This window comes from Aestuariibaculum sp. M13, assembly GCF_024723255.1.
Lineage (GTDB): Bacteria > Bacteroidota > Bacteroidia > Flavobacteriales > Flavobacteriaceae > Aestuariibaculum > Aestuariibaculum lutulentum.
The window spans coordinates 889,275-946,945 of the sequence record NZ_JANIAC010000001.1 but is presented as its reverse complement, the minus strand read 5'-3'; the positions used below and the strand labels follow the sequence as shown (position 1 = coordinate 946,945).

The following is a 57,671-nucleotide window of genomic DNA, read 5'->3' as shown; positions in this document are numbered from 1 at the left end:
CTGGAGCCCAGGTATTTCTGGCACCTTCTTCGTGCGCCATCACTGGAATAAATTTTTGTTCAGACCAGTTAATTAAATCCTTTGAAGAGGCGTAACCAATACCTTTATCGGTCCAGCTAACCGTCCAAACCATATGGTAAAGTCCGTCGCCACCTTTAATAATACAAGGGTCGCGCATGAGTTTGTCTTTTCCGACTTCAGGTGTTAAAAAAGATTGATCGTTTTTCAAAGCGTTCCATTTATAACCATCTTCACTGTAAGCTAAATGTAAACCATCTTGCCCGTTTCCTTTAAAATACGAAAACATATATACCAGTTTTTCAGGGATAATTTTATTAACTCTCAACCAATTTTCGCAAGCTTTTGGCCATTGGGTATGAGTACCTGTTCTGCCTAGACCAAATCCGTGACCACCGTCTTCGTAAATATGCATTTCTGCCGATACTTTATGTGCTTTTAAAGCCATATAATAGTTGATGCTATTTTCAACCGGTACGGCACCGTCGTCTGTGGCATGAATTAAAATGGTAGGCGGTGTGTTTTCGTTGATTTGTTTTTCGTTTGAATACTTTTCAACTAGGTCCTTTGGAGCATTTTTTCCTAATAAACTTACTTTCGAGCCATTGTGTGTAATACCGTCTTCCATCGAAATTACAGGATAAATCAGCATCGAAAAATCTGGTCGTGCACTAATATTATCAGCTTTATAAACGGTATCGTTAAAATGTGTAGAAGCCGTTGAGGCTAAATGTCCACCAGCTGAAAAGCCTATAATGCCTATTTTATTAACGTCAAGATGCCATTTTTCGGCGTTTCTCCGTAGAGTTCTAATGGCTTCCTGTGCGTCCTGTAACGGACCCACAGTTTTATCTTTCATAATAGCATCACTTGGCAAACGATATTTTAAAACAAAAGCCGAAATACCTAATGAATTTAACCATTCCGCTATTTTATCGCCTTCTTTAATATGGGCTAAAACACTGTATCCGCCACCAGGGCAAACAACAACAGCAGGTGTTTTCTCATTAGAGTTTTCTACTAAAAAAGGTTTAAGCGTGGGAACGGAAACCAAACGAATGGCATTTGGGGTTCCGTTGGAATCTAATCGGAATTCTTCTTTATAATCTTTATTTTCTATGGCTCCAGGAATGTTATTCCAAAGCGGAATTTCTTCATGTTGAGCGAAACTATTCGTCGTAAGTCCTGTAAATATTAATAAGAAAATAGTAGTATAAATTGATTTAAGTGATTTCATTTGAATGAATTTAATTTCTATAATTTGTTTGTTTTATGTTGAAAATATATTTTAATAAATGCCCATTATGGGCTTTCATAAAATTCTATTTCAACAATTCGCAAATCGCCTTTACGGTTTGCAGCATCTTTATTTTTGTATAAATCAAGTTCTTTATTTGGGTCTACCTCTACAATTTCATTGAAGGCGTCGTTTTCTGTGTTTAACCCCATAAGTTCAATGGTTATTTTTTCAGCTAAAGCGGGTTTTAAAGGAATGGTAATATATCCAAGACTTTGCTGTGTGTCTCCTTTGAAAACTTCGGTGTCATCAGCTAAAATACGAATTGGATAGCTTTTAGAGCGCCAACCAGTAAATTTAGCTACACATTCATTAACTATCGAAGGTTTGGCTAAAGTATAAGTGATTTTTCCTGTGTTCATTCTACCATCGTTTCGCCACTCGGTTAATTCGTTATCATCATAACTGTTATACGCATTTTCTGCATTCGATTCGGTCTCCGCATATTTAATAAATACAGGTTGCCTTTTAATGGTATACGAAGGTGTTGAAGGCGTTGGGCCTCGGTCTAAATAAGATTCTAAATCGGCATTTGGAAGTGCTGTGGAAAGTCCGTTAGAGGTTTCAAAAGGAAGCGTTTCCAATGTGATTTTAGCCGATTTTAAACCTTTTGATGTGGCTTCAATTTTAATCTTGTCAGGGTTGAATCCTGAACGAATCATTATGCGATTGATGCCGTTTTCAACTGGAAGTGAATTAGAAAGCACATAATTATTAGGACCCTGAGCAATACCACCTAACCAGATGCCATCACCTTTCAAGGAGAAGTTAATCATGCTATTATCAATAGGGCAGCGGTTACCATTTTTATCAATAACCTCAACATTAACAAGAGCCACATCGGCACCGTTGGCTTTAAACCCAGTGGGGTTTATAATTGGTGTTAATTTGATGGCATGCGCTTTGCCAGCCGTTATTTTTTCATCTTCGCTTAACACCTTCCTGTTAGTATCGTAACCGATGGCTTTTATAGAACCTTTTTCAAATTTAATGTTTTCAAAAGTGAATAAAAACCGTTTGCTTTGAGAGCCGAATCCTTTTGATTTTCCGTTAATAAACAATTCAACTTTATCGGCAGAAGATACGACGTAAATATTTTTTGTAACGGTATCTGCGTAATTCCAATGGCCTAAAATATGAGTTCGGTAGTTTTCAATATCAACCCAACCATCCCACATCACCTGATGTGCAAAAAAGCCGTCTTTAGGAATGCGCATCGGGTCCACCTCGCCACTGGTTCTGTAATTCGATTCGCCACGGTGATGGGTATTTGTGTCGGAAAAAACAATGTTTACACCACCAGAACTTACGCGATGTCCAGTGCCTGAACGCTCAACATAGTAATCATACCAGCGTGTCACGTTTTCGATGGTATGTGCATCCTGATTGTGGTTGTAATCGTTGGCTGGTTTTCCACGATATAAAGGCCCTTCGCCTTCTTTGTGGTATGGCGGACTAAATTCATCCCAGTATTTTCTTAAGCCTTCATCTCTTGAATATTCGGTAGCCCAAAGTGGCTTGCCGGCACTTTTATTTATGTAAAGCATTTCGCCACCATATTCAGCTTCGCGACTATCCAGCATTTCTCGAGAACCAATGGCACGACCACCGTAAGGATCGAAGGTGTTTCTGAGGCTTTTCATTTCGTGCATGTGTGGTTCGCTAATCACTTCGTTACCACATTCGTAAAAAATGATACTTGGGTTGTTTCGGTTATAAATAATCGCATCGCGCATCAGGTTAACACGTTGTTTCCAATGGTCACCTTGCGAATCTTTTTCAGCATCGCCAGCGGGCATGGCTTGTATAAGTCCGACGCGGTCGCAGGATTCAATATCCTGTTTCCAAGGGGTAACGTGCATCCAGCGCACGGTGTTTCCGTTGCCTTCAACAATCAAACGGTTGCTAAAATCACTCAACCATGCAGGTACCGACATACCAATGGCTGGCCATTCGTTGCTGGTACGCTGGGCGTATCCTTTTATTTGAAGAACGCGGTCGTTTAAAACCACTTCACCATTTCGGAAAGCTGTTTTACGGAAACCGGTTTTTGTTTCAACTTTATCGGTGATGTTGCCGTCAATTTTCAGGTAGCTGTTTACGGTGTACAAATAGCCATAACCCCAACTCCAGAAGTGTAAATCATTAAGATTTTTATTCGCTTTTAGAGTTTTTGTTGCACCGGAATTTATTGTAGAAGCTTCCGAAGTAAATTCAGCTATTTTATGATTATCGTTATCAAATATTTCAACAAATAATTCTGTGTTTTTATCGGAAGAAAATTCATTTTTTATTTCAGCTTCAACGCTAATATTGGCACTTTTATTTGCAATATCTATGTCTTTCGCATAGACGTAAACTCCTGTGGTTTTTAGATTAGAATACAGCGGAAGAGTTTGATAAATTTTGTCGGTAATATGTAAAAACACATTTTTAGGAATCCCGCCGTAATTAGCATTGAAGTTAATATTATTCCAACGGTATGTTGCATTTGTAGTTGTTTCGCGATAATGCCAGTCGTTGTCAATACGAAGCGCAATAACATTATTGAAAGGGAAAGGTTTTACATATTCAGAAATATCGAAACCAAAGGCCATGACTCCGTTTTCGTGCATGCCGACTTTTTTTCCGTTAACGTAAATTGTTCCGCCTTGACGGATACCTTCAAACTCAATAAACACTTTCTTATCGATTGCATTTTCAGGAAGTTTAAACGATTTACGATACCATACAATGCCGGTGGTTAGTTCTTCAATATCTTTTAAAAATGCTTCCCTTTGGTTATAGGCATAAGGTAATGTAACTCGTTCCCAATCAGTATCATTAAAATCATTGATAAGAGCATTTTTAATATCGCCGTTTTTTAATTTCCAGTCTGAATTAAAATTGTATTTGGTTCTTATAAATTCCTGAGAAAACAAGGTCCAGGAATATGTTATTAGTGATATTAGTAATAATCTAAGCTTCATTTGTTTTATAGTTTAGTTTCAGCTCTTAAGCGATATGGATTGCTTTTGTTTTTGGTTGTATTTAAAACGAAATAATCTAAAGTCGTACCGGCATCAATCATATAAATTTTTAAAGTCTGTTTTCCTTTGGTTTTAATAGTAAATTGTAGTTGCTTTTTGGCCGTATTGCTCAAAACGTTTTGCTTCCATTCATTGCTACGTCCTTCGGTTTTAAAATCTAAAATTTCAATAGGTTCATCATTCCATTGCACAGCGATACTAACATTACCATTAGTCGTTAACGGATGCGTTGGAATTGCGCTGAACGTTAAAGTAGCCTCCTTGGTTATGGTTTCGGTGTAAATATGATATTCTAAAACTGGTTCGTTTTTGTAGTCTGAAAAGGATTCTGACGTTAAAGGCCAGGACTGTATTGCATGTTTTGAATGGCCTAAACCTTGTAACGGTTTCCAAAAAGTACCGTTTTTATCAACATCGTTACTAAAACTACTGGCATACCAAATGGCTAATCCATTCTTTTCGATAATGCTGTTTTTGGTTAGATTTAAATAACTTTCGGAAATATTAATTTGAATATCCTTTTTGAAATTTTCGGCCTCAATTGTAATTACTTCTGAAAGCGGTTTACCGCTTTGCTTCCATAATTCCCAATCAATGGAGACAAGAATTCTTTCTTCCAGTGAATTTTCAAAATTTAGAAACCCTGATGATTCTGAAATATTAAGCCATTCAGGAACATTTTTGAATGTCCAGTTAGCATTTTCTTTTGATTTTAAATACACATCAATAAAATATGATGCCAAATCATTCACATAGAAGGTTGGTAGCTTACTTATTTTCTCAGATGTTTTTAAAGTGTCTTCAACTGAAACCCCTATAACATCTTCTGAAGCATTTTCATAAAGTTCAATTTCTGGATTTTGGTAAACAGGAAGATTTCTAGGCTTCATATGCATAATGCCGTTCCATTTTCCGTTCGACAACGCATTGTATTTTTCGGTTAACGAAACAATATTCTTATAAGCCTGATTGGCTAATAATTTATATGTTTCAGCACTTTTTCTGCCTTGTTTAACGTAAGTGAGTGCTTTATCCCGATACAAAAATTTCTGATTCATTTTCGCAGCCGCTTCAACAGGATAACTTACCAATTGAACAAATGAAGATTTTAAATTTTCAGGTAACGATTGTTCTATTTCCTTGACTTCCTTTTCTATGGTTTCATAATCCTTAATGCGATTTGAAATCTCGTCACCATAACTGAATGGGTTGTAATTTGTAGTGTTAATTTGCGTGGTTGGTTCGGTTTGACTCCAGCCCATAAATTCGGGTTTACGTTCGAAAGCCAAATGGTAATATTTGGTTTTTATATTGGCAATCGTTTTTCCATTATCTTCTCCAAAAATATCTGTAAAAAAGTCTTCTTGATGTTGGGGTATGGCTTCAATATCTTCAAATTTAGAAGCGTCATAAGCTATATCTAAAAATAGCTGGGTATTGTATTCGGCAGGTTTAATATCGCCAACATTTAAAATCCAGATAGTTTTATTGTTCAGGGTGTAAGCTTTCATCATTTCTTCCCAAATCAAGTAAGGACTTGTGGTGCTTAACCATAAATAATCATGAGGTCGGCCCCAATACGATGCATGAAAATACACACCAGCTCCGCCGGAACGTTTTTGTTCTTCGGTATCGCTTAAAGATCTTATATAACCGTAGTTGTCGTCTGTCCAGACTAAGGTAATATCTTCAGGAACTTCAAGTCCGTTTTTATATAAGTCCAGAACTTCTTTATAAACGGTAAAAGCTTGAGGAACTTGAGTAGCATCAGGATTAATATGTTTTTCAAGTAAGCCACGCTGGTCTTTTATAATGCCGTCTAATAAATCTACAGCTTCGTCTTTACTTTTCACACCTTCCATACCACTGTCGTGTACGCCTCGCATCCCCATAGTATAAATGGCATCGATATTTTTTGCAGCTTTTACACGGTTTTCCCAATAGTTATAAACCGAGTTTTTATTGTTTTTGTAATCAAAGCGCCCTAATTCTGTTTTGTTCCATTCGTCTACGTTATTTCTTAACATGGGTTCGGCATGTGATGTGCCAATGACTATGTTGTATAATTTGGCCATTTTTGCATTGCCAGGATAGTGAAAAAAGGCTTTGGTGCTAGGATGCATGGCTGGCCAGATGGCATTGGCATTAAGTCGAAGTAGCAGTTCAAATATTTTAGAATAGGTTTTCGGACCGATGTCGCCTGTTTCGGGTTCGAATGTTTTCGCTGCCCAGGGTTGTAAGCCCCAATCTTCATCATTTAAAAAAATACCTCTGAATTTTACTGAAGGTGCTTTACTGTAAAATTCCGTTTGGTTTAATATCAGTTCGTTTTGTTTTTTTGCAGGAACATCGGCCCACCAATACCACGGATTTACACCTATTTGTTTCGAAAGGTTAAACACGCCATAAGCTGTTCCGCGCGGCTGGGTGCCAGCTATAACGAAAGCTTTGTTTATATTTTTATTAGGATTTGAAACGGTTTTGTAGAGATAACTTTCCCATTGGTTTTTAAATTCTGAAGTATAGTCAGAAGGGTATAAAAACTTATTAATCAATTTAGATTCTAACGCTCCAATAACAATAACATGACCTTTAGCATCGTCTATATTTGTTATGATTTTGGGCTTGTAATTAGTGACTTTAAAGATGTCTTCAGCTAATAAATGTGAGGTAATAGAATCTAAAGGAGATGCGGTTTTATCGTATAGAATAACGGTTTGATGTAATGAAGTATAGATTTCAAATGTTTGATTCTGTTGGTTTGTTGATGCCGTTGAAGTACCGCATGCCATAAGAATAATAAGACTTAAAAATGGTAATATGAATTTAAAAAACACCTTCATTTATAGTTTATTTATTTGAAATACAACATCATCAATTTGACAATTTGAACCAGCTTCGCCACTGGTATAAAAACCGATTTCTACTTTTCCGTTTTTTACTTCGATATTGTTAAGCGTTATGGTTGACCAATTTTCTGTTTTGTTGGTAACAGTAAAACGTTTTTCAACACCAGCGCTTTCAGCATAAATGTTTAACATTTTAAAATGGCCTTGAGTTTTAATTTTTGCAGACAAAGTGTAAGTTCCAGTAGGTAGTTCAACAAAAGGTGTCGACTGTATAATTTGATATACTTTTCGTTTGAAAGGGACTTTATCTTCAATATTCAGGCTTTTTTCACCAATAACCTGTTTTCGGTCTTCTTGCGAATTGAAATAATTAAGTTGCGGCGACTCTGAATCACCAACAAGAACAGCATTACCTTGATACACCTGAGTCATCCACCCTGTAAGGTGTTCCTGAATAGGTTTTACAGGTGAAGGAATAGCTCGACGGTCGGCTTCAAAACTTGAATTTTTTACATAATTATTATCGCTGGCAACTCGCCATTCTCCAGTAGTTTCATTTAAATTCCATGAATTTAGTGAGTTGAAAAACGGAGTGTCTCCATCAAAAGACATAGGCATCCATTGGTTATAACCAAGACCATTGCCGGCAAAATTTGCCCAACGATCTCCACAATACATTACGGTTTCCGTCTTGCTACCTTTAACGTTTACAAAAAATCCGGTTTGAGTAATATGGGCGAAATCATCCATGCATCCTGGTGTTACAAGCATTTCATTGGTAGGTGTGTATGGGCCTTTAATATCATCGGCAACCAAATAATATGCAAAAGACGAATCCCAGCCGTAGAGGTTAGAAGCAAAAACGTAATATTTGTTGTTGTATTTAAACATGCAGTTACCTTCACGACCTTTGCCTTTGTAAATTTGCGTGCAATCCAGCAAATCGACTTTGCCATTTTTTATACCAATTTCTGAAATGTATATTTTGTTTCGTCCGCGGCCATAGGAATACACCAGATACGATTTTCCGGTATTGTAATCAGTGAAAACGGTTTGGTCGCCTGTGTTTGGTGTGCCAATCATTTCGGTCATATCGAGACGATGGTGCCATTTAAAGGTCTCGGTAGGTGTATCGGATAAGGCAATTAAAACACCATCGTTATGCTGAATGAATAAAGCATATTGTTTTATTTCTGAAACATAAACAACACCCAGTCTGCCCATCCAACCTGTGTTTTTATCATGGGTTAAGGCTTCCGATTTTTCGAATATGTTATTTTCAAACCTCCAGTTTACTAAGTCTGTAGAACTATAACAAGTAACAGCAATAAAATTATCCTTGGGTTGTGTAAATGAAGGGTCTTCGCGGTATAATTCGGCTTCCTTGTAATGAGTACCATACCAGTAATAGGTGTCTTCTCCTGTTTTCGGGTTTGGGAAAGTGAAAATACCACCACCTTGACTGTAAATTGGTTTACCGTTAACGGTGTTCCAAAATACATCGTTTTTAATGTTGTTGAATTGAGCATATACAATTAAGTTCATCAATATGATCGATGAACTTAATTGTCTTTTTAAAAGAATGGATTCAAATTTCAACATTATAAAGGAAGTGTTTTAATTACTTCATTCTATAAATTTCGGCACCAGCTAAAAGAAAACAACCTAAACCATAATCTTCAAAATCTGGTACTTTGGTGTACGATAAAGGCATACCATCTTTAGGTTCTTTTCCAGTAGATTGTAAATAACCAAGGAACCCGTTGTCGTTTAAAGCTTCGTGAATAATACCATTCCATCCTTTTTCAATTACAGGCAAATACTTGTCTTTGCTTAAAATACCATTGTTAACCCCGTAGGCCATGCCGTAAATAAATAAGGCAGTTCCCGAAGTTTCTTTACCTCCAAAATGTGAAGGATCGTGTAAACTTACATTCCAGAACCCATCATTACGCTGGATAGGAACTAGGGCCTCAGCCATAGCTTTTAAATCTTTAATGTACTGATCGCGGTGTGGCGCATCTTCCGGGATGATTGATAAAACTTTTGCTAAAGCACCAATAACCCAACCATTACCACGACTCCAGTAGCAATCTTCTCCGTTAGGTTCGGTGTACGGCGGATCGAAATCGGCATCGCGCCACCATAATCCATCTTTTGGGTTGTAAAGTCCGTTGTCGCCATGTTTATTTCTGGTATACATGTACATCTCGTACATTTTTTCGAAGTAGCGTGTATCGTTTTCTAAAACACCTAACTTAGCAAATACAGGCATCCCCATTTGAATGGCATCAATCCAAGACCAGTCGTCCAATTGAGGGGTATTCATAAGCATGTTTATACAAGCCTTCGTGTTTCTTAGTTTCTTTGAATCGGGTTCTAAATTGTATAAGTCAATATAGGTTTGCGCCGCACAATAATCATCGGCATTTCGGTTAGCATTACCATTTCTAAAACCCCAGTTATGGAATTCCGCCCAATCGTAAGCATATTTATAATAGCTTTCTTCAGGATATATTTCGTATAAAGCCATTAATCCTTCGTAGTACACACCACGCGTCCAGATGTTACTTGGACGTTCTTTATTTGTGATAATCGTTTTACCTACATCTTCCCATTTTTCCATGAAATATTTGTTGGCAAGTTGCATGTCTTCTAAGACTTCTTTTTTGTTGAAAGGTTGCTGAGCAAAACTTAATCCTGAAATTAAAAGTCCTAAGCTGAATGATAAAAAATGCTTTTTCATAAGATAATTGTTATTGTAATGTCTTTTTTAGAGGAGTTATAGTTACAGGACCTAAAAGTCCAGACGGCATCGGGTTCCAAAGGGTGGCATCAAATTTTTGATAATCTTTATTTACCATGTTAATCTCGTAAAAGATTTTCCATTCTTCACCTCTTAATTCTTTAGCACGTATTCTGTTTGCAGGCAAATTGGTAACCTGTATTTTTAATTCGTTGGTTCCTTTTTTTAGTTTCCTTAATTGAATATTGAAAGGTGCCGACCACACGTCTCCAATATAGGTGCCGTTTAACCAAATTTTGGCGCTTTCTCTAACATCACCTAAGTTGAGCTTCCAGTTATCGACAACAATTTCAGGTGCATTAAATTCTATCGTATAAGAAGCTGTTCCAGAAAATGCTTCAGCTTCTGGACTTAAAGTTGTCCATGACTGTAATGAATCTATTGTAACGGAAGCAGGAAGTTGGGGACCGCCTTTTTCAAAGTCGAAATTCCAGGTTCCTGTTAAAGGTATAGCTTCTGCTGATGTTTCAAAATAACCCCAGTCTTTTTGAGACTTGCTGTTTTCGGTTTTAAGAATATAAGATTTGCCCGGCTCAATTTGAAGTTTTACCAAAGTTCTATCGTCTTCTTTTTTAACTATAGCATTTCCAACGTTGAGCGTCAACGGATCTAAAATAATGACTTCTTTATTGCCAATAGCAATAGGAAGGAAATCGTCTATAGTTTTAGATGTATGATTTACCAAATAATAAATTTTTTCCCCATCAATATCACGACGAATGAATTTCAACCCACTTTCCACCAGAGTTTCAGGGTTTACATTGGCAGTTTTTAAATCGTTGTATAAATCTGTTGTTGTTTTAAATAAAGATTCATTAGAAGATATCAAATCTAATAATTCTTTGTTTTGAGCTTCATAATCGTGATATCCGGGAACTGATTCGGGTAAACCTTCAAAAATAATATGCGCACCTGCTTGTTTTAACTCTAGTAATTTTTTCAAGGTTTCAAGAGGCATAAATTCTGAGTCTGGAACCACTAAAGATTTATAAGTTCCGCCAGGTAAAACAATCAAGCCATCTTTAACCGAAGCTTCAGCAATAAATTGATCTGAAATAAAATCGGTGTTATAGCCTTTGGCCATTAAATTTTTACAGGTTTCGTAAAACGGTGTGTCGTGAAGCCATTCGTCTAACGAGTGGATTTTAAACTGAAAGAATAATGAATTTTTTAAGTTTTTACCCCAGGTATCGTAAATGGGCCAATAGAGTAACGTTTCGTTGTCTGGTTGCCCCGATTGGAGCATCGATTGGCAGTTTGAAATATATGAAAATAACGATGGGACATCTTCCCAAATGGTGTTATTAGGATTGAAATTAACCGATGCATAGAATTTCCATCCCGGCCATGCAGCACGTTCCGGTGAGTAGGTTGAGCCGTGTAAAAATACGTGGTTAATACCGTTAAGCAATAAATCTTCAACTTCCGGTTTACATTGCGATAAAGCCGTTTTAAAATGGTCGCGAAGCCATGTGAAGGTCTCAGATGAGGTTAATGGTTTTCCTGCAATATGCGCTGCCGATGACGAAAATTTTAACATAACAGGATCGGCATCACCTTCACGAATGTCTTCTAATTCACGTCTAAACCCAGGAATATCGTAAGGCATAGAGCCAAAGGTTTCACATTCCGGAATATCGGCTGAAGCGTATAAATCAATCAGGTTTCCAGGCGAGCCATGCGCTTGCAATTTTGTTTTAAATTGTTTTGAATTTGCCCAGTCTGTCCACGGAATATCGAATTTATTCAGTAATAAATCCGATAAGGTTTCGCGATAATCGCTTTTAATACGGTTGCTAATGTCGTTATCGGTAGTGTCTAGCAATTGTTGTAAATGTGGTAATAAATCGTAACCACGACGCGTTTTAAATTCATCAAGGAATTGAGGTGTAAATGTGGTGCCGTAAACTTCATAACTGTCGTTAAAAATAGCACGAATTTTTCCGGCGAATCCGGATAAGGCTTCATTGAAAGGTATAACGTATTCGTTTAGAGCATCGGTAGAGTAGTGGTCTAAAGTATAACCTTTACCACCCGGTGCCGCACGTTTTACTTGCTGGCGTGTTTTTCCGCTAAATACTGCATAAATGGTGTAATCGGAGTTGTTTGCTTGCCAGTTTAGCTTTTCGTTTTCTAGTTTGTCTGTTATCTCGGTTGCATTTCCATCAGTATCAAAAGCAATAACATGTAATAGGCTTGCTAAACCATGTTGTTTTTTATCCTTAGGTTCAATGGTTGTATTGATAGTTGCGCCTTTTTTTACTTCGTATTTTTCAACTAAAAGTTGTGTCGCAGCATGTTCGGGAGTGACTTGTGGTCCGCCATAAGGCCAGCCTGTTCCTAAAACCATATCGACACCCATATTCAAACTATCAGCTACATCAATGGTATAATCCAGAATATCCATGTATTTAGGAGACAGGAAGTCTATGAAATTTTCTTCTTCGCCTTTAACACCATAAATCGGCGTAATTTCTACACCGCCTAATCCTGCTTTTTCAAAAGCTATTAAGTGCGATTTAATGTTTGGTTTATCGACTGCACTTCCCATCCACCACCAGCGTGTCCAAGGCTTTGTCGTGTTGGTTTGTTCCGGCCATGGCGACTCTGAATCGGTGTCTATTTCTTTACAGTTAACAAGCGTAACGCAAGCTAACAGTAATAAGATATATGTGTATTGAATTTTCATTTAAAAGAATTGAATGTATTTAGTTTAATGTTGATGTTTTTCGATATCGACCGCGTAAATTTGCGTAGTTCCTTCAAAGTTAGCTCTAAAGATAATTTGTTTTCCGTTGGGAGAAAAATGCACATTTGGCTCTAAATCGTAGTTATGGTTTTTCATGTTCACTAGTTTTTCAGAAACTAAACTGTCTTCTTTTGGGGTGAAATGGTATAACCACATGCCGTCTTTGGCACGCGCTACTTGACCAGGATCGCCGCCATCGCCAGCAAATGTTTTTTGGTCGGGAGAGATGTTGTAGTGAATAGACCATTCATCTCTTTTTAGTCCGTAGCGCGTTTCTTTACCTGTCTCCAAATTTTTTCCAGCAAGGTAAAAGGTAACGCTTCGCGGTATTTGTAAATCGAACCAAATGGTTTCTCCATCAGGACTAAAAAATTCATGTCCTGCAATTTCACGTTCAACGGTTCTTTTGTGAATTAAAGTTGTGTCTTTTGTTTTTATGTTGATGTTCCAGATGCGGTCAACTTTATGCCAAGGGCCTTCATGGCAGTACATTAAATTGTCGGGATCTGTGGGTGAAAACTGAATGTGATTTAACCAAGCATTTTCAGAGTATATATTCTTAAATTTTTTAGTGTTTACATTAATGGTAATAAGGCTTCGTTCTAATTTGGCTTCGTAAATCTTATCAAAATAACTTGATTTTTTAGGGTTCTTTTTAAAGATTTCGTTTTCTTCTTTGGTAATTAAAGCACCGCCGAGTAAGGTTTCATCTGCATTTAAAGTGGTTACAGAACCAATAACATCATCACTAAATTTATAGATGAATTCGGTTTTATGGGTGTCGATATGTGTAGCAAATACACTGTCTTTAATCATGTAAAAGACTTTGCGGGTTTTGCGTCCCAAAATTTCACCACGTTTATTCCCTTTTTTGTGGGTAATTTGTTGAACTTCCTTTGTGGTTAGGTTTACAGTGAAAAACTGATTTCCAGTTTCAGAAGAACCGGAAAAAATCATTAAATCTTCAGTCCCGTCTTCCGATTTTAAAAACGGGTTATTATGAAAGTAAAAACTTCGGTTGTCTCCGGGTCTGTTGACTAATTTTTCAACTTTATGGCCTGTAATAGAATCGATCCAGATTTTTGCAACAGAACTTGCTTTGCCTGTTTCTATCACTGGAATTTGGTGTTCTGCTTTTGAATTATTCGATTTACATGAAACAGAAATAATTAGTGAAAGGGTTAATAAATATGTTAAAGGTCTCATTGGTTTAGTTTTAATTGAAGTTTTTTAGGTTGTCATATGTTCTTCAAATCAATAGTTAGTTTTCCATGAAATTAATAACGTTTTCATGAATATGTTTTTCCTTTAGGATATTATCTACCGATACATTTTTAAGAAAAACATTCTCGATAGGAAGCTCTGCCTGACCAAATATTTTTGATAGATATTCGGTTTCCGTAGCCGATACATTTTTAAGGTGTACGTCGCTAATTGGGGTTAGTTTTCTTTCTATTGTTGGCACTAAATCACGCCATTGGTAAAGCACATCGGTTTCTATTCCTAAAACTCCATTAGCTATTTTACCCGCTTTTATATTTTCAACAAAAATGTTTTTTACATAACCACCACGACGTTCGTTGGTTTTTATAAATACTAAATGATACATTTTGGCACCATCAACCACGTTACAGTTGTCTACAAAAACATTCTCAATACCACCGGAAAGCTCACTGCCAATAGCGACTAACTGATGTCCGTTTTTCATGGTACAGTTGCGCATGACAATGTTTTTTGAAGGTGTATTTAATCGCCAGGCATCCTGATTTCTACCAGACTTTATGGCAATAGCATCATCACCTTGGTCGAATATACAGTTTTCAATAAGTACATTTTCGCTCATTTCAGGATCAACACCATCATTGTTATGTCCGCGAGCGTACACATTTAAATTTCTGATTACTACATCTTTTGAAAGATAAGGGTGAATGGTCCAAAACGGACTGTTTTCAATAGAAACATCTTCCAGTAAAATGTTTTCACTTCGATTAAACTGAATAAACTGCGGTCGGAAATGTGCGGTGTCATTTACCATTTGACGCTCCTCAACAGGTTTGTTATAAGACGCCAGATTGTAAAGTTGTTTTAAACTATTCATATGAGGCTCCGGACGTGGAAACCAGGTTTTCCAAATATCCATTTTAGCCTTTAATTTGCCTTCGCCGGTAATGGCAATATTTTTACATTTATAAGCATAAATTAAAGGAGAATAATTATAACATTCCATGCCTTCCCAGGTTGAATGCACAGCAGGAAGATAATCTTCAGGAGCTTCAGAGAACAATAAAACGGCATCTTTATTTAAATGCAGATTGACATTACTTTTTAAATGTATGGTTTTTGTAATCCATTCACCTTCAGGAATAACTACAATACCTCCTCCAATGGCGTTAGCTTCAGTAATGGCATCAGCAATAGCTATGGAGGTTAGTTCCTTGTTCTCTTGTTTAGCTCCAAAATCTATAATATTAAATTGTTTGCAGTTTTTGAAATTTGGAATTTTAATAGCAGGCATTTCAAAAGGCGTGTGAACTTCTATTCTAGAAGTTTCAACAGGATTAAATTCTTCTTTACAAGATAGATTAAGAAAAATCGTAGCTATTAAAAAAGCTTGAGCGGTTTTAAGCATTAGTAGTGGTTATTTGTTTAATTGGATAGTAAAGGTATTTTTTACATTTATGAATAGTATCCTGTAGCATCCTGTTTTTAGTGGGGTTACAAATTGCAATAATGAGTTTTTTAGCTATGCGATATGTTTAATAATACGGATGTATTATTTTGTTTTTGATAGGTATTGTGTTATATTTTTGAGTAAATACAGGTAAGAGCAGGATGCTTTAACAAAAAATTAAGATTTAATTTGAATACCAGTTAAATAGAAAATAATCTTTTTTTATTTAACAAATAAAAAAAACAACTAAACTAAATAATCTATGAAAAACAAATTAACTCATTTATTGAGTTTACTTGTATTTACAATTATGTATACAACAAGTTATGCTCAAGAAAAGACAGTTACAGGAACTGTTACAGATGTTTCTAATCTTCCTCTTCCTGGGGTGAATGTATTAGTTAAGGGAGCTAACCGAGGGACTAGTACAGATTTTGACGGTAATTTTAGTATTGATGTTTCAGTAGGCGAAACTTTAGTTTTTTCCTATGTGGGTTTTAAATCTACAGAGCGAGTTGTAGGTAGTGAGAATACCTATAGTTTATCGCTTGAAACAGACAATGCACAACTAGAGGAAGTTGTAGTCGTTGGGTATGGTACACAAAAACGCGCTATGACTACTGGAGCTTTGTCTTCCATTAAAACTGAAAATTTTGTTGAACGACCAATTTCTAGGGTAGATCAAGGTTTAATCGGACAAATTGCAGGGGTTCGTGTTAAACAAACTTCAGGTATGCCAGGGCAACCATTCAGTATTAATATCCGAGGAACGGGGTCTATTTCTGCGGGTAATGAGCCATTGTATGTAATCGATGGGTTTCCTATCCATACAGAGGGAACAACGAGCAGTGGAGGGTTTTCAAATGGAAGTCCATTAGACAATATCAATCCGAATGACATTGCTTCCATAGAAGTTTTAAAAGATGCGGCTGCAGCTGCAATTTATGGATCAAGAGCTTCAAATGGTGTTGTAATAGTAACAACAAAGAGAGGTAAATCAGGAAAACCTAAGTTTACTTTTAATATGTATTCAGGAGTATCCAAAGAGGTTAAAAGAATGGATATGTTAACTTCGGAAGAGTGGATTGAGAGAGCTAAAATTATGATCGATACGCAATGGGAAGCATCTGGAATTCCAGGGGCATCGGCAGATCAAACCGTTGATGAAAGACGTGATTTGTACAACCTGAACAGAGATCCGGATTTAGGACCAGATCAATTCAATACAGGATATATGTACGATCCAAGATGGGATATTCCTGGTCATCCAGGTTTAGACTACATCGATTGGCAAGACCTTATCTTTAAAAGAGGAGAGTTCAATAACTACCAACTATCGGCTTCAGGGGCTACAAATGTGGTTAACTATTATGTGTCTGCTAATTATAATAAGAATAAGGGATATATTGTAGGAACAGATTACACATTGTATTCTGCAAGAGCTAATGTCGATATCAATTTATCAGAGCGATTAAAAATAGGTTTAAACATTGCGCCGTCGTATTCTATTAAAAACGACCCGGGAGTAGAAGGTAAAGATCAAATTTTACACCGAACAACCGGAGCGACTCCAGTTTTTGAAAGTTCTACCAACGAAAGTGGTGAAAAATATACAACTAGATATGCCTGGGGTAGTAGTACAACAAATCAACTTCCGCTTTTAAACAGAATTGGAAGAAATACAATGTTCAGAAATTTAATGTCTTCATATGTTAGCTATAATATTTTAGACGGTTTAACAGCAAAAACGACGCTAAACTTTGATAATGCAGATAATACTAATGAGGTTTACAGACCAAGTGATAATTTATCAAGTATTAGAGGAAACTATAATACATATAGAAGACAGAACTTTGTAAACGAGAATACTTTAACTTTTGATAAATCTTTCAACGATACACATAATTTAACCTTATTAGCTGGTCAGTCATACAGTTCATACAAAATTATGCGATCATTTTTGTCTTCAGGAAACTTATACAACAGTTATTCTATAGAAACATTACCAAGTGGATCTACAGGAAGTACAAATGCAGAGAAAAATGTACAGGTGTCGTATTTTGGAAGGTTGCAATACAACTATAAAGAGAAATATATTCTTTCTGCAAGTATAAGACGCGATGGGTCTTCTAAATTTGGTTTTGCTCAAAGATGGGGTACTTTCCCATCAGCTTCTGTTGGATGGCGAATTACAGAAGAAGATTTTATGAAAAATGTAGATTGGTTAAGTGCCTTAAAACTTAGAGGTAGCTGGGGTGTAAATGGAAACAACAATATAGGTAATTATGCAGCTTTTTCAACTTTAGGATCTTACAATTATACGCTTGGAGGAGGAACTGCTTTTGGACAAGGAGTATCGGGTATACCTAATCCTTATTTGCATTGGGAAGAATCTGAAAGTACTGATGTTGGATTAGATTTTGGATTCTTTAAAAATAGAATTACAGGGGTTTTTGATTATTATAAGAAAACAAATAGTGATTTATTACTACAGGTTCCGGCTTTAGCAGCTTCAGGATTTACAAGTTATCTTTCTAACATTGGTAAGGTAGAAAATCAAGGATGGGAATTAGAGTTAACTACCATAAATGTTAGCAATAGTAATTTTCAGTGGAAAACTACAGCAAACATAAGTCATAACGAAAACAAAGTATTGGCTTTAGGTCCGGATCAGGATAAAATTGAAATTAATTCAAGCTGGGGTGGTGGTGTACCTTTTTACAAATTAGAAGTAGGTAAACCAATGTATACCATATTCACAATTGTACAGGATGGTGTAGTAACTCAGGAAGATATTGACGGAGGAGGAACAACCTGGGGAGGTAGAGCATTGGTATTAGGCGATCCTAGATATGTTGATCAAAATGGTGATGGGAAAATTACGACTGATGATCGTGTTGATGTAGGTAACCCAACGCCTAAATATACCTGGGGTATTACCAATTCATTTAAGTATAAAAACTTCGATTTAAATATTTTAGTTGAAGGACAAAATGGAGGATATATTTACGGATTATTAGGTCGTGCTTTAAACAGAACCGGTATGGGTGCAGTTGAAAATACTTTAGATGTTGATCCGGCTGTTAGAGGAAACTGGAAAACCAATTTTGGATATGTTCCTAATACAGACTGGTTATATAAATCAGACTACATAAGTGTTAGAAATGTAACCTTAGGTTATGACCTGTCTAAAGCTTTAAAATCCTTCAACAGAATTGACAATGCCAGACTTTATATGACTTTAGAAAATTGGTTCTATAAGGATAAGTATGATGGTGGATTTAATCCTGAAGCAAACAATGTGTCAGGAAGTAACGATAGCAGATATCCAGTGCCTGCAGATTATGGTGGAGCACCTTTGGCTAGATCGCTAGTGGTAGGTTTAAATATTAATTTTAACTAGAATTAAGATGAAAAAGTATATATATATCATTGCAAACATAGTTTTGGTTTCTATGTTTACGTCTTGTGAGGATGATTTGAACCAGATACCCTTGTCACAAGGAACAACAGAGAATTTTTATTCTACTCAAAATGATTTTGAGCAGGCTTTAAATGCAACGTATTCCATAGCTTTCCACGGTAGTGGTACTTATGGTTATGGAAACAGAGTTCTTAATTTAAGTGAAACAAGATCTGATAATTATTATGCTACAACTCAAGCATCAAGAGATTGGGAAGGGATTAACAATTTCTTTACCTCATTAAGTTCTAATGGACTAGTTAGAGAGGCTTATGTAAGTAATTATAATGCAATTTATAAAGCAAATCAGTTTATTGAGCAAATTGCTCTTAAAGGAAACGAAGTAATTCCTGTAGATGCAGAACGTACAGCTATGGAAGCAGAAGCTCATTTTCTTAGAGCATTTTGTTATTTCGATTTGTTAAGATGGTATGGCCGAGTGCCATTAATAGATAAAACCCTGTCTCCTCAGGAGGTGGCTACGGTAGAGCGTACAGCGGTTACTGAGGTTTATAATTTAATTATTTCAGATTTAGAGTTTGCAGTAGCTAATCTTCCGGAACCTGATGCAATTGCTGCTGCAGATTATGGTAGAGTAAGTAAATATGGGGCAAAAGGGATTTTAGCTCTGGTTTATATGACCAGATCTAGTGCAGATTACGGAATTCAGGGATCAACTCTAGGGTTAGATGAGTGGTCGAAAGCATATCAGCAGTTGAATGATATAAAAGCCAGTGGTAAATATGCGTTTTCAGATAATTATGAGGCTATTTTTAGAGTTGAAGGGAGTAGTAATAAAGAAAATGTATTAGTAGTTCCTTATACTCAAAATACAGGTAATGGCGTTGGAAGTAATTTTATGGTAGAATTGGGTTACGAACCGTATTTTGCTTCTTTAGGGCTTTCGCAGCAAGGATCTTTAGAGTATCGTCCTATTTCAAGTTCTTTTTTAAGTACATTCGATGAGACCGATGAACGTAGAAACTTCGGTATTGTAGAAGATTTTACAGTGGCTTCAGGTACCTTGGCAGGCGATTATTTCGACAGACCAACTTCTATTAAATACATAGATGTATCTAGATATGGAAATGGAAGAGAAGATTGGGGAGTAGATTTTATTGTTATGAGATATACAGATGTTCTTATGTTAATGGCAGAATGTACTTTACATGGCGGCGGTGGTTCTCAGGCAGATGTTGATGATATTGTTAACGATGTGAGAGAACGTGCTGGATTAGCCAGAGATGCAAGTAATATAACCTTAGATCAGTTGTTTGCAGAACGTAGAAAAGAATTTTTTGGAGAAGGAACACGATGGTTTGATTTAATAAGAAGCGGAAATGCTGTAACAACAATGAATGCATGGAAAAATTTAGAAGACACATCGAATAGTATTGGGACGATTAATGAAAATTCACTTTTGTATCCTATTCCATTGCAAGAAATGTTAGCGGCACCAGATTTATATGATCAAAATCCAGGTTACGATAATTAAAGAATTAGTTTGTTTAAATATGTTTAAAGGCGCTGCAGTTTATTATTGTGGCGCTTTTTTATTTAAACAGTATAGCACAGGATACTATTTCGTTTCCAATAAAATATCTTTATTGTCCAACTAACTTTTTTAAACATAATTAATATTCATGAGTATTCGGTTATTACCATTTGCCTTACTGAGTTGCGCTTTTCTTTTGTTTACCTCTTGTAAAAACAAATCATATCAAAAGGAGATTGTAGAGAAAACGGATAAAGGACTTAACATTTTAGTCATTATCGCCGATGATGCCGGGTGGAACGACGTCGGGTATAACGGCTCTGAAATCCATACACCTAATATTGATAGTTTGGCTAATAAAGGAGTAAAACTTAACAGATTTTATGCCAACCCAACCTGTTCGCCATCACGCGTATCGTTGTTAACAGGAATGCCTTCCAGTCGTATTGGTGTTGTTGCTCCTATTAGCGGCAAAAGCAATAAAACCCTGCCCGATTCGATTACGACTTTACCTCAGGCTTTAAAAAAGAAAAACTATCAGAATGCTCTATTCGGAAAATGGCATTTAGGTTTAGATATTTCTAACGGACCAAATGCCTTTGGTTTCGATTATTCTTATGGGTTTTTACATGGGCAAATCGATCAATACACACACCGTTATAAAAACGGAGATGCCAGTTGGTATCGAAACGATAAAATGATTGAAGAAGAAGGTCACACCACCGATTTAGTGACTAAAGAAGCCATCGAGTGGTTGACCAAAAAACGAGATACAGCTAAGAATTTCTACATACAATTGGCTTATAGTGCACCGCATTTTCCCTTACAGGAAGAAGAAAAATGGAAGCAACCGTATTACAAAACCATAAAAGATAGTAGTCGCGTGGACTTTGCTGCTGCCATGACACATATGGATGATGCCATTGGGAAAGTTCTGGAAACCTTAAAAGCACAACATCTGGAAGAAAATACATTGGTGCTTTTTATAAGTGATAACGGCGCCATGGAAAACTGGTATCCAACATTTCAGTACGACGGAAAGTTTAATAAAGGGAACGATGTTTTAGGAAGCAATTTTCCATTGCGAGATTGGAAAACCTCTAATTACGAAGGCGCCATTCGAGTGCCTGCGATAGCTTATTTTAAAGGGAAGTTACAGCCTGAAGAGAATTCAAATTATATAGCGATTAGTGATGTTATGCCAACAGTTTTAAGTATGATAGGAGAAGCCATTCCAAAGTATGTAGAAGGTAAAAATGTTTGGCTGTCTATTGAAAATAGTGAAGTTGAAACTAATCACGATATTTATGTACGAGGTCATATTCAGGAAAGTTTAATTCATAAGCCTTGGAAAATGATTAGAAATCGTCATAAAGATGGTTCGCCGGCTATATATCAACTTTATAATATTGAAACTGACCCTGAAGAAAAACATAATTTGATAGATGAGGAAAATGAAATTGCTGAAATGATGAAAGAGTTGCTGCAAAACCAGTTTAAAAAAGACGACAAGACGGTAAACGTCGAACTAAAATAGATTCTTATTCATGAAATTCAAATTACTTTACTTCATTCTATTGTTGATTCTTTTTTCAGCATGTAGAACTCAAAAAGCGAAAACAAATCAAACCAACATCGCCGATAAACCCTTATTTCGAGACCCGATTTTTGATGGTGCAGCCGATCCTTCTATTTTATGGAATGAAAATGATAAAGTTTGGTACATGTATTATACGAATCGTCGTGCAAAAGATACAACGCTAAGTGGCGTGGCTTGGGTTCACGGTACTAAAATTGGTATAGCCGAATCTAAAGATGGTGCCCACTGGACGTACAAAGGTACTTGTAATATAGATTACGACATTGAAAATATTACCAATTGGGCGCCCGATGTTTTAGAGCATGATGGCATTTATCACATGTATTTAACTATTGTGCCGGGCATTTTTGAAGGCTGGTATCATCCGCGTTACATTGTGCATTTAACCAGTCAAAACATGGTAGATTGGGCATTTCAGTCTAAGTTGGAACTGGCTTCCGAACGTTGCATCGATGCCGATGTTTTTCAATTACCAAACGGGACCTGGCGTATGTATTATAATAATGAGAATGATGGAAAATCGATTTATTATGCCGATAGTGACGATTTATACCATTGGGTAGACAGCGGTAAAAAAGTTGTTAAAGATCGGGGTGAAGGACCAAATGTGTTTCGTTGGAAAGACAAAAACTGGATGGTTAACGATGCCTGGCGTGGTCTGGGTGTGTATTGGTCTGATGATTTTGAACACTGGAACCGTCAAAAAAATAATATTCTACAAGTTCCGGGAACCGGAGCAGACGATAAAGTTATCGGGGGGCATCCCGATATTGTGGTGAGCGGCGATAAGGCGTATGTATTTTATTTTACCCATCCCGGTCGTACACCTGAAAATAAAGGAAAAGACTCGTATAACACCAGACGGACTTCTATTCAAGTGGCTGAATTAAAATATGTAGATGGTGAAATTGTTTGCAATCGTAATCAACCTGTTCAGATTAATTTAAATATTAAATAGTCAATTAAAATGAAAAAAAACACCATTAGAAATGCTTTTAAAATGAAATTGAAACCGGGTTTTGAAGCCGAATATAAAAAGCGTCATGATGAGATTTGGCCGGAACTTTCAGCATTACTTTCAGAAACCGGAATTCAGGATTACAGTATTTTTTTAGATGAAGAAACTTTAACCCTTTTTGCAGTTCAAAAAATTAGTGAAGATTTTGATCACGATTTGTTGCCTAATCACTCTATTGTAAAAAAGTGGTGGGCATATATGGCGGACATAATGGATACAAATCCTGATAATTCTCCGGTAGCCATAGCATTAAAAGAAGTTTTTCATTTAGATTAGTAGTTTTAAATAATTTCTCATGCGTTTCTCATATTTCATTTTTTCATTCGTTACTTTATTTACACTTCAATTTTCCGGTCAAAATAGAAAGGTAATAGATTTAAAAGAAGACTGGAAATTCTCTAAAGGAAATATTCAAGCAGCTTCTCAAAAAGGCTTCGACGATACGAAATGGGAAGCGGTAAATGTTCCTCACGACTGGGCAATTTACGGTCCTTTTGATAAGGAAATCGATAAACAAACTGTTGCTATTGAACAAAACGGAGAAAAAATACCAACTGAAAAAACTGGACGTACCGGAGCCTTGCCATACATTGGTGATGGCTGGTATCGCAAAACATTCAAACTTTCTGATGTTAAAGCAAGCCAAAAAGTGTTATTAACTTTTGATGGAGCTATGAGTCAGCCTAAAGTTTATGTGAACGGCAAGAAAGTAGGTGAGTGGAATTATGGCTATAATTATTTTTATTTCGATATCACAGATGTTCTTGAAGAAGACAATGTTTTAGCCGTGCATTTATCAAATCAGGGTGAATCTTCCCGGTGGTATCCAGGAGCTGGATTGTACAGAAAAGTACAACTGATTGTAAAAAATAAAGAAAGTATCAACCATTGGGGAACGTTTATCACGACACCTTTGGTTTCTGAAGATGTTGCTAAAGTAAATGTGAAAACTAATGTAACTGGAAGCGATTTAAAGTTAGTGACGACTGTTTTTGATGCCGATGGAAATGAGGTGGTTTCAAATCAAACAATCACTTTGTTTGATAATCAATTCGAACAAAACATTCCGGTAAGCAATCCTAAATTATGGAGTCCGGAGTCACCATATTTGTACACGGCTGTTTTAAAGTTGTATAAGGATGAAAAGTTAATCGATGAGGTGTCGACTAAATTTGGTATTCGAACCATTGCTTACGAAGCGAATAAAGGCTATATTTTAAATGGTAAAGTCCGAAAGTTTAAGGGTGTTTGTCTTCATCATGATTTAGGCCCCATTGGAGCAGCAATAAATACATCAGCTTTGCGAAGACAACTTCGTATTTTAAAAGATTTGGGGGTTGATGCCATTCGAAGTTCGCATAATATGCCGTCGCTGGAACAATTGGAATTGTGTGATGAAATGGGCTTTATGTTTTTAGCTGAAAGTTTTGACGAATGGGCAAAAGCGAAAGTGAAAAATGGCTATCATCAGTTTTTTGAAGCTGATTTGGAGAAGGATTTAGTAAACTTGATTCATGCCACGCGTAATCATCCGTGTATTGTGATGTGGAGTTCAGGAAACGAAGTACCTGATCAGTTTGGTGCCGAAGGTGTAAAACGCGCGAAGCGCTTACAGGATATTTTTCATCGTGAAGATCCCACACGCCCCGTAACTGTTGGTATGGATCGCGTTGCACAAACCATGAAATCTGGTTTTGGAGCTTTGTTGGATGTGCCGGGATTAAACTATCGTCTGCATTTGTATGAAGAAGCTTTTGAGATGTTTCCACAAGGATTTATTTTGGGGTCTGAAACGTCTTCAACTGTGAGTTCAAGAGGGGTTTATAAGTTTCCTGTTGAAAAAGCAAGTATGAGACAATACAACGATTTTCAATGTTCATCTTACGATTTAGAATACTGTAGCTGGTCTAATGTTCCGGATGACGATTTTGTGCTTCAGGATGATAAACCCTGGGTCATCGGGGAGTTTGTTTGGACAGGTTTTGATTATTTAGGAGAGCCAACACCTTACGATGATAAATGGCCGTCGCGAAGTTCGTATTTCGGAATTAATGATTTGGCAGGACTACCTAAAGACCGTTTTTATTTATACCGTAGCCGATGGAATACAGAAGATGAAACCCTTCATGTTTTACCCCACTGGAACTGGGAAGGACGCGAAGGCGAAACCACTCCGGTATTTGTGTACACGAGTTATAACAGCGCCGAATTATTTGTAAACGGAAAAAGCATGGGGATTCAGAAAAAAAATAATGAAACCCCTCAAAACCGTTACCGTTTAATGTGGATGGATGTTAATTATGAACCAGGAACACTTAAAGTTGTGGCTTTCGATGATCATGGGAATCCGGCTGAAGAAAAAGAGATTCACACTGCTGGGGCTCCTTATAAAATTTTATTGCAACTTGAAGAACAACAGATAAAAGCAAATGGCGAAGATTTGGCATTTGTTAGAGTTTCTGTGGTTGATAAAAATGGAGTTCCTTGTCCGACGGCGACTAATCAATTAGAATTTAAAGTGACTGGAAAAGGAACTTATCGGGCGGCTTGTAACGGTGATGCCACTTCGCTAGAGTTATTCCATTTACCTACAATGAAGCTGTTTAGTGGAAAATTAGTTGTACTTGTGCAAACTACTAAAGAGGCTGGCGATATTCAGTTAAAAGTCAGTGGAAAAGGATTGAAAACAGGACAGGTAATGCTGAAATCTGTTTTTCCTCAACTTAAAAATTAAAGTGAAATCTATTTTTGTTGACTTTGGTAGAAATGTTGAATGAGCTATGTTGATAATTATTGAAATGGATATATAATAAAAATGCTTCGAAATTATTCGAAGCATTTTTATTAATGTGAAATAGGGTATTTTCTAATCAAAATAAATATAACTTCTTAATCCAAGGGTTCTAGATTTTTTAAAGAGTTCAGCTACGGTTTTAGCTGTAAATGTAGCGCCTTCCAAATTAGTGTGAGTATGGTCTTGAGGGAAAAAAGGTTTTACATACTCTTTTCCTAAAGCTTCGTATTTTGTGGCTACAATATCATTTAAATCGAAAAACGGTACATGTTCAGCTTCAGCGACTTCTTTAGCCCATTTTACATAGCTATCGGTACGTCTTTCGGCTTTACCATTTGGCCATTCGTTACGTGGGGTTAGGCTTAAAATAATAGGGTTTGCACCTTTTTCTTTCGTGTCGTTAATCATCTTTTTTAAATACCAACCGTAGGTGTGTACCGTTTCAAGTCCGGTGCTGTCACGCATTACTTCCTGTGTTTCGTCGCCAATACCTTTTAAAGACCCTCTAAATTTCTTTTTATCAATATTTCCGGCATCATTATGTCCAAATTGAATAACAACATAATCACCTTCCTGAAATTCACTTTTAGCGGCGTCCCATAAGCCTTCATAGATAAACGTTCTGGTGCTTCTTCCGCCTCGTGCTTTATTAATCACATTGACTTGCGTTGTATCGCAAAATTGCGGAAAAGGCACACCCCAACCAATGGTGTTCGGATTGCTGCTACTTGCCATGGTGGAATCGCCGATTAAAAAGATATTTTTCTTTTTTGGAAGAACAACTTTAACATCGCTAAGTATATAATTTTTAATTGAATTATCGGTTTGTTTTAATTCATTAATAATGATGGAAGCTGCCATCGCTGCTCCTCTTGCCGAAGGATGGGTATGGTCGCGTTTGTAGAAATAGGTTCCTGTCACTTTATTTTCGCCAAAACCTTCAAGCTTTTCAGCCATTTTTTCATTTAAATTAATGAATGTAGCTCCTGTTTTTTCTGCAATTTGCTTCGCCCATAAGCCATAAGATTTGTCGTTTCTTGGTACTTTACCATGCTCCCAGTCGTTTCTTGGAATTGGAGACATAATAATAGGAATAGCTCCTTTAGCTTGCGTTTCCTTAACTACTTTTTCTATATACCAGCCGTAAGAGTGAACAATTTCATGTTCTCCGGTAATCATATTGATTATTTCTTCGGTTTCATCACCAATACCTTTTATAGTTCCACGGGCTCTAATGGTGTCATTAACGGGGCCGTTATCATTATGTCCGAACTGAATCATCACATAATCGCCACGTTTCAGTTGTTTTTGAACAGAATCCCAAAGACCTAAATTTTGAAAGGTACGGCTACTTGTTCCTCCTAAAGCATGATTTTCAACCTTAACTTTGGTACTGTCTAAAAACTGACCAATAAAATCGCCCCAGCCCCAAAGTCCGCCAGAACCATCGCCACGACCATTTTTTACTGTAGAATCTCCAACGGTATAAACAGTAGGTTTTATATTGTTTTGCTGTGCACAACTTGTTAGAGCGATGCAAAGGCATAAAAGTGATAGTAACTTAATTTTTTTCATTATGTTTTATTTAGTTGTCGGATCTAAAATCGAACCATAAAGTCATTGGAATCCCTTCGTCGCCACTTTTTATTCTAATATTGGTTGGCTGACTTTCAGGTCCCTGTTGTTCTAGAGGTTTAAAAGCACGCATTCCCGGGATTTCATACATAAATGAAATGTTTCCTGCCGGGAATTTCGGTTGCGGGGATACTTGAGAAACCGCATGTTTTGGTAAATCAGGTGTGAATAATCTGAAAAAGAGTTTATCATTTTCACTAAAGAATTTATAATCACCATGATTGGTTTTAAGGTTTCCACCAATGAAATTCGCATGGTAACCTTTAAATTCGGGATATACCAGGTTTTCAAAACTTTCACCTGTAACAGTGGTGTTGTAATCTTTCTCCCAAAGTCCCATAGTGGTTCCTTTAATTCGGTTTTTCCAAACGTGGTAAGGACCATTACCCATCCATTTCATACTTTCAACACCTTCTTCAGGGAAGTCGAAACTAACGCCAAACTGATCGATGGCTCCTTCAAAAAATGCCCCGTCAAAACCACTGTTTCTACCTGCATTTTTAAGAAATATGAAATCTAATTTTAAACGTCCATCGTTAAACAATGTCCAGGTTGCAGTTTCAATTCCGCCGGCATATTTAAAAATACAAATAGCAGCGTCTTTAGTTTGATTTATAGACACGTCTTCAACTTCAGCTTTCATACCAATAGGTTTTGGTCCGTTTGTAAATGGTACATCACCTTTTTTATTTTTAATATTGATGATTTGCCCGGTTTTAGCATTGAGTTTCAGTGAAAGTTCTTTACTTGATAAAGTAATTTCGCTGTCTGTTTTTTCAGCTTTAGCTTCCTTTTTAATATCATATTTTACAATAAGCTTGTTGGCTAAATGGGATGCTTTATGTATAGGCCATGACCAGGTATAAATGTCTCGACCGTGTTTGTCTGTTGCTGTGATTTCTAACCAGTCACCATCAAAAAAGTTTGTTGGGACATTAAAATGAAGCGTTCTGGTTTCTCCTGGTGCTATGCTTTCAATGTTTATTGGTTTTGAAGCGATGACTTCAGCTTTGTCATTGGTGTATAAAATGTTGTTGTTTGCTTTTAAAACACGATATTCTAATTTGCAGGTGTTTAGGTTTGTGTAGATATAATCGTTAGTCACTAAGAAAGAACCGTCGAATTTTTGAGTAATCTGTTTTGGAGCAAACTGAATAGGAGCCCAAACTTCTTTAACGGTGAAGAAACTACCTTCTTTTTCGCGATGAGGCCCTAAAACGCCATCGGCAGCAAGGTTGCCTTTAGAGTCGAATTTTTGGTCTCCCGTCCAGTCGGTACGCAACACGGCTTCATCGAGCATCGCCCACATGAAACCACCAGCGAATAACGGACTTTGTTTATAGCGGATCCAGAAATCTTCAAGCCCAGCGCCAATACCGTTGTCGTAAGTACCGTGCATAAATTCGGTAGGGAAAAATACATTTTCGCCGTTATTAAAACGGTGCATGCCCGTTAAATAGGTCGGGTAGTGGTGCGTATCCCAACCATCGAAATCAGACCAAGGGTGAATAACGATACGTTTTTGAGGGTCGTATTCATGGAAAACATAATCAATCTCGGTGTTCCAACCCCCTTCGTTACCATGATCCCAGATAATTACCGATGGGTGATTAACATCACGCTGAATAGTTTCTTTTATAAGTTGCGTTCCGGTTTTAGTGTCGTAACCGTTTTGCCATCCGGCAACTTCGTTTAGCACAAACAAACCAAGCGAATCGCAAACTTCAAGGAAATGCGTATCTGGCGGATAATGCCCACGTACGGCATTCATATTCATGTCTTTAATCAGGTTAACATCTAAAATGCTAATGGCTTTATCGGTGCTTCGGCCAGATTCCGGCCAAATGGTATGGCGGTTAATGCCCTTCATGATTATCTTTTTGCCGTTAACGTAAATACCATCTTTTTTAAGAAATTCTAATGTTCTGAAACCGATTTTGGTTTTTGAAGTATGAAGAGTTTTTCCACTGACTTTCAACTCCAAAGTTAAGGTGTACATGTTAGGCGATTCCGGATCCCAGGTTTTTACATTATCCCACTTTGCTGAAATAGTTTGATGGTTGTTATCATTTTTCAGCGGAATTGAAATGGTTTTGAAAGATTCATCACTTCCAATCGGGCTTATTGACGCTTCAATTTTAGCGTTCTTCGGAAGATTAATAAGATCTAAATCCGCGTTAAGCGAACCATCCATTTTAGCATCAACAGCAACGTGTTCGATATACGAATTAGGCGAAACTTCTAACCAAACTGGTCTGTAAATACCGCCAAATAACCACCAGTCGGTTTTGCGTTCGGCGTTATTAACCGAATTATTGCTGGAGTGTTTAGACACATGAACTTCTAGCAAGTTGTCTGCACCATATTTTACCAGTGACGCGATATCGTATTTAAACTCATAAAACCCACCTTGGTGGATAGGCCCTGCTAATGTTCCGTTAATTTTAACTTCGGTATCGGTCATGGCGCCACCAAAAACAATGGTGATATTCTGATTTTTATAAGTTTCAGGAACGCTGAATTTGTATTTGTAAAAGCCTTCTTCTTTGCTGGGTTCGTCTTGTTCTAATTCTTTATACCAGCGGCCATAAGTGTACTCGCCAAAACCTTCCAGTTCCCAGTTTGAAGGCACATTTATGGTAGTCCAGATGTTACTATTATGCCCATCGGTACACATAAACTCCCATTTTATGGGGTGTTTAAAATCTGTTCCTGAAAGGTAGATTTTTTGGGTTTCCTGTGCGTGACCGTAGAAAGCGATTGCAAATAGAGCAAAAAGTTTGTGTAAGGTATTTATTCTCATTTTGTTTAGTGGCGTTGATATCTTGTTAGCGTTTTTAAATAAAACGCATCTTGTAAATGTACTTTATACATTTATGAGAACTATCCTGTGGTATCATGTTTAAAATGCAGGATTATTTTAGTTTTATTTAATTGCCGTCTGGTTTTTCAATCTCAAATCGGGTACTCATAGGCAAAGTCCAATTGCTAATCAGGTCAGGGGTTTTAGGGTTATACTCTGGAATATTTGGTCTTAGGAATTTTACCAAATCTAAGTTTAAATCTTTAATGCCCTGAACCACACATTTGGCAATTTCATTAGCGCCAAAACTATTAAAATGGGTATTGTCTTCCAGTTTTTCAGATTGCCCCGGAAAAGTATTGGCAGGATACTGCACAAAAGCATGTCTAGAAGGTTCATCCCCCCAGGCTTCATACATATCTGTTGTCATTTTGGTAATATCAATAAGAGGAACGTTCAAATCTTTAGCAACTTTTCGCATGGCAGCAGGGAAGTCGCCGTGAGTTTCTCTTAAAGTACCATCTGTGTTGAATGCTCTGCGCTGAGTTGGTGTAAACAAAATAGGAATGCCGCCTTTTTCACGGGCTTTGGTAATGTATTCTTTTAAATAGTTGGAATACGATTGCCATGGACCAATACCTTCTCCTTTTTGTTTTTCGTCGTTATGAGCAAATTCTATAAACAGATAATCGCCAGGTTTCATTAGAGACAAAATTTTGTCTAGTCGTTTAGCCGATTTAAAGGCGCTTAACGAGGACCCGGATTCGGCGTAGTTTGCTACTACTGCGTCGTTAGTTACATAGTTAGTAAAAAATTGGCCCCATGAAGCCCAAGGTTCTACATCCTGATCCGTTACTGTAGAATCACCTGCAAGGAAAATAGTCGTAATATTGGGGACAGAAGTAATGTTTAGACTTTGAATAGCTGGAGAACCTGAAAATTCCAAGGTTAATTTATTATCCCAGTTTAGTTGATTTTTATCACGGTCTTTAATGGCAATAGAAGAATTCTCGTCTATTTTAGGTGTTCTTACATTTACCATAAAGGAATAATGAATAGTGTCTTTTTTGTTGATTTTGGATTCTTTTAGCATTAATCGTCTAGATTCTGCTTTTACAGTAGTTTCAGAGCATTTTTTATCGCCTAAAACCAAATCGATTTTATAAAATCCTTCAGGTAGTTTTACCGAAAAGTAAACAGAACTTTTAGAAGTTAAAGCTTGTTTGGTAAATTTAATATTCTCGGCTGTGTCAAAATCAAAACCATAACCAGTCGTTTCAGCGTAAGCAATGGCTTCAGTTATGTTTATTATGTTTAAAGCTTTGCTATTTGTTCCGAAGTTAAAAGACTTATTGAGATTAGATTGTGCAGTAACATAAAGTGTTGTTACTAAAAACAGAAGGTTTAGTAAGTTGGTTTTGTGGTGGATCATGAAAATATATTTTTGACTAAAATATTAGTCTTACCGTAAAGATCCATCCTGTACTATTCTGATTTTGCATTTATCGTAGGTTTTATACTAATTAATGCGCCATCTTATTTTAATAATCATATAAAAATCTATGTAATAATATCGATTACAGGATACTACAGGATAGTGGTTTTAAGTGTATATACTACATTTATCAATATTAAATCAACTATAACCAAATAACTAAACTAATAAAAATGAAATTCAAACTAAATTATACAATAACTTTACTCTTTTTATCCGTTGTTTTAGGAGTTTTATCTTGTGGCTCGCAGGACTATCCAGATGTTAATAGTTATGATTCTTCTTTGGGGACATTACAATCCTTTGTTATTAGGCCAGGATTAAACATGGTTTTAATCGAAGGTGTAATCGATGACCCTAATATTTCAGAAGTTGTTATTTATTGGAATGATCAATCTGAATCTGTTACTGTTCCAGTCGTAAATGGAAGTATTTCGGTTCAAATCGATAATCTTCAGGAAAAACTTTATGTATTTGAAGCAATGACCTTAGATTCTAATGGTAAAAGTTCAGAGTTGATATCAGCAGGAACTGAAGTTTATGGCTCTACTTATGTGGAAAGTTTAGAAAATCGAATCATTTCTTCAAGTAATTTAGTAGATAGTGATTTGAATATTACTTTTGAAGTAGCAGAATTTTCAAAAGGAATTTTAGGTACTGAGTTAATATATGAAAATACTAATGGTGAAGATGTAGAGTTAACGATAAGCCCGAATAGTAATGTATTGAATATTTCTGATTTTACAAGTGGTTCAGCATTGAAGCATCGTTCATATTATGTTTATTCTCCTCTTAGTTTAGATACTATTTATACCGAATATACAACACACAAACCATTTGTTTTACCTGTTTTAGGTAATTCAGCAGTTCCGTTTATTGCAGAAGTAGTAAGTGGACGTTGGGGAACATTAGCAGAGCCATGGATTACCAACGATGCCGCTAAAAATCACGGTGGTCTAGGTGGCTGGGATGAATGGAATGGAAATATTTTTAATTTAGAATCTGGTTGGGGATCTCCTTATATTGAAAATGGAAAAATTTATCAGGTAGTAGAGGCGGAGCCAGCAAATTATAGGTTAACCGTTGAAATTCTTAGTACAAATCATAATACCAACGCAGACGGTGCTTATTTTGTAATAACAAAAGGAAATGTTGGATTGCCCAATGTGGCAGACGTAGAAACAGCACCTGAAGTTATAGGATACCAGAGAATTGGTGTGGCAGGAACGTACACTGTAGATTTTGTTTTAGATGAAACTTCAGAAATATGCATAGGAGAGGTGGCTACCATGAATGGAAATCTATTCTGTAATATAACCTCATGGTATTTAGGATTAGCTAATTAATGTCATTAATTGCAGTGAAATAATGTTTCTTTTATCAAAAAATAGAAGCTGACTGAATTTATTAAAATTACTAATCACTTTATTGAACTAAAATAATATTATTCTAAATGATTCTAATAATCCATCTTAGTCAATATATATACAGGATAGTGCAGGATGGATTAACAGAATTTTAACTTTTAATTTGATTAATAAATGTAGCTATTACATTTAACCTTTTTAAGGTTTATGCAATCGATAACCTTAAAAAACGACAACTAACTAAATTATTAACCAAAAACTAATTATCTATTTTCTAGAAGACATTCCTATTCCCTAAAATTCGGTTCAACCCCCGCAATTTTATTTTTTAACCACCTAAAATAAGTCAAACTATAATGAAGAAAATAATACGCTATTATTTGCTATTTTCACCACTTATCCTTTTTCTTACTAATTGTAGTAAAAAAGAAGTAGATGAGTATTATGCAAGACCTGATGATCTTGAACCTCCTATTTACCAGCAGCTTGAAGCTCAGGGTAATTTCCAGAATTTAATCAAACTTATCGAAATTGCAGGTTATAAAGATATACTTGGAAAAGCAGGTTACTGGACCATGATGGCTCCAAATGATGCCGCTTTTGAAGATTACTTTCAAGACCAGGGCATTTCAGATGTTTCAAGTATTGATTCGTTAACTGCTTCTAAAATTGTTAAGTATGCTTTAATTTATAATGCCTTTCGAACCGAACGTCTTTCAGATTATCAATCTAATATAGGCTGGGAAGAAGATTTGGCATTTAGACGTAGAACAGCATATTATGATGGTTTTCAGGAGAAAGTTGTAAATGGAACCCCTATGATTGTTGTAGGGTCTAATCGAAATAATGCTGCGGGGGGAGATCCTTATATTCCGGGAGATAATAATAATAAATACATCTCTTATTTTACTGAAGAATATATGAATGCAGCTTCACTTGGTAGCTACGATTATAATTTCTTCTTCCCGAATTCAACCTACACAGGATTTAATGTTTTAAGTGCAGAAACAGTTCAGGCTGATATCGTAGCAGAAAACGGTATTATTCATGAAGTAAGCAAGGTATCTTTACCGCCGTTAAATATCGATCAAAAATTAGAAGCAAGTCCTAATTATAGTTTGTTTAGGTCTTTATTAGAGAATAATTTAGTAAGTTATGTGTTCGACCAGGAAGCAACTACTACCTATCAAAACTTTACGCGTAATTCTGATGATGTTTATGTTAAGGTTTATGATCCGGCATTATCCTTTTCTCCAAATAACGAAAACTTCTTAAAAGTAACAGATAATGATGGGCAAAGCGATGCTTATACTTTAATTGTGCCGGAAAATGCGGTTTTACAAGAGTTTGTTGATGAGGTATTACTTAAAAATTATTCGTCTTTAGATAAATTACCAAAATACATTTTTGAAGATTTTATTAATGCTCACATGATTCAGGCTGCTGTTTGGCCTTCAAAAAAATCGGGATACAGTAATGCTTTAGAAGAAGATATTCGTATTGATATGGATGCCGACGTGATTGAAGCTAAGCTATTAAGTAATGGATTCTTTTACGGAACCAGTAAAATTCAGGAATCGAATCTGTTTTATAGTGTGTATACTTCTGCTTATCTAGATCCAGATTTTACATTGGCCACACGATTATTCAATGATGGTTCGGGTTATCGTGAGATAGCGAGTAATATATATAGTAACTATACGCTGTTCTTGCCATCGGATGAAGTGTTAATGAATCTAGGTTTCGATTATGATATTAACCGCTCAGAATGGGTATACGTGTCACCTGCAACAGGTAATGAAGTGCGAGGTAGTTTAGCACGTGCTCGAATTGCCAGATTATTATATAACGGTATTGTTCCTACACCAAATATGGAAATGAACGATTTGTCTGGTTCAGGAATTATTCGTTCTGGAGATTTCGATTTACCAGGAGAATACATTAAATGGGAGAATGGACAAGTGTTTGCGGCTGGTAATGAGGTGTTAGATAATAAAGTGAATATTTTAGGTTATGAAGATCAGCAAAATGGGCGTACCTATTATATCGATAATGTTTTGGAATTTAGTGAAGAATTTCAAGGAGTAGATTTAGCTGCATTGGCGGCTGAAACTGATTCTCAATATGCTTATTTCTTTGAATTTCTTAAAAGTTCAGGACTTTATGATGCAGCTGCAGGTTCAATTGAAGGCATAGAATTAGGAACGCCTTACACCTTTGTTATTCCTAGTAACACAGCTATTATGCAGGCTGTTATAGATGGTGTTTTACCAGGAGATACCACAACTGGAGCACCAAACTTTACACCAGCTAACGATACAGAAAAAGAAGGAATTGCTGCATTTGTGAAATACCATTTCCTTGCAACCCGTACAGCTTCAGATGATGGGTTAATCAACGGATTAACAGAAACCTTGTTTAAAACAGAGTTAGGAGAGAAAACCTATGTAAATATCGTTTCAGTACCAGGTGATTTAAGTTTTATTGATGCAGGTAATCGTATTGCAGATTATATTCCTTTAGAGAGTAATCATTTGGCAGACCGTACACTTATTCACTTAGTAGATAATTATCTTTTATACACGGAATAAAATGAAATATAATATAACCAACTTACTATATAGTTTTTCAATGGTATTGATTTTCTTTACTTCATTCCAATTGTCTGCTCAGGAACAGGTGGTACGAGGTCAGGTTATCGATGCCGGAACAAAAGAACCAATTTTAGGGGCAACTGTTATTGAACAGGATGTCGAGAATAGAACCGTAACGGGTGTTGTTACCGATTTTGATGGGAACTTCGCTATCCGTATAAAAAGCACGAGCAACAAATTAGTAATTTCAACTATTGGATATACTACACAAGCACTTGAAATTGGAGCTATAAGAGAATTTAATGTTCAATTAGTTGAAAAGGTAGAAGGCCTTGATGAAATTGTTATCACGGGTTCTAAAGGATCGGATGACGGACTTTTAAATATCGCCGACAGAAATTTAACCACCAGTGTGGTAACGGTAAAAGCAACCGATATACAAAACACGCAGGCAGCATCGATTGATGAAGCGCTTCAAGGGCGTGTTCCGGGTGTAGATATTACCGCAAATTCTGGTGATCCTGGTGCAGGGATGCAAATTAGAATCAGGGGGACATCTTCTATTACAGGATCTTCAGATCCCTTAATTGTGGTGGACGGGATGCCTTATGAAACATCTATTCCTGAAGATTTTAACTTCGGTACCGCCGATCAGCAGGGCTATGCAGCGCTTTTAAACGTAGCGCCAGCCGATATTGAAAGTATTACCATTTTAAAAGATGCCGCGGCAACTGCTATGTGGGGTGCGCGAGCAGCAGCAGGGGTTTTAATTATTAATACCAAACGTGGTTCAGTTGGAGCTCCAAAAATTGGTTACTCCTTTACTGGAACTGTTCAAAAAATGCCTAATACCATTCCAATGTTAAATGGTGATCAGTATTCCCAATTAATTCCTGAAGCTTATATGAATCGCACAGGAACACCACTTAATACATTGACAGTAAAAGAGTTTCAGTATGATCCGCAGGAAGTATATTATTACAAAAATTACGGAAACAATACCGATTGGGTAGATGCCATTTCACAAACTGGACTTACTGGAGAGCATAATATATCACTTCAAGGTGGAGGAGAAAGAGCTCGTTATTATTCTTCTGTTGGATATTATAACTCTAAAGGTGTAACGAAAGGAACTGCTTATGAGCGTATTAACGGACGTTTGAATTTAGATTATGTTGTGTCAGACCGTATCCGATTTAAAGCCGATATTTCTTATACGCATACCGATACTGATAGAAACTATGTTAATGGAACGAGTAACGGTGCTGACCGTATAAGAAGTGTAGCTTATGTGAAAATGCCTAATATGAGTATTTATGAATATGATGATTTGGGAGATATTACACCAAATTATTTTTCTCCAGCATCAAATATTCAAGGGCAATATTCGGGAACCTATAACCCGGTAGCTATGGCAGAATTTGCTACTAATAACCAGATTGGGGAACGTATTGTACCACACTTTAATTTAAAAGTTGATTTGGTTCCAGATCGTTTAATATCAACCTTTGATATTCAGTACGATTTTAACAGTACCAAAGCGAAATCGTTTTTACCACAAAATGCAACAGGTAGACCATTTACAGAAACAGTCGTAAATCGCGCTTCAGATGCTGATGTTGATGCCACTAGTATTACAACAAAAACAAATTTTATTTACACACCAAGTTTAGGCGAAAAACATAGTTTTCAATCTATTTTGTCATTACAGTCTAACGACTATCGGTATGAGTCACATCAAGCCTTGACGTCTAATACAGCGTCATCGCTATTAACCGATCCTTCGGTGCCTTCAAGAACGCAAAATTCAGATTTACAATTATATACGAATAATAGTCAGTCGAGAAACGTAGCGGCTTTAATTAATGCACAATATGGTTACGACGATCGTTATTTAATTAATGTTGGTCTTCGTGCCGATGGTAACTCTAAATTTGGTCCGGATAACCGATATGCTCTTTTTCCATCGGTATCTACACGTTGGAGAGTGTCTGCCGAGAAGTTTATGGAAAGTTTGGATTGGGTAGACGATTTTAGTGTGCGTGCCAGTTTAGGACAATCTGGTCGTGCACCACGTTACGACTACCGTTACTTCAATATTTATAGCAATTATGATGCACAATATTTAGGATTAAATGGTATTTACCCATCTAATATTCAGTTAAACAATTTGCGTTGGGAAACACTTACAGGTAAAAACTTAGGGTTTAATATTCAATTGTTCGATAAGCGTGTCATGATGGATATCGATTTGTATAAAAACAGAACTAAAGATCTTTTGTTTACAAACATTGATATCACAACTATTTCTGGGTACTCAAGTTTATCAGATCAAAACGTAGGGATTTTAGATAATCAGGGATGGGAAATTGGTTTATATACAACACCATTTAAAAATGATAAATGGACGATAGACTTCAATTTTAACATATCGAGAAACCAGAATATTATTCGTGAAATTTCAGAATTCTATCCAAACGAAAGCGGAAACATAGATCGTAATGGTGAATACAAGCGTTTCTTACAGGTTGATAACCCATTTGGTTCATTCTATGGATATAGATTTAAAGGTGTTTACCCTGATTTAGAATCTACAAAAGCCTTAGATGCAAACGGTAATGTAATTGTTGGACCAAATGGTCAGGAGGTTTATATGCGCTTTAATTATCCTAATATCGATTACACCTTCCAGCCAGGAGATGCCATTTATGAGGATATTAATAAAGACGGAAACATTGATAGTAGAGATATTGTGTATTTAGGAAACAGTAACCCTAAGTTCACAGGAGGTTTTGGACCGTCATTCTCATATAACAAGCAATTTAAATTACAGTTGTTCTTTACTTACCGTTTAGATTACGATATCATCAACGGTACCGATATGATAACCACGAATATGTATGGTTTCGATAACCAAAGTACAGCGGTGTTGTCACGTTGGAGAAATCCTGGTGATGTTACCGATATGCCTCGTGCAGTTTATAGGGGAGGCTATAACTGGTTAGGATCTAGCCGTTATGTTGAGGATGCCTCATTTTTAAGATTCCGTTCGGCTACATTCAGTTATAATTTTGGAAAGAACTTTTTAAAAGCTTTAAAATTAGATGACTTGAATCTGTATTTCACAGCAGATAATATCATGACGTTTACGACGTACCGTGGTCAGGATCCAGAAGTGAATATGCGAGGCGGCGATCCTTTTGGAATTGCCATCGATAATTCACGTACTCCACCAACAAGACGTTTCACTTTAGGACTAAGAACCAGATTTTAAAAACTAATTCAACATGAGAAAACATATAATATATAACCTAGTATTACTTGTAGCATTACTGACTCAGTCGTGCGACAGTTATCTGGATTTAAGACCGGAAAACGGAACGACTCGTGAAGAATTCTGGCAAACAAAAGAAGATGTTCAGGCCGCCGTTATAGGTATTTATTCAGGATTATTAAACACACCTGGATCAGGAACCACAATTGCAGAATACAGTTTTATGTATGGTGAGCTTCGAGGAGGTATGGTAGGTCCAGGCGCCTATTCAAGTGATGATCAACGTGATATTGTAACTTCTAATATTTTATCATCAAATAGCGTATCTTCATGGGCCGCATTTTATACGGTAATTAACTATTGTAACACGGTTATTGATTTAGCACCGGATGTATTGGCTTTAGACCCAACGTTTACACAAACACAATTAAATCAGTATCTATCTGAAGCTTTAGCCATCAGAGCCTATTTGTATTTTACTTTGGCAAGAACCTTTAGAGATGTGCCTTTAAAACTGGAAGCTACCTTATCAGATGACGATAATTTTCAGATACCAACATCAACTCAGGAAGTTGTTTTTGCTCAGGTGGTTACCGATTTAACAACCGCTTTAAATGCAGCAGTAGAAGATTATGGCGATAATGCCTCTAACAAAGGTCGTGTAACTAAAGACGCTATTAATGCGATGTTGGCCGATGTGTACTTATGGCAGGAAGATTATGTAAACGCTTTAGCAGCTACAAATCGAGTAATAGATGAAGGCTTGGGTTACGAATTAATTCCTGGAAGTACATCGTGGTTTACAACGGTGTTTGCTAGAGGAAATTCTACAGAAAGTATTTTCGAATTTCAATACACGCCTGAAAACAGAGGGCCTTTCAATGAGATATTTTTAAACCGTCCCGAGTATTTAGCTGAAGCTAGTGTTTTAGAAGACGTTTTTGGTTTAGATTTTGAAGATCCAGAAAATAAAGATGTTCGTGGTGAGCGAGCTTCGTTAGTACCAGGAACCAATGAGATTTATAAGTTTACAGGTTTAAATCAGGATCAACGTAAATCTAATCAAGAGTCCGACACACACTGGTTTGTTTATCGTTATGCCGATGTTTTATTAATGAAAGCAGAAGCCCTTAATGAACTTGATAGAGGAGAAGAAGCCTTAGAGATTGTTAATGAAATTCGCGAATCGCGTTTAGCCATCGATTTAACCAAGGAACAGGTTACAGGAGATGATAAGAATGGTGTACGCATGTATATATTAGCTGAACGTGCCAGAGAATTCGCTTTCGAAGGCAAGCGTTGGTTTGATGTACTTCGTAATGCCAGAAAAGATAACTATGCCAATATCGATATTATTATTGGTATTGCTATTGAAACAGCTCCTGCAAATCAACAACAAAGTATTGTAGCTAAGCTTAAGGATCCGAACAGCCATTATTTACCAATTAATCAATATGAGCTGTATACTAATAAAGCCCTAGTGCAAAATCCGTTTTACAAATAAAAAATTGTGTCATGAAAAATATATTCAAATTACCCAGTGTGTTAAGATTTGTGTGTGTGACCCTTTTTGCGGCGGTAGTTTTATTTAACTGCTCGGAAGAAAAGTTTAAAGAGTCCACTGATGAGACCTTGAATATCACAGAATTTTTAAGAGCCAATACCGAGGATTATTCACTATTCCTTGAAATTTTAGATATCACAGATTATGCTTCTTTTATGAATACGTATGGAACATATACTTTATTTCTGCCAACAAATGAAGCTGTAGAGGCTTACATGGCCGATTTAGGTGTGAGTTCTTTAGCAAGTATTCCTTTAAAAGATTTACAGGAATTAGCCAAATTGCATATTCTGGAACAAAAAATAGAAACCACCACCTTTACAGATGGTAAGATAGCGACGCCAAGTATGCAGGGGCAGTTTTTAATTACAGGAGCTGTAAATAGCGCCGATGGATCAAGTATTACCGTTAATAAATCGGCTAAAATATCGACGTCTAATATAGAGGTTGGAAATGGTATCATCCATGAGATTGATAAGGTGCTTCTTGTAGCAACAAAAACAGTTGCAGAAACCATAGAAAGTGACCCTTCGTTATCACTATTCACTGAAGCTCTTAAAGCTACAGGTTGGTTCGAAGAGTTAGATCGTCCAATTACTTATGTAGATAGTGTGCCTTCTTACTTAAGTGTTATTGCACAAACGAATGCGGTTTTCGAAGAGGCTGGTTTTAATAATTTAGATGATTTAAAAGCACGTTATAGCCATTTGGATGATCCTATGAATCCTGAGGATAGTTTAAACTTATTTGTGGCTTATAGAATCTCTCCAGGTTTAAATTATTTGGCCGATTTAGCCGTTACACCGGCATTATTAACAAAAGCTCCTTTAGAGGTTATAAGTATAAAGTTGGCTGCAGATAGTTTATTGATAAATGAAGAAACTTTTAATGGTATTCTAGAAAAAGGTGTGCAAATAGATAGAGATCCTAGTGATGAAACTGCAACAAATGGTGTTGTACATCAGGTAAAAGCAAATTATTTTATAAAGAAACGTTTACCTGCACCAGTATACTTTGATTTGGCTGATCAGCCTGAATTCAGACAATTAAGTTCTGTGTTTAGAGTGCCTGGTATGTCTGCTTCACTTTCAAATGCCGAATTAGCAGATGTAACCTGGGAAGGATCGCCTAGTGTTACATACGTGTGTAATAGTTTAGGAAGTTCAAGCAGGCCGGGATGGCACGGCGATTTTCTTGATATTTTACGTCTACGTGATGGTTATATCAATAACATTGAATTTACAACGCCTGTCATTATTAAAGGGCAGTATAAAGTTTGGGTATCCTGGCGTCAAAATAGTAGAGCTCCTAATGCCGTTCGTACTTATTTTAACGATACACAGTTAGCCAGAACTTTTAATATGCAGGAATATGGAGATAGTGGTACACCAGAGCGTGTATTAGAATCGCAAGGGTACAAGCGCCATATTTCACCATTCACGTCAAGATATAACTGTAGACTGGTAGGTGTGATAAATGTTGAAACGACAGGTAGACATAAAATTATGTTTCAGTCTTTAGCATACGCTGGAGGGAATAGCTGGCTAGATGTTGTGGAATTCAGACCGGTAGATATGGATCAGTTATATCCAAAGTTTGAAGCAGGAGGCGATGGATTAATCTACGAATAAAAAGAAAACTATTAACTAAACTAATCCAATAAGGATGAAGATCATTATAAATAAATATTCAAAAGCTATATTAGCAAGTTTATCGCTTTTAGCCGTAGTGTCATGTTCCGATCCATGGGACGACCATGCTAAAAGTTCAGACGATAACTTAAAACAGAATTTAGGAGAACGCCTGACGAGTATTTCTGAAACTTCAGAATTTGGTAAGCTGTTAACCGAAACGGGCTACGATAGAGTTTTAACAGGTACTAAAACTTATACAGTCTGGGCACCAACCAACGCTGCTATGGCAGCAGTGCCAGCCAGTGAATTAGCGAACTTAGAAAGTAAAAAACTATTTGTTAGTAATCACATTGCGCTTACATCTGTAGGTTCTGTGTCTACTCAGGACACGGTAACAGTACAGATGATGTCTAATAAATATCTTGAATTTATTGGCGGAGAGGTAATGGATGGGGCACCGGTGGTTACGCCTGATCAGTATACCTCTAACGGACTTTACCATATTGTAAGTGATGCTTTGGTGCCAAGATCAAACATTTGGGAATACATAAAAAGTATGAATGGTAGCAACGCCATGAGTACGTATTTGGTTTCTCTTAATGAGTTTAATATTTACCCGTCAGATAGTACGGCAAAAGCTACAGCTGAAGCAATATCACCAGCTATTATATATTCAGATTCACTAACAAATTCTTATTTAAGGAATGTCTATAATCTGAATAATGAAAAGAATAAATACACCTTCTTTTTATTGGAAGATGATGCCTATAATGCTGAAGTTACAAAGTTAGAGCCTTATTTAACCAAAAGTAACGCCGATTCTACAACAACTTATGCAAGTTATTTTAACGTTAGAGATTTTGCGTTTCATAAATCAGTATCACAGGAAAATCTTCCAGATACATTGGTCTCTCGGTTTGGAGTAAAAGTACCGATTGATAAAGACAATATCATTGAACAGGTTAACTTAAGTAACGGTGTGTTATACGTTATGAGTTCGATGGATGTACCTCTTGAAACGCGATTGTTAACCACACAAATTGAAGGCGAACGTCCTGTAGGATTTAGTCAGGGCGATAAGCGAGGTAATACATTTTACAGAGAAAAAGAAGACTTAGATGGAGTAGCTTTCGAAGATATTATGGTGCAAAATCACGGTGTACCATTATTCACGATCTATTATAGGGCACCCGATTTGTACAGTACAACCTATAAAGTGTATTGGAGAGCGATAAACGATATTCAGTCTAATACGTTTCAGCAACGTGTACGTATTGGAGGTGGATTTAATGAATTGGGAGAATTTGTAGACGAAATAGCAACGCTTAATTATACCGATGTGGCTCCTAATGTTTATGATGAAGTTTATGTAGGTGAATTTTATATCGATCAGTTAGGCAGTATAAACAATGAATTGATTTCACTGATTGCTGCCAACTCGGCTTCTAATGGGGTAAACACACTAACCTTAGATTATATAAAACTAGTACCAGTTATTAAATAATGTCTTTTAAACCAACTATTATGCTCAAAATATTTAAACTAACCGGTCTACTTTGTGTACTTCTATTGGGTGGGACTATGGGTCATGTATATGCGCAGGATGCAGAATCTAATGCGGCCAGTGCCCAGACCAGCAAAGGTATCGAAATAAAAGGCCTTATTAAAAACGCAAAAACAGGGGAAGGAATTCCAGGTATCAATATTGCTGTAAAGGATTTTTCAGCGGCTATTTCTGATGATCAAGGGAACTTCTCTATTAATGTACCGCATTTAAACGCTTTATTATTGTTAAGTGGCGAAGGGTATCAAACCAAAGTAGTGCCTTTAAACAACCGAGAAAGTGGTGTGGAAATTAATCTTTTCGAAGAAAATTATTCTCAGTTTTATCAAACAGCAAATATCCCTAAAGGTAAAAACGTACAGTTTGAAAATACTCAGGCTGCAAATGTTTTAGACTTTGAAAAGGACCAGTGGGGTAACCCGGTAAACCAGTCTGTTGGTAACTTTTTACAAGGAAGAATAGCAGGTCTTAACAGTGTAGGTAAATCTGGTGTTCCTGGAGCGGGTGCTTATTTAACCCTTAGAGGTTTTAATTCGCTGTATGCCACCAATCAACCCTTAATTGTTGTTGATGGCATGGTATACGACGATGAAGATTACGGTTCAGGAATCCTTCAATATAACAGTTCGTCGCCTTTAGCAATGATTGATGTTAAGGATATCGAGGATATCACGGTCTTAAAAGACGGATCATCAATTTATGGGGTAAAAGGTGCTAATGGGGTAATTATCATTACAACCACACGTCCAACTGAGGTAACCACAAAAATCGATTTTACCATGTACAGTGGGATGAACGAAGATCCTAAGCAAATGCCAGTAATGCGTCCTTGGGAATTCAGACCGTATTTATCACAACTTATGGCATCTCGTGGTGATAGCCAAGGGCAAATAGCCAGTATGCCATGGATGAATGATAATCCGCAAAGCGGAAATTATTATGCCTATCATAATAATACCAACTGGCAGGATCAGGTGTTTAAAAGCAGTACTAACCAGAACTACTTTTTAAAGATTCGCGGTGGGGATGATATTGCTAAGTATGGTATCTCGATAGGGTTTCTTAACAACGAAGGTGTTTTAGGAGAATCTGATTTAAAACGTTACAGTACACGATTAAATGCCGCCTTACGTTTAACCGATAAATTGTCGGTAGATGCGAACCTGTCGTTCATCTTTAATGAAGAAAACCAATACGATCAGGGACCAGCTTATAAAACCAGTCCTTTACACTTAGCGCTTACCAAGTCGCCATTTACAGCAACTAATGTATTCGATGCTCAGGGAGATGAGTCTCCTAACTTATCAGATGTGGATATGTTTAATATTGGTAACCCTTTATCGATTATTGAAAATGGTATCGGTATCAATAAAAACTACCGTTTCTTCGGTAATTTAAACTTCGATTATGTAATAAGTAACAACCTGAAAGCGAATTTAATTATCGGGTTAAATTACAACAAAGAGCGTGAGCGTTTCTTTATTCCAGATTTTGGTGTGGCCGATATTACTTTGCCTACAGCCATCGCAGGAAACCGCAGTGGTAGTGAGGTACAGCGTTACTATTCATTATTTACCGACGCGTATTTATCGTACAACAAAAGCATCGATTTTAAACATAATTTCGATGTGCGTTTAGGTTCGCGTACCCAGTCTAATGAGTCTGAAAGCGACTTAGGGTTAGGTTATAACTCGGCAACCGATGACTTTACAACGGTAGGTTCAGGTAGTAACCTGTTACGTTATGTTGGTGGGCAGTTAGGCGACTGGAAATGGGTAAACAACTATCTAAGCTTCAACTATAACTACGTAAATAAATACTTTTTCACCTTAAACACAGCTTATGATGGCTCAAGCCGTTTTGGGGAAACCGTGCATTTTGCACCAATGGGATCGGCATCGGCAGCCTGGTTAATTTCTTCAGAAGGCTTCTTGAAAGATTCTAAACTTATCAATCTTTTAAAATTAAGAGCTTCAGCAGGTGTTAGTGGAAATGATGACATAGGAAACTATACCGCTCAACAACTGTATGTATCTCAAAATTTATTAGGGATGCAAGGTTTAGTAAGAGGCAATATTGGTAATCCGGATTTAAAACACGAAACGGTAACCAAGTATGATTTAGGATTGGATGTGGCTTTATTTAACGAACGATTAAACGCAACATTCGATGTGTATTCAAATAAAACCACCGATATGATTACCTATGAAACCACAAACACCACTTCTGGTTTCGATTATATGGTAAGCAACAGTGGAAGCATGCGTACGCAAGGGTTTGATTTAGGTTTAAACAGCCGATTAATCAATTCACCAAACGTACAGTTTGATTTAGGGGTGAATGTAGGCGCTTATGAAAACAAAGTTTTAAACATTCCTAACGAGCGTATCATTACAAACTTTGGAGGTGCAACTTATATCACTCATGAAGGATTGGATGCTAATTTATTTTACGGGTATCAGGCTAACGGAGTCTATAGCACAACAGCAGAAGCTAACGCTGCTGGATTATCACGTCGTTTAGACAACGGAACTTTAGTGCCTTTTGGAGGTGGAGATGTGATTTTTGAAGATTTAAATGGTGATAAAATTATTGACGAAAAAGACCGTAAGATTATTGGAAATCCAAACCCGGATTTAACAGGTAGTGTTAATGCCAATTTAACTTTTAAAAGATTTACCATATCTGGTTTATTTAACTTCTCTGTAGGTAATGATTTATACAATGGAGTTCGTCGTAGCTTAGAATCTATGAGTGGTTACGATAACCAGAGTATTGCGGTGAATAACCGTTGGGTAGCTGAAGGTCAGGTTACTAATATTCCAAAGGCAACCTGGGGAGACCCAATGGGTAATGCTTCATTCTCAAGCCGATGGATTGAAGATGGTTCTTATTTAAGATTAAAAACCCTAATGGTGTCTTATGATGTAGAGCTAGACTCAAACTTTGTGAGGTATTTAAAATTATATGCCAGTGGAAACAACTTGTTTACCATTACCGATTATTTAGGATTCGATCCAGAGTTTAGTGCTACGTCTTCAATTTTCGGACAAGGAGCAGATATAGGGCTTATTCCACAATTTACGACTGTTCAACTAGGATTACGCTTAGGATTGTAATGAAATTAATTTTAGAGAAAAACATGAAGACAATGATAAATATAACTAGAAACAGAGTCGCAATAGGAGCTTTAGCGGCGCTTATAAGCTTCACCTCTTGTCAAGATTATCTAGATGTAGAACCTAAAGATAAATTAAACAGCGATCAAGTGTATCGTGACGTTTTTGATGCCGATGCTGCAGTAGTTGGGATTTACGGTAAATTTATGGGACTGGCTAAAAAGCATATTATTCTTAATGAGCTTAGAGCCGATTTAATGAGCCCGACAGATAATGCCGATATGTATCTGCAACAAATAAGTGAGCATGCGGTAACAGCCGATAATCCGTATGCAAATCCTAAAGATTTTTATGAAGTTATTAATAACTGTAATGACGCCCTTAAAAACTTTAAGATCATGGCCGATGAAAACAAAATGGATCAAGGTGAGTTTAACGAACGTTATTCAGATATTGGAACACTTCGTAGCTGGTTATACCTTCAGTTAGGGCTGCATTATGGTGAAGTGCCTTATATTACCGAACCGATATCTAGTATAGATGATGTTCAGAATGAAAATCTGTATCCCAGATTATCGCTTACAGAACTTATTAATGAGTTAGTAGATTTTACCGAAGGCTTACCATACACCAGCCCTTACAGTGCTAATAGTACTTTAGTGATTGATGTAGACGGTTATAACACTGCTAAATTCTTTATCAATAAAGAATGTTTATTAGGTGATTTACAACTTTGGGCTAATAATTATACGGCTGCGGCTTCACATTATAAAACAGTAATGGAAACAGCTAGCACTAGCGGAAGTGATTCAGAGAGATATGATGTTTATCGTGTTAAATGGGCTGAAATTGCAAGTAACCAAGATTTAGCTGTAGGATATATTAGATATTCAGAACAGGATGCCAGATCATTGGTAAATAGTAATAGCTTAGGATGGCGCTCTATGTTCGCCAGAGAAAAAGATGCTTTGTGGAATACAGAGTGGATCTGGTCTTTACCGTTTGATAGTAATTTTGCGCCAGAAAATCCGTTTATAGATTTATTCTCTAATCAAGGTGGAGAGTATCTTGTAAAACCTTCTCAAAGTGCAATGCAAAAATGGGAAGATCAAGTTCAAAGAAATGGATTTACATATGATGCCCGTGGTCCAAAGTTTTCATACAATATGATTAATGGACAACCGGTAATTATGAAATATCTATTTAAATACATTGATACAGATTCACAATTACCATTCGATGTGTTTCAAACAGGAGGAGACTGGTTTTTATACCGTGCAGCAACATTACATTTAAGATATGCCGAAGCAGCTAACCGTGATAACCAACACAAAATAGCCGATGCACTTCTTAATTTTGGTATACAAAATGCTTATACCGTTGCAGGGGTGACCGATGTTACAGATATTGAACAAACGCATCAGCCATTTCCTTACGATTTTGATGCTAGACAAGGAGATTTTCCATTTTTCAGAGGAAACTGGTATCGTAATACAGGATTACGTGGAAGAGCCTATGTTGAACGTGCCCAAGTTATGGGAGATAGTTTAACATCAATTGAAAATAATTTAATAAAAGAAAGTGCTTTAGAACTGGCTTACGAAGGAAACCGTTGGGGGGATTTAGTACGTGTAGCTTTACGTCGTAACGATCCTGCGTTTTTAGCAGACAAAGTTTACGATAAGTTATATAAAGATGGTAACCCAAAAGCTGCCGAAGTTAGAAGTAAACTTATGAGTACCGATAATTGGTATTTACCATTTGTTTGGAAGGAAGACGAATAGAATTTTAATTGTTTTATTAATATTTGAGTTTAAACTCTAAGGCTTTTTAGTCTTAGAGTTTTTTTATAAATATTATTTAAACGTATTAATTAAAGTTTTTTCAAAAGCAGACCATTTCTCATACCCATCTTCGTTTAGGTGTACCCCGTCAGTAGTCAATTCTTTAATTAAATCACCATTGCTATCAACAAATTCAGAATATAAATCGATAACCTTGTAAACGCCTTTACTTTCAAAAGCCTTTATAAAGTTGTTAGTCGTGATAATATCATCTTTTAAAAATGAGCGTCGTGTAGGTAAAATGGTTCGAACATAAATAATTGTTTCGGATGATTTTCTACGGATTTCTTTAGAAATTTTTAGAATATTTTTTGCTATGTATTTGGTTGAGGGTACCATTTTTATGTATTTGAATCTTTTATCGGTATCTTCATAATGAAGACTGAATAAATCGTTTATGCCAATAAGAATAAAAACAGTTTTAGGTTTATAGTAAGTGATTTCATCTAAACGCTTTAAAACGCCATCGGTAACATCGCCGGCGATACCACGATTATTGATACCAACGCTATTAAATTTCTCATTCCAATCTCTACCTTGTTCAGTAATGCTATTTCCTAAAAAAACAATGTTGCCAAATTTCAGAGGATTGCTTTTAAAATGCTTTATGCGTTGTTTATAGTGTTCTTGAGTCCAATTATTATGGTATTTTGAAGTAATTTCTCTATTCGGATATAGCTTATTTATATAATTAAAAGACTTATTGAGATTAGATTGTGCAGTAACATAAAGTGTTGTTACTAAAAACAGAAGGTTTAGTAAGTTGGTTTTGTGGTGAATCATTAAAAATATTTTTTGACTAAAATATTAGTCCTATCGTAAAGATCCATCATGTACTATTCTGAAAACGAATCTTTTTATACAGAATTTCGTTCAATATATTCAAAAACGTTTTTTACTTTTTCCTTTTTATCATTCAAAACAAGATAAGCAGCTGTCTCTCCCATAGCTTTAAAATGCGTGCTAACCACATTAATTCCTAAAAGATCTTTAAGCGGGGTATCGTTGTAAGAAATGATTCCTATATCCTTACCTAAAGTTAGATTTTTGGCTCGTACCTGACGTACTAAATTTACTAAGTCGTGCTCTTCAATAATGATGTAGGTATCTCGACTATCCAAATCCATATCATCATAAATTTCATTTAAAATCTCAAAATCAAAATTAAACTTCGAACAGAATTTTCTAAAGCCATGAACAATACGTTGTGGATAGGGATACACCGATTTTGAAGGGTATACCAATACAAGTTTATCGTATTTTTTTAGTTTATCGACTCCTTTTTTTAAGGCTTCATAAATATCCTCCTGAAAATCCTGATAAACGGCGCCGTAATTACCTTTAATTTCCAGTTTGTTGTTGTCTAAAATAATAAGCTTGTCTTTTGGCACTTTGTTTAAAACATCCTGAACCATATTGGTAGCACTAATATGGTTAGAATCATCTGTTTTAAAGTGAGGCATGATCACATAATAATCGTAAGCACCAAGGTTACGCTCCAAGGTTTTAGCAAAGATGGTTTCTTCACAGTGGTAGACCGACAAGGTAACAATACTGTTCATGCCCAGGCTGTTTACAAAAGAATTGTATATCATCATTTTGTATGAGCTTAGCTTGTTAATCATGAAGAAGATTTGCTTTTTAGAAATCAAATCTGTTTTTGCGGTGTAATAGCCTTTTCCCTTTACTGAGATAATAACCTTTTGTTCTTTTAGTTGTTTATAGGCTTTCTCGACGGTGTCGCGAGATAGATAGCAGGATTCACTAAGTTCATTGATAGAAGGGATTTTTTCTCCAACTTTTAATTTACCCTTTGAAATATCATTAATAATGGAATCGACAATTTGCTTGTACTTTGGTACACGAGACGATTCATTAATTTTTATTTCAATTTGTTGAGACATAAAATGAATTGCTATAAATTAAAACTCTGTTTGAAAGGGTTGATAGCAAAATTAGCATAAAAATATAATTGAAGTAGTGTTCTGCCGGGTTTTTTAAGGATTTACAAGGTTTTGTGTTTATATATTATGAAGTTCAAAAAGATAGTAAATCATAAGTTATAAAATATGCAAGAATAATTTCGTGTAAGTACAGGACACTAAACTTTTTGTAATCGATTATATTTACGTTTCACAACTTAACTAAACTATGAACCACATTAGACTTAAAGTGCTTATTTTATTAAGCATCTTCACTATTTCCTGTCGTCAAAAAGAAACATCGGAAAATAAGGAATTAACCTCTTCAGAAAGCTTTATTCCTGATTGGGTAAATAAGGTAGGAGCCACACCTTTTGAGAATAAAAAGGAACTATTTTATGTTAATGATTATGGGGCAATTAATGATGGCGAAACACTAAACACTCAAGCCATCCAAAAAACTATTGATGCTTGTGCTCAAGCCGGTGGAGGTATAGTAACGTTTAAACCCGGTGAATACTTATCTGGTTCTGTTTTTATTAAAAGTGGAATAGATTTTATCGTACCAAAAGGTGCTATCATAAAAGGAAGCGAAAATATTAAGGATTACATAGAAATTGATACGCGTGTGGCTGGTATTGAAATGGTCTGGCCTGCAGCTTTAATCAATATTGAAAATGAGAGTAATGTTGTTCTTGGAGGTGAAGGTGTTATCGACGGACAAGGAAGAGTGTTCTGGGATTACTACTGGGATTTAAGAAAAAACAATTACGAACCCCGAGGGCTAAGATGGATAGTCGATTACGATGCCAAACGCCCGCGAACTGTATTGGTTCAAAATTCTAAAAATGTATTTGTAAAAGATTTGAATTTACAACGCGCTGGATTCTGGACGGTTCAGGTGTTGTATTCTGAATATATTACCGTTGATGGATTGAAAATTAGAAATAATATCGGAGGTCATGGCCCAAGTACCGATGGCATTGATATCGATTCGTCAAAATGGATTTTAGTGCAGAATTGTGATATTGATTGTAATGATGATAATTTTTGTTTAAAAGCAGGTCGCGACTGGGACGGACAACGTGTTAATAAGCCAACCGAATATGTAGTGATTAAAGATTGTATTGCCCGACAAGGAGCAGGGTTGTTTACTTTAGGAAGTGAAACTTCAGGAAGTATCCGTCATGTATATGTTTCCAATATAAAAGGTTTGGGAACAAAGAATGGATTGAATATTAAGTCGGCAACTAATAGAGGTGGTACTGTTGAAGATATTTATTTAGAGCATATTAAAATGGATAGCGTTCGTACCTTTATGCAAGTAGGTATGAACTGGAATCCTAATTACAGCTATTCAAAATTACCTGAAGGATTCAATAAGGATTCGATACCAGAGCACTGGAAAAAAATGTTAGAAAAAGTAGATCCGGAAAAGGGAATACCAACTTTTAGAAATATTACTTTAAATGATATTCATGTTGAAGGAGCAGGAACTGCAATCAACGTTAATGGTTTAGAACAGTCAGTAATTGATAATATCACCTTAAATAATGTATTTATTCAGGCACAAAAGGCAGGCAAAATTAATTACAGTTCGAATTGGACAATTAATAACGTGAAAATTATGGCTGATGGAGGGGCGCATGTTGAATTAGAACATACGACAAGCGTAGATTTATCACCTTCGGTTTATCAGGCAAATCAGGAATAATTTCAACTAAACCAAAACCAGGTAAGACATTAAATGAATGTATTCAAATCTAAAATAATCCATGTTGGTTTATGTTTTTTTGTTGGTGTATTAAGTCAATTATCAGCTCAAGAAAATAGTAGTTACCAATCAACCTCAAGAAAAATTCACTATCTCCCTGAAGGTGAAAATTTCATCTTAAAAAATGGAACCAGAAAATTTAACAGGGCCCTCTATGGAACCAACACAGGTTTTAGGGTAGAGGCAGGCGATTTGCCGGAGTTTGCCATGTATATGCTAGGTATGGGAGGTAATTTTAGATTAGGAATTATTTCAGAAACATCCGGTAAGTGGCTTACCGAAAGCGATTCTATTGTTTCAAAATATATTCCGGGCACTATGATTTATGAAGTTCGAGATGAATGGCTTCATAATGGAATAATTAAATTAGAAGTTGCTGCTCATGCGGAAAATGAAGGCATGTTGCTTAAAGTTGAAACTGAAAATATTCCTGAAAGCATACAATTGGTTTGGGCATTTGGAGGAGCGACAGGAAAAAAGTTTCATCGTGATGGCGATATAGGAGCTGATCCCGAATCGGTATTTTATATGCATCCGGAGTATTGCGTTAATAATCAGTATGAATTTAAAGATGATGCGTTTTTATTGCATTACGGTTCTGAAAGCAACAAGCAGAAAACGGGCAATAACAGAACAATTACAGGTTATTTTCCAGAGTCAGAATTAAAACTTGTTGAGGCCAATTTAAGCGCAAATCCTAAAGAGTTATGGCAATCTTCAGTAAAAGAATTACCGGTTATTATTGGTCGCATGCCTTTAAAAAAGAGCAATACTTTATATTGGAAACTGGAGAATGATTCGGTAACAACCAAAACAAGTCAAAAACAAATTGCAACAGCTTTTATTGAAGCTTTAAATAAAGTTGAACAGTTACGTTCGCGAGTAATTTTAAAAACGCCGGATCCATTCATTAACACCCTTGGTAGGGCTTTAGCAGTTGCAGCTGACGGTATTTGGGAAGCTCCAGCCTATTTGCACGGCGCAGTGGCCTGGCGTATGCATTTAAATGCCTGGCGGGGTGCTTATGTAGCGAATCCGTTGGGATGGCACGATCGCGCCAAATCACATTTTGAAAGCTACGGAAATTCCCAGGTTTTAGAACCGGAAACAGGTCCTGTGGTCCTAGATAGTTCCAGAAATTTTGCCAGACAAAAAGAGGTATTGGGTACGGCCATGTTCAGTCGTGGTTATATAAGTCGTAGACCAAATAATAATACCATAGCGCATCATTACGATATGAATTCGGTGTTTATAAATCAGTTGTTACGCGGTTATCAATGGACGGGCGATTTAGATTTTATGAGGAAAATGTGGCCGGTAGTTCAGCGTCATTTGGCTTGGGAAAAACGTAATTTCGATGCCGATAACGACGGACTTTACGATGCTTACGCGACCATTTGGGCAAGCGATGCTTTGCAATATATGGGCGGTGGCGTTACGTATGCATCGGCTTATAATTATTCGGCAAATTTGTTGGCAGGGAATATTGCCAAACTTTTAGGAGAAGATGAAACCGCTTATATGACTGAAGCAAAGCATATAAAACAGGCGATAGATAAAAAGTTATGGGTTTCTGAAAAGGGCGTTTTTGCCGAATATAAAGATTTATTAGGAAATCAATTGCTTCATGATTATCCGGGTATCTGGACCATTTATCATGGTTTAGATGAAGGCATTGCCAATGAGTTTCAGTCTTACCAATCCTTGCGTTATATCGATACTGAAATTCCGCATATTCCCGTAAAAGCTGAAGGCTTACCCCAAACCGATTTAGAATTGATTTCAACTACCAATTGGCAACCATATACGTGGTCTGTTAACAATGTGGCTTTGGCGGAAAATTTACATGCTGCATTAGCATATTGGCAGGGAGGAAGATCTGAAGAAGCTTATAAGCTTTGGGAAAGTGCCTTAATTGAAAGCATGTATCTTGGGGCTTCACCAGGTGGATTTCAACAATTATCGTATTACGATGCTATTCGAGGTGAATTATATCGCGATTTTGCCGATCCCATTGGTATGGCAGCACGTTCGTTAGTGGAAGGCTTGTTTGGAATAAATCCTGACGCTATTCAGAATACCCTGTTTATAAAACCGGGACTTCCAAAATCTTGGGATAATGCGTCTTTACAAATTCCGGATATCAGTATAGATTTTGATAAAAACGATGAGGTCTCAGAGTTTAAAATCGATTCCAAGTTTGTTAAAGAAATGAAATTGAATTTGGAAGTTAATGTTTATAACTCAGGTGTAGAATATGTTGAAATTAATGGAGAGAAGCTTGATTGGAAATTCAATGAAAATGCCATTGGAACACCTAAATTAATCATTGAAAGTCCGCACCAAAAAAGTTATCACATAAAAATTAAATGGAAATCAGGTACTTTGGAACAACCTGTTTTTGAGTTCTCAGGAAAGCAGGGTGATATTAAATTGTTTAAAACTGAAACAGCAGAAATCCTTCAGATATTTAATCCGCAGCAGGCCATTTCAGAAGTGAGTAAAAGTCAACATCAGTTGAAGTTTAAAATTGAATCAGAAGAAGGCAATATAACTTTATTTGTTCAATTAAAACAAAACGACCTCGTTTGGTGGCAACCTGTTCATTTGAATGTTTCTAAGAATGAAACTGAATCCAGATTCCAGAATTGGGATGAAAAATTTTCTAAAGACACCAATTTTGAAACGATAGATTTACAGGGTGTTTTCAATAGTAAAGTCATCGATATTTTTGAAGAGAAATATTTAAGTCCGCGACCTACATCGCCAACCTTACAGTTACCAACACAGGGTATTGGAAATTGGTGTTATCCATACCTAAAACCGGAAATTGATGATTCAGGTTTGCGTAAAAATGCAGGCGAAAACAACACGATTATTAGTCCGCAGAACATTCCATTTTTAACACCATCAAATGTCAATCTAAACAATATTGCTTTTGTGTCTCAATGGGATAATTTTCCAAAACAAATTGAAATTCCGCTTGGCGGACAAGCTTCTCATGCCTATTTTATGATGGCCGGAACCACCAACCCGATGCAAAGCCGATTTACAAATGGAGAAGTGATTGTAAATTATACCGATGGCACTTCGGAAACTCTTCTTTTAAAAAACCCAGAGAATTGGTGGCCTATCGAGCAGGATTATTTTGTAGACGGTTTGGCTTTCACAACCGATGCCCCAAAACCTCCGCGAGTGTATTTTAAAACTGGTGAAATTACCCGAGATTTTAAAAATTTCACCCCCATAAAAGGGTTTAGTGATTATGGTGTAGATGGTGGGGCCGGAACCATTTTAGATTTACCTTTAGATGATTCCAAGACTTTAAAAAGCTTAGAATTGAAAGCTGTTGCCAACGATGTTGTTATTGGGTTAATGAGTATCACTTTAATACGTCAATAAAATGAAAAGGAAGGAGTTTTTAGCGACAGGCATTTTAGCGTCTTTAGGAAGTTGCCTTCCTGCGTTTGGAGATGATTTAAAATGGTTGAATCAGGAACCCAAATTATCAGATTTTGAAAAGCGATTGTCCCCGGTTGGCAGAGCCTTAGAGTTCGAAGATTATTACGTTTGGTGCAACAGCCCTATTGAAGCACCAAACGGTAAAATTCATGTGTTTTTTTCTCGATGGCCAAAAGCTAAAAGTATGAGCGGCTGGACACATGCTTCGGAAATTGCACATGCGGTCGCCGATAAGCCAGAAGGGCCGTATACGTATGTAAGTACAGTTTTAGCTCCACGTGGCGAAGGATTTTGGGATGCTACAACGTGCCATAACCCTAGTGTTCATTTTGTAGATGGTAAGTATGCCCTTTTTTTTATGGGGAATTCTAATGGAAAGTTAGATACACAACGCATTGGATTGGCTACGGCCGATTCGCTTTATGGACCCTGGAAACGACCTGATGAACCGCTTTTGTTGCCTGGAAATGAAGGTGAGTGGGATGACCATTGTACTACCAATCCATCATTTTTTAAACATCCAAATGGAGAATATTGGCTATATTATAAATCTTTTGATACGGAAGGCTACATTCATCCTAAGTTTAAAATTAGAGGCAACAGAAAATATGGATTAACCATTTCTAAATCGCTTGAAGGACCTTATGAGAAATATGAAGGAAATCCAGTTATAGATTTTCATACTATGGGCAATAATGAACAATGCGAAGATGCTTTTACTTGGTATGATGGAAATATGTTTCATATGCTGGCTCGAGATTTAGGTGTGTATGGTATTGATAAGGGACTTTATATGAGTTCTCGAGATGGAAAACATTGGTCTGAACCTCAAATAGGCTATCAGGAGTTAAGTAAATATATTCAGCAACCACCAGCTCCAAAACATTTAAATCGGTATGGTAGAGCTGAGCGTCCGCAAGTATTATTTCAAAATGGGAAACCGACTTATTTGTTTACGGCTTCACAAGGAGGGAAATATGAAACAGCTTCAGCTTTTATTTTTAAAATCAACTAAACCAAAATATAGAATGAAAAAACACAACTGGATTTACCTCTTAACTTTTGTTTGTATAATAATGTATTCATGCAAAGAAAAAGCAGAGTCATTAGTAGAAAAAATAGACCGTAAGGCGCTTGTAACAAGGCATAATGTTAAAATAACGAAAGTAGATACTTTAGGATCTTTAAACGTTGGAAATGGAGAGTTTGCTTTTACAGTAGATGTTACAGGATTGCAGTCTTTTCCAGAATATTATCAAAACGGGGTACCTTTAGGAACGCAATCAGAGTGGGGTTGGCATACGTCTCCAAATACTGAAAACTATGAGTTTAATGAAACGTTAAAAGGCTACAATTTTAACGGAAATCCGGATGCGCTTTATGCAATCCAAAATAGAGAAGATGAGCGTAAGAATGATGCTGCCGATTATTTCAGAGCAAATCCTCATCGTTTACAGTTAGGGAATGTAGGTCTGGAAATATTAAAGACTGATGGAACTTTAGCTTCTCCAGAAGATTTAAAAGATATCAATCAGGAGTTGAATTTATGGGAAGGGAAAATTGAGAGCAAGTTTACCATTGAAGGCATTCCGGTTAAAGTGATAACCTATGGTGATGGTGAAAAAGATGCTATTGCTGCAAAAATTGAGTCTCCTTTAATTTCAGAAGGACGAATTAGATTGAAATTCAGATTTCCATACCCAACCAACGAATTTGCCGATCGAGGAACGAATTACGAACATAACGATTTACATGAAACAACAGTATACAAAGAGTCTGATAAGAGTTTTACATTTAGCAGAAAGTTAGACAATGATGTCTATTCGGTGCA

General features: G+C 36.5%; 31 protein-coding genes (2 of these 31 cut by a window edge). 18 read left to right on the top strand and 13 right to left on the bottom strand.

Going from position 1 to position 57,671, the window contains the following annotated elements; translation table 11 throughout:
- From NO995_RS03975 to NO995_RS03940, 8 genes are all read right to left on the bottom strand, one after another.
- On the bottom strand, positions 1–1,255 hold the 5' portion of the coding sequence (locus NO995_RS03975; protein ID WP_258226370.1) for a prolyl oligopeptidase family serine peptidase. The gene continues 551 nt to the left of window position 1, outside the view; only the first 1,255 of its 1,806 coding nucleotides appear in the window; the start codon lies at positions 1,253–1,255; the stop codon falls past the left edge of the window.
- A gap of 65 nt (positions 1,256–1,320) precedes the next feature.
- Entirely contained in the window at positions 1,321–4,284 is a 2,964-nt protein-coding gene (locus NO995_RS03970; RefSeq protein ID WP_258226369.1) for a glycoside hydrolase family 2 protein, read from the bottom strand.
- Positions 4,285–4,289: 5 nt separating this feature from the next.
- Complete coding sequence (locus NO995_RS03965) at positions 4,290–7,187, bottom strand: glycosyl hydrolase 115 family protein (protein WP_258226368.1); 2,898 nt, start codon at positions 7,185–7,187, stop codon at positions 4,290–4,292.
- A complete protein-coding gene (locus NO995_RS03960) occupies positions 7,188–8,738 on the bottom strand; it encodes a family 43 glycosylhydrolase (RefSeq protein ID WP_258226367.1) in 1,551 nt (516 codons plus the stop codon).
- Positions 8,739–8,814: 76 nt separating this feature from the next.
- Positions 8,815–9,939 carry a glycoside hydrolase family 88 protein gene (locus tag NO995_RS03955; RefSeq protein WP_258226366.1) on the bottom strand — a complete coding sequence of 375 codons (1,125 nt, stop codon included), beginning with the start codon at positions 9,937–9,939 and terminating at the stop codon, positions 8,815–8,817.
- A 10-nt stretch (positions 9,940–9,949) separates the two neighbouring features.
- Positions 9,950–12,688: a glycosyl hydrolase gene (locus NO995_RS03950; RefSeq protein ID WP_258226365.1), complete on the bottom strand. Its 2,739-nt coding sequence runs from the start codon at positions 12,686–12,688 to the stop codon at positions 9,950–9,952.
- 24 nt (positions 12,689–12,712) lie between these two features.
- Positions 12,713–13,954: an oligogalacturonate lyase family protein gene (locus tag NO995_RS03945; RefSeq protein ID WP_258226364.1), complete on the bottom strand. Its 1,242-nt coding sequence runs from the start codon at positions 13,952–13,954 to the stop codon at positions 12,713–12,715.
- 55 nt (positions 13,955–14,009) lie between these two features.
- Complete coding sequence (locus NO995_RS03940; protein WP_258226363.1) at positions 14,010–15,377, bottom strand: glycoside hydrolase family 28 protein; 1,368 nt, start codon at positions 15,375–15,377, stop codon at positions 14,010–14,012.
- Between the two features lie 304 nt (positions 15,378–15,681).
- On the opposite strand from NO995_RS03940, the gene NO995_RS03935 reads away from it, so the two are divergent.
- The 6 genes from NO995_RS03935 to NO995_RS03910 all read left to right on the top strand — a co-directional run bounded on the left by NO995_RS03935 (position 15,682) and on the right by NO995_RS03910 (position 25,729).
- Positions 15,682–18,822, top strand: coding sequence for a TonB-dependent receptor (locus NO995_RS03935; protein WP_258226362.1), 3,141 nt, complete (start codon positions 15,682–15,684; stop codon positions 18,820–18,822).
- Positions 18,823–18,829: 7 nt separating this feature from the next.
- A complete protein-coding gene (locus tag NO995_RS03930) occupies positions 18,830–20,377 on the top strand; it encodes a RagB/SusD family nutrient uptake outer membrane protein (RefSeq protein WP_258226361.1) in 1,548 nt (515 codons plus the stop codon).
- A gap of 148 nt (positions 20,378–20,525) precedes the next feature.
- On the top strand, positions 20,526–21,914 hold the full coding sequence (locus NO995_RS03925; RefSeq protein WP_258226360.1) for a sulfatase-like hydrolase/transferase: 1,389 nt from the start codon (positions 20,526–20,528) through the stop codon (positions 21,912–21,914).
- 10 nt (positions 21,915–21,924) lie between these two features.
- Positions 21,925–22,935 carry a family 43 glycosylhydrolase gene (locus NO995_RS03920; protein WP_258226359.1) on the top strand — a complete coding sequence of 337 codons (1,011 nt, stop codon included), beginning with the start codon at positions 21,925–21,927 and terminating at the stop codon, positions 22,933–22,935.
- Between the two features lie 9 nt (positions 22,936–22,944).
- Positions 22,945–23,271, top strand: coding sequence for an L-rhamnose mutarotase (gene rhaM / locus NO995_RS03915; RefSeq protein WP_258226358.1), 327 nt, complete (start codon positions 22,945–22,947; stop codon positions 23,269–23,271).
- 19 nt (positions 23,272–23,290) lie between these two features.
- Entirely contained in the window at positions 23,291–25,729 is a 2,439-nt protein-coding gene (locus NO995_RS03910) for a DUF4982 domain-containing protein (RefSeq protein ID WP_258226357.1), read from the top strand.
- A 132-nt stretch (positions 25,730–25,861) separates the two neighbouring features.
- Here NO995_RS03910 and NO995_RS03905 read toward each other — a convergent pair whose 3' ends face one another.
- The 3 genes from NO995_RS03905 to NO995_RS03895 form a co-directional block, all read right to left on the bottom strand.
- On the bottom strand, positions 25,862–27,364 hold the full coding sequence (locus NO995_RS03905) for a rhamnogalacturonan acetylesterase (protein ID WP_258226356.1): 1,503 nt from the start codon (positions 27,362–27,364) through the stop codon (positions 25,862–25,864).
- A 10-nt stretch (positions 27,365–27,374) separates the two neighbouring features.
- On the bottom strand, positions 27,375–30,227 hold the full coding sequence (locus NO995_RS03900; protein WP_258226355.1) for a glycoside hydrolase family 2 TIM barrel-domain containing protein: 2,853 nt from the start codon (positions 30,225–30,227) through the stop codon (positions 27,375–27,377).
- 127 nt (positions 30,228–30,354) lie between these two features.
- Positions 30,355–31,659 carry a rhamnogalacturonan acetylesterase gene (locus NO995_RS03895; RefSeq protein WP_258226354.1) on the bottom strand — a complete coding sequence of 435 codons (1,305 nt, stop codon included), beginning with the start codon at positions 31,657–31,659 and terminating at the stop codon, positions 30,355–30,357.
- 236 nt (positions 31,660–31,895) lie between these two features.
- On the opposite strand from NO995_RS03895, the gene NO995_RS03890 reads away from it, so the two are divergent.
- The 8 genes from NO995_RS03890 (at position 31,896) to NO995_RS03855 (ending at position 48,622) form a co-directional block, all read left to right on the top strand.
- A complete protein-coding gene (locus tag NO995_RS03890) occupies positions 31,896–33,068 on the top strand; it encodes a DUF4998 domain-containing protein (RefSeq protein ID WP_258226353.1) in 1,173 nt (390 codons plus the stop codon).
- A gap of 377 nt (positions 33,069–33,445) precedes the next feature.
- Complete coding sequence (locus NO995_RS03885) at positions 33,446–35,680, top strand: fasciclin domain-containing protein (RefSeq protein WP_258226352.1); 2,235 nt, start codon at positions 33,446–33,448, stop codon at positions 35,678–35,680.
- Position 35,681: 1 nt separating this feature from the next.
- Positions 35,682–38,957, top strand: a complete 3,276-nt coding sequence (locus NO995_RS03880; protein WP_258226351.1) for a SusC/RagA family TonB-linked outer membrane protein — start codon at positions 35,682–35,684, stop codon at positions 38,955–38,957.
- A gap of 13 nt (positions 38,958–38,970) precedes the next feature.
- Positions 38,971–40,461 (top strand): RagB/SusD family nutrient uptake outer membrane protein, encoded by a 1,491-nt coding sequence (locus NO995_RS03875; RefSeq protein WP_258226350.1) that lies wholly within the window; start codon positions 38,971–38,973, stop codon positions 40,459–40,461.
- A gap of 11 nt (positions 40,462–40,472) precedes the next feature.
- Positions 40,473–42,152 (top strand): fasciclin domain-containing protein, encoded by a 1,680-nt coding sequence (locus NO995_RS03870; RefSeq protein ID WP_258226349.1) that lies wholly within the window; start codon positions 40,473–40,475, stop codon positions 42,150–42,152.
- Between the two features lie 34 nt (positions 42,153–42,186).
- Positions 42,187–43,659 carry a fasciclin domain-containing protein gene (locus NO995_RS03865; protein WP_258226348.1) on the top strand — a complete coding sequence of 491 codons (1,473 nt, stop codon included), beginning with the start codon at positions 42,187–42,189 and terminating at the stop codon, positions 43,657–43,659.
- A gap of 20 nt (positions 43,660–43,679) precedes the next feature.
- Positions 43,680–46,838 carry a SusC/RagA family TonB-linked outer membrane protein gene (locus NO995_RS03860; protein ID WP_258226347.1) on the top strand — a complete coding sequence of 1,053 codons (3,159 nt, stop codon included), beginning with the start codon at positions 43,680–43,682 and terminating at the stop codon, positions 46,836–46,838.
- A gap of 32 nt (positions 46,839–46,870) precedes the next feature.
- The gene (locus tag NO995_RS03855) at positions 46,871–48,622 is read left to right on the top strand and encodes a RagB/SusD family nutrient uptake outer membrane protein (RefSeq protein WP_258226346.1); all 1,752 of its coding nucleotides are present in this window, start codon (positions 46,871–46,873) and stop codon (positions 48,620–48,622) included.
- Positions 48,623–48,694: 72 nt separating this feature from the next.
- Here the strand turns inward: NO995_RS03855 and NO995_RS03850 are convergent, their stop codons facing one another.
- Positions 48,695–49,465, bottom strand: coding sequence for a GDSL-type esterase/lipase family protein (locus tag NO995_RS03850; RefSeq protein WP_258226345.1), 771 nt, complete (start codon positions 49,463–49,465; stop codon positions 48,695–48,697).
- Positions 49,466–49,539: 74 nt separating this feature from the next.
- Positions 49,540–50,586 (bottom strand): GntR family transcriptional regulator, encoded by a 1,047-nt coding sequence (locus NO995_RS03845; protein ID WP_258226344.1) that lies wholly within the window; start codon positions 50,584–50,586, stop codon positions 49,540–49,542.
- A 247-nt stretch (positions 50,587–50,833) separates the two neighbouring features.
- Between NO995_RS03845 and NO995_RS03840 the strand changes: the two genes are divergently transcribed.
- The 4 genes in view from NO995_RS03840 to NO995_RS03825 are tightly spaced (at most 33 nt apart) and all read left to right on the top strand, a layout consistent with a single transcriptional unit that may run on beyond the window.
- Positions 50,834–52,318, top strand: coding sequence for a glycoside hydrolase family 28 protein (locus NO995_RS03840; protein ID WP_258226343.1), 1,485 nt, complete (start codon positions 50,834–50,836; stop codon positions 52,316–52,318).
- A 33-nt stretch (positions 52,319–52,351) separates the two neighbouring features.
- A complete protein-coding gene (locus NO995_RS03835; protein ID WP_258226342.1) occupies positions 52,352–55,780 on the top strand; it encodes a DUF4450 domain-containing protein in 3,429 nt (1,142 codons plus the stop codon).
- Position 55,781: 1 nt separating this feature from the next.
- Positions 55,782–56,855 carry a glycoside hydrolase family protein gene (locus NO995_RS03830; protein ID WP_258226341.1) on the top strand — a complete coding sequence of 358 codons (1,074 nt, stop codon included), beginning with the start codon at positions 55,782–55,784 and terminating at the stop codon, positions 56,853–56,855.
- Positions 56,856–56,868: 13 nt separating this feature from the next.
- Positions 56,869–57,671 carry the 5' end (the start) of a hypothetical protein gene (locus NO995_RS03825; protein ID WP_258226340.1) on the top strand. Its footprint extends 1,354 nt past the window's final position, so 803 of the gene's 2,157 nt are visible here — the first part of the coding sequence; its start codon is at positions 56,869–56,871; its stop codon lies off the right edge, out of view.

Bases quoted from the DNA above. Each gene is read 5' to 3' on its own strand.
- NO995_RS03945 (WP_258226364.1), bottom strand. From the start codon at position 13,954: ATGAGACCTTTAACATATTTATTAACCCTTTCACTAATTATTTCTGTT.
- rhaM (WP_258226358.1), top strand. From the start codon at position 22,945: ATGAAAAAAAACACCATTAGAAATGCTTTTAAAATGAAATTGAAACCG.
- NO995_RS03855 (WP_258226346.1), top strand. From the start codon at position 46,871: ATGATAAATATAACTAGAAACAGAGTCGCAATAGGAGCTTTAGCGGCG.
- NO995_RS03850 (WP_258226345.1), bottom strand. From the start codon at position 49,465: ATGATTCACCACAAAACCAACTTACTAAACCTTCTGTTTTTAGTAACA.
- NO995_RS03885 (WP_258226352.1), top strand. From the start codon at position 33,446: ATGAAGAAAATAATACGCTATTATTTGCTATTTTCACCACTTATCCTT.
- NO995_RS03880 (WP_258226351.1), top strand. From the start codon at position 35,682: ATGAAATATAATATAACCAACTTACTATATAGTTTTTCAATGGTATTG.
- NO995_RS03835 (WP_258226342.1), top strand. From the start codon at position 52,352: ATGAATGTATTCAAATCTAAAATAATCCATGTTGGTTTATGTTTTTTT.
- NO995_RS03895 (WP_258226354.1), bottom strand. From the start codon at position 31,659: ATGATCCACCACAAAACCAACTTACTAAACCTTCTGTTTTTAGTAACA.
- NO995_RS03930 (WP_258226361.1), top strand. From the start codon at position 18,830: ATGAAAAAGTATATATATATCATTGCAAACATAGTTTTGGTTTCTATG.
- NO995_RS03960 (WP_258226367.1), bottom strand. From the start codon at position 8,738: ATGAACTTAATTGTATATGCTCAATTCAACAACATTAAAAACGATGTA.
- NO995_RS03940 (WP_258226363.1), bottom strand. From the start codon at position 15,377: ATGCTTAAAACCGCTCAAGCTTTTTTAATAGCTACGATTTTTCTTAAT.
- NO995_RS03845 (WP_258226344.1), bottom strand. From the start codon at position 50,586: ATGTCTCAACAAATTGAAATAAAAATTAATGAATCGTCTCGTGTACCA.
- NO995_RS03970 (WP_258226369.1), bottom strand. From the start codon at position 4,284: ATGAAGCTTAGATTATTACTAATATCACTAATAACATATTCCTGGACC.
- NO995_RS03870 (WP_258226349.1), top strand. From the start codon at position 40,473: ATGAAAAATATATTCAAATTACCCAGTGTGTTAAGATTTGTGTGTGTG.
- NO995_RS03935 (WP_258226362.1), top strand. From the start codon at position 15,682: ATGAAAAACAAATTAACTCATTTATTGAGTTTACTTGTATTTACAATT.
- NO995_RS03925 (WP_258226360.1), top strand. From the start codon at position 20,526: ATGAGTATTCGGTTATTACCATTTGCCTTACTGAGTTGCGCTTTTCTT.
- NO995_RS03840 (WP_258226343.1), top strand. From the start codon at position 50,834: ATGAACCACATTAGACTTAAAGTGCTTATTTTATTAAGCATCTTCACT.
- NO995_RS03860 (WP_258226347.1), top strand. From the start codon at position 43,680: ATGCTCAAAATATTTAAACTAACCGGTCTACTTTGTGTACTTCTATTG.
- NO995_RS03955 (WP_258226366.1), bottom strand. From the start codon at position 9,939: ATGAAAAAGCATTTTTTATCATTCAGCTTAGGACTTTTAATTTCAGGA.
- NO995_RS03830 (WP_258226341.1), top strand. From the start codon at position 55,782: ATGAAAAGGAAGGAGTTTTTAGCGACAGGCATTTTAGCGTCTTTAGGA.
- NO995_RS03965 (WP_258226368.1), bottom strand. From the start codon at position 7,187: ATGAAGGTGTTTTTTAAATTCATATTACCATTTTTAAGTCTTATTATT.
- NO995_RS03875 (WP_258226350.1), top strand. From the start codon at position 38,971: ATGAGAAAACATATAATATATAACCTAGTATTACTTGTAGCATTACTG.
- NO995_RS03865 (WP_258226348.1), top strand. From the start codon at position 42,187: ATGAAGATCATTATAAATAAATATTCAAAAGCTATATTAGCAAGTTTA.
- NO995_RS03950 (WP_258226365.1), bottom strand. From the start codon at position 12,688: ATGAAAATTCAATACACATATATCTTATTACTGTTAGCTTGCGTTACG.
- NO995_RS03905 (WP_258226356.1), bottom strand. From the start codon at position 27,364: ATGAAAAAAATTAAGTTACTATCACTTTTATGCCTTTGCATCGCTCTA.
- NO995_RS03920 (WP_258226359.1), top strand. From the start codon at position 21,925: ATGAAATTCAAATTACTTTACTTCATTCTATTGTTGATTCTTTTTTCA.
- NO995_RS03900 (WP_258226355.1), bottom strand. From the start codon at position 30,227: ATGAGAATAAATACCTTACACAAACTTTTTGCTCTATTTGCAATCGCT.
- NO995_RS03890 (WP_258226353.1), top strand. From the start codon at position 31,896: ATGAAATTCAAACTAAATTATACAATAACTTTACTCTTTTTATCCGTT.
- NO995_RS03910 (WP_258226357.1), top strand. From the start codon at position 23,291: ATGCGTTTCTCATATTTCATTTTTTCATTCGTTACTTTATTTACACTT.